The following is a 55,472-nucleotide window of genomic DNA, read 5'->3' on the forward strand; positions in this document are numbered from 1 at the left end:
CCCATGACCCTGGCAAAAACTCCCCTGCATTCCCTGCACCTCGAACTCGGCGCGCGCATGGTGCCCTTCGCCGGCTATGCCATGCCGGTGCAATACCCCCTCGGCGTGCTCAAGGAGCACCTGCACACCCGCGAGCAGGCCGGCCTGTTCGACGTCTCGCACATGGGCCAGATCCGCCTGCGTGGCGAACACGCCGCCCGCGCCCTGGAAAGCCTGGTGCCGGTGGACATCCTCGACCTGCCGCTGGGCCTGCAACGCTACGCGCTGTTCACCGACGACAACGGCGGCATCCTCGACGACCTGATGGTCGCCCGCCTGGCCGACGACGAACTGTTCCTGGTGGTCAACGCCGCCTGCAAGGAGCAGGACCTGGCCCACCTGCGGGCGAAGATCGGCGAGCAGTGCGCCATCGAATCGCTGTTCGACTCCCGCGCCCTGCTGGCCCTGCAGGGGCCGGCGGCGGCCGCCGTGCTCGGCCGCCTGGCGCCGGAGGTGCAGACCATGACCTTCATGCAGTTCCGCGCCGTGCGCCTCGATGGCATCGACTGCTACGTCAGCCGCTCCGGCTACACCGGCGAGGACGGTTACGAGATCTCGGTGCCGGTCGCGCAGGCCGACGCCCTGGCCCGCCGCCTGCTGGCCGAGGCGGAAGTCCAGCCGATCGGCCTCGGCGCCCGCGACTCGCTGCGCCTGGAGGCCGGCCTGTGCCTCTATGGCCACGACATGAGCACGGCGACCACGCCGATCGAGGCCAGCCTGACCTGGGCCATTTCCAAGGCGCGCCGCGCCGAGGGCGTGCGCGCCGGCAACTTCCCTGGCGCCGGCCAGGTCTTCGCCCAGCAGCGTGAAGGCGTGGCTGAGAAGCGCGTCGGCCTGCTGCCCCAGGAGCGTGTTCCGGTGCGCGAAGGCGCCGAGATCGTCGACGCCGATGGCGCGGTGATCGGCCGCGTCACCAGCGGCGGCTTCGGCCCCAGCCTGGGCGGCCCGGTGGCCATGGGCTACGTAGCCGCCAGCCATGCCGCCCTGGACAGCGAGGTCTGGGCCCTGGTGCGCGGCAAGCGCGTCGCCATGAAAGTCGCCAAGACCCCCTTCGTGCCGCAGCGCTACTACCGCGGCTGATACAGAGTCCCTCGACTGCCCCGCCACGGCGGGGCCTTCAAAGGGTGGAGGCGCGAGCCTTCGCCCTTTTTCTTTGCCCGAGCCTCAACGGTAGGGTGCGCCGTGCGCACCAATGGCACCGCGCGGGATGTCCGTGCGCACAGCGCACCCTACGGCGGGGCTTTCCGGACATAAACCCACGCTGAAGAAACGACGCTAACCACCTGAAAAACAAAAACCTTCAGCCTTAACCATCACGACACAATCCCGTCATCAATCGGTCATCCGCCGAAGGCAGATTCTCTGCTCAACTTTCCTGGGGAGGATCTCCGATGAACGACAAGAAGAACCTGATCAAGCCACTGGCCGCCACCCTGCTGGCCGCCGCCCTCAGTGCCTGCAGCATGCAGGCGCCGGCCCCGGCCAAGCCGGTGGCCCTGGATAACGAAGACTGGTACCAGATCCGCACCGAGAAGGACCTGTTCGTCTTCGACGACTACGCCACCTACCGTGAATTCGTGAAGAGCGGCACCGCGCCGATCAAGCAGAGCACCGGCAAGCAGGATGGCTTCGGCCGCAATATCGTCCTGGTACTCAAGGCCGCCGACCAGGGCAAGAACCCCGACACCCTGTCCGCCAAGCGTTTCCTGGATGTCAGCCTGCCGCCGGCCCTGCCCTTCTACGGCGAGCTGCGCGATGAAGAAGGCATCATCTATGTGTTCAGCCGCTACGGCGACATGATCGACATGCAAAAGATCGGCGAACCGACCTTCAGCTACGTCGACATCGGCGGTGGCCCGGAAGGCCAGCGCGTGGTCTACGTCCTGACCAAGGAAGAGCCCAAGCCGGTTCAGCAGATCGCCCTGTTCCATTCGAAGTACCAGTAATCCCCTGACGCGGCCGGAGTTCCCCCTCTTCCCCGGCCGCTTCCACCCCGCCCGAACCGCTCTACCGCCTGCCCTCCAATCGCCGCCGCCCGTCTTCGGGACACATCCTGAAACATTCGGCGCCACGCCTAGAGCCAGAAGCCACTGGCCATCAGCAACGGCGAATTATTGTCATTCAGCCAATTGCGCGCCCCAAGTGCGCGGTCTTTAGTCGTTTTATTGGCGCTTTGACCGCGCGAGCCGCTTTTTTGGCGGTCAGCGCCTTCGTGCAAACGGATGGGGAAGTACGAGCCCTGGAGCACTGCATCCATGGCGGGCCGTTCGCGCGAATTCGTTGTGGGGAGGTGGAGTACATCCATGAAAGACAAGAACTCGCGACAACCGAAAAACAACAAGAACAGGTTCGCGGACGAAACCCGGCGCGACTTCCTCAAGCTCTCCGCTGCCGCGGTGGCTACGCCCGCCCTGCTACGCGCGCCGGCGACCGAGGCGGCCGCACCGATCTTGCCGCCCAGCCCGGCCACCACACCCTGGGTGATGGAACTGCCCAACCAGATCGTTCCCGCCGCCGCCGTCCCGAACCTGGCACCGGCGCCAACCGAGTACGCCAACCTCGCCGGTGGCGAGGCCGGACGCAACCCGCACCAGCGCTGGGCGCAGTTCAGGCCGAGTGCGGAGTACTACGAACTGCGCGCCCAGGAGCGTGAATGGCAGTTCAACCCGGCCTTTCCGAAGCAGAAGGTCTGGACCTATAGAGCTGCCAACACGCCGGACAAGGAATTCAGCGCCACGGTGATGGCCCGCTATGGCAAGCCGATGATCTGCCGTATCCATAACGAGCTGCCGTCCAACCATACCGGCTTCGGTACACCGGAAATTTCCACCCACCTGCACAACCTGCACTGTGGTTCGGAGAGCGACGGTTTCCCGGGCGACTACTACAGCGCGACCAAGGCCGGCCCTACCCTGACCGCCTCAGGCAGGTTCAAGGACCACCTCTATCCCAACGTCTACGCCGGCTTCGAAAACCTGCAGGACAGCATCGGCGACTACCGGGAGGCCCTGGGCACGCTGTTCTATCACGACCACACGCTGGACTTCACAGCGCCCAACCTCTATCGGGGCCTGGTCGGCTTCTACCTGCTCTATGACCACTTGGACTCGGGCAACGAGGCCGATGCGACGCCAGGTGCGCTGCGCCTGCCGAGCCATCCCTACGACTACCCACTGATGTTCGCCGACCGCCGTTTCGATGCCGGCGGCAAGCTCTACTTTGACGAAATCAATCCCGAAGGCGTACTGGGCGACAAGGTGCTGGTCAACGGCATGATCGAACCGGTGCTCAAAGTGGCCGCGCGGCGCTACCGCTTCCGCCTGCTGAATACTGGGCCGAGCCGGTTCTACGCCATCTCGCTGGTGAACGCGGGCGACCTGAAGCAGAACTTCACCTACATCGGCAACGACGGCAACCTGCTGCCCAAGCCGCTGCTCAACCAGCAGACCGTAACCCTGGGCGTGGCCGAGCGCGCCGACATAGTGGTCGACTTCTCCAGGTACCCGGTGGGCACCACTCTCTACCTGGTCAACCGCATGCGCCAGGAAGAGACCCGCGGACCCAAGGACATCCGGGATACCGGCGTGCGCGTGCTGAAGATAGTGGTGGATCGCTGGCCGAGCGCCCAGGACCTCAGCCAGGTGCCGGCCAACCTGCGCCCCTTGCCGCCGCTGGACCCCTACGAGGTGGCCAACGCGCCGGTGCGCACCTTCGTCTTCGAGCGCTCCAACAACATGTGGGCGATCAATGGCCAGTTCGTCAATGTCACTGCACCGCGCTTCAAGGTGCCCAAGGGGCGTGGCGAGATCTGGGAGCTGGTGAACATCGACAACGGCTGGTCGCACCCCATCCATATCCACTTCGAGGAAGGCCGCATCATCGCGCGCATCAAGAACGGCGTCTCGCAGCCCATCCCCGCCCACGAGCAGGGGCGCAAGGATGTCTACGTGATCAACAGGGCCGAAACCATCCGCATCTTCATCCGCTTCAGGGACTACGTCGGCAAGTACGTGATGCACTGCCACAACCTGATCCACGAAGACCACGCGATGATGCTGCGCTTCGACATCGAGTAGCGGCAGGAGGCACCAATCCATGAACACTCGCAGAAAGCTGATTGGCGGGCTGGGCGCCGGCGTACTCGGGCTCGCCGCCCTGGGCGCCCTGGGTGCCGCCGCGGAACGCCGGCCGACACCCCGCACGGGCGCGGCCAGGTTCCCCAACCCCACCCTGCTCACCCACGAGGGAAGGAAGGTCGCGTTCTACGACGACCTGATACGCGGCAAGGTGGTGGTGCTCAACATGATGTACGCCAGTTGCGGCCGGAACTGCCCGACCGCCACCGCGAACCTGCGCAAGGTCCAGCAGATGCTGGGCGAACGCCTGGGGCGGGACGTCTTCATGTACTCCCTGACCCTGCAACCCGAACTGGACCAGCCGCGCCACCTGCGGGAGTACGTCGACAAGTTCGGCATCGGCCCCGGCTGGCAGTACCTGACCGGAGACCCGCAGGATATGCTCGACCTGCGCTATGCCCTGGGCTTTTATGACGTGGACCCATTGGTGGACGGCAACCAGTTGACCCATACCGGCATGGTGCGGATCGGTAACGAAGCGACCAGTCGCTGGACCATGGCGCCCTCGCTGACCGACCCGGAGCACATACTCTCGGCCATCAATCACGTCGACCATCGCGTCGAACTTACCGGCTGGGCCATCCAGCAGCAGTCCTGAACCACCCAGGCGCCTCCGGGCACACCCCGGAGGCCGCCTGGTGTATGATGCGCGCCTCCGGCCCAGCCTCGGGCCAAGCCTCAACGCAGCAGAACACCATGACCAGCCAAGACATCGACCAGGCCGACGCCCAGTCCCAGGAAACGCCGGCCACCGAAGCCGTTCCAGCCAAGCCGAAGAAGCAGAACGTCCCGTGGTACCAGACCCTCAAGGGTCACGACCGCGGCCAGCGCCCCGGTCCGCATCCGCGTGGCTCCCGTCGCTCCATGGGCAAGCGCTGATCCTCGCACTCGTGTAGAAGGCGAACCTCTTCGCCAGCCGGGCCTCAGGCCCGGCCTGCCACAACACCCTCCCGCACCTGCTACGCCTTTTCCCGTCTTCTCCAGGACACCCCCAGCGCATCGATGATTGGCCGGCCCGCCGCTCTGGAACGGGCCTTTCGTGCCACACAGGTCAGATGTGTATGAAGTTTGTCCGCCTTGTAATCGAATAATTCGATTATACATTCCCATGCAAAAGGCCTTTCAGCCCTATGCAAAAGCGCCTTTAAGTTCACTATAACGTGTTGTTTTTTATAGGACTAAAACAACTATCAATGGCGTCGATGGCAACCATCACTCAGGATCACTTCATCATCGAAATCACATCAGTAACATGGGCCCCGTAGACGAATTTCACCCCCCTCACCGAGGTGCCCAACATGAAAAAGCAAATCCTTGCCAGCCTGTTCATCGCCAGCCTGTCCGCCACCGCTTTTGCCCTGCCCCAGGGTGCCGTCGTCGCTGAGGGTGGTTCCGATCGCACCCAGAGCGTCCGTGTGGCTGAAAGTGGTGCCGAGCGCTCCGAGTCCCTGCGGGTTGCCGAAGGTGGTTCCGACCGCACCAAAGGCTTCGATGTGGCTGAAAACGGTTCCGATCGCACCAACGCCTTCCGCGTCGCTGAAGGTGGCTCCGATCGCACCAAGGGCTTCGATGTGGCCGAAAGCGGTTCCGACCGCACCAATGCCTTCCGCGTCGCCGAAGGTGGCTCCGATCGCACCAAGGGCTTCGACGTGGCTGAAAGCGGTTCCGACCGCACCAATGCCTTCCGCGTAGCCGAAGGTGGTGCCGACCGCAGCGGTGCCAACCGCATCAGCTGATCCCGGAGCCGTTCAGAGGCAGGCAATCACGATGTATGCAAACCCTCGAAAGGCAGAAGGCGCCACCTGTGGCGCCTTCAGTCTTTTTGGGGAAGGAAACCTGTAGGGGCGAATTTATTCGCCAAGCAGGCCGCAGGTCTGCCCAGGAGTCTTGCAGGGGGCAGCTGCGCCGCCCTTGGCGAATGAATTCGCCCCTACAGGCCTAATCGGCCACGCAAGCCTCGAACGCCGCCTGCAATGCAGCCCCATCAATGGACCCACGCCTGCCGATGAAAATCAGTTGGGTATGGGGCTCCCCCTCCCAGACCTCTTCCGGCTTGATCTCACTGCGGCTGCCCACCAGATGGAGGATGCAGCGCTTGCCTTGCGCTTCGGCGATCTGGCACACGCCCTTGGCGCGATAGATGTCGGTGGGCAACGTGGACAACGCTTGGCGCAGGGCCTTGAGGGATAGCGGACGATCGCTGGAAAAGCTCCAGGTATCGAAGATCGCCGCGTGGTCTTCCTGTGCAGTGGCCAGCACCGGAGCCTGCACAGCAGCAGCCGGACGGAAGCTCCAGCCACCCGTGAAGCGCCCGACGCCCAGCACCAGTTCCAGCGGCACCTCGCCGTACTCGCACTCCAGCAGCCTGGCGTTAGGGTAGAACCAGCGTGCCTTGAGGGCGTCGAGCTGTTCCCGATCGACCCGGTCCACCTTGTTCAGCACGATGATGTCCGCCACATCCAGCTGCTCCATGGCCAGCTGCGCCATTTCCCCTTCCAGCGTTTCGAACTGCTCGGCATCCACCACCGTGAGGATGCTGTCGATGGCCAGCGCCTCGCGGAATTGCGGGTAACGCAGGGTGTTGGCGATCTTGCTCGGGTTGGATACGCCGCTGGCCTCGATGACGATGTATTCGGGGCGGTTCTGGCGGTCGTCCAGCAAGCGGCCGAGCTGCTCGATCAGGTCGCTCTCCACGGTGCAGCAGATGCAGCCGTTGGCCAGGCTGACGGTGGTCTGGGTCTGGCTGACGATCAGCTGACTGTCGATGTTGATGGCGCCGAAGTCATTGACCATCACCGCCATGCGCAGGCCGTGGTCGCTGGCGAGGATGCGGTTCAGCAAGGTGGTCTTGCCAGCACCGAGGAATCCGGACACCAGGGTCACGGGTATGGGTTCGTGTCTGCTCATGATCCAGCCTCCTGCCCCGGGTTCCTCAGAGAATCTCCGGCAGTTCGCCCTGCCAGGTGGCGGCATGGGTCGTGTCGGCGAATTCGCCATGACGGTCCCAGGTCACCTCGCCTTCCAGCAAGGTCAGCTGCACCTGGGTGTTGTGGATGTTGCCCTTGGGCGCCACCTCGAACAGGTTGCGGTCCAGCACGATCAGGTCGGCAGACTTGCCCACTTCGATGGAACCGGCCTTGTCCTCGATGCCCATGCACCAGGCACCGTTGAGGGTCATCACGCGGATGGCCTGTTCCAGGCTGATGGGTTCGCCGTAGAAACGTCCTTCCTCCTCGCAGTAGGGATTCTCGCGGGTGACCATGGCCTCGAAACCGATCCAGGGGTTGATGCTGGACACCGGCCAGTCGGTGCCCATCACCGCCACGCCGCCGTGTTCCAGCACGCCCTTGAAGTTGTAGGCGCGCTGCATGCGGTCTTCGCCGAACACCGCGCGGGCATAGGCGAAGGAAGACGGGAACCAGCCCACCGGGGAGAACTCGGCGGTGACGTTCAGCTCGGCGAAGCGCGGCAGGTTGGCGTCGAGCAAGGTGGTGCTGTGGGCGCACTGGTGGCGTACGCCGCTGTAACCATTGCGCCGGCGGGCCTCGGCCACGGCGTCGAGGAACAGGTCGGAAGCGCCGTCACCGGTGCAGTGGGCGATCACACGGATGCCCCGGCGGTCCATGTCCACCACCATGTCGGTGATGTGTTCCGGGGTCAGGTTCAGATGGCCGCGCCAGGCGCTGTCTCCCGGCCAGGCGCTGGACAGGTAGGACGAACGGGATTCGTGGGTGCCGTCGAAATGGAATTTCACCGCGTTGGCGTTGAGCCGCGCGCTGCGGTAGTAGTGGCGCTCGCCGGCCAGCAGCTCCCAACGCCGCTTCACCGGGAAAATGTCGTCCTGCCAGCTGATGGCGGCTTCCACCCGCACCGACAGCTCGCCGGCCTGGTCGATGGACTTCAGGGCGTTCAGGCGATGCTCGCAGACGTGGACATACTTGGTGCCCACCACGCCGTGACCGCTCTGGAACCAGACGCCTTCGCGGTAGGCGCGCTTGAGGGCGTGCTGCGGGGTGGGCGGCATGGCGGCGTGGATCATGGCGTACGCCCCGTCCACCAGGATGCCGGTGGGCTCGCCCGTCACGCTGTCGCGCTCGATATAGCCGTGGCGCGGGTCCAGGGTCTCGGCGTCGATGCCGGCCAGCTCCAGCGCTTTGGAGTTGACCATCATGCAGCCCCAGGAACGGTCGAGGATGGCCAGCGGGCGGTCCGGCAGGACGCTGTCCAGCCAGTCGCGATCCGGCACCAGGCCGGCCTGCTTGAAGGTGTAGCGGACGAAGTACTGGCCGTAGACCCAGCCATCGCCCGGGTGGGCGGCGGCGTAGTCGAGGATGGCCTGCTTCACCTGCTCCGGCGTCGGGTCTTCCAATCCCACTTCCAGGTAGCCCGCGTAGCCGGGGGCCAGTTTCAGGTCCGGATGGGTGTGCATGTCGTAAAGGCCGGGCATGGCGAAACGGCCCTGGAGATCCAGCACCTGGGTGCGTTCACCAATCAGGCTGTCCATCTCGGCGACGGTGCCGACGGCGATGAAGCGGCCGCCACGGATGGCCACGGCTTGCGCCCAGGGATTGGCGGCATCCACGGTGTAGATGCGGCCGTTGGTCAGCACCAGGTCGGCGGCGCCGGCGGGACCTGGGACGTTGCTGGAGCGGTAGTCGGTGGGGTTACCCATGGCAGTGACACCTTTTTCGAAAGCACGCGGGCTTGCCGCCCGTTCTGGGAAAGTCGTTCTGGAGTTCGATACGGCGGGCCGGACGGCCCGCGCGTGATCATTCGTCGTCGCGGGCGGGAATCCACCACTCCTCGCCACGCACGGTGCGGATGTATTCCGGCCAGCGGTAGCGATGGGGCGCCTGGAAGTCCTTCGGCAGCAGCGGTGCCTGCCAGTGCGTACCGCCGATGCCGCCGCCGGTGCGCTCGACGAACTCGGCGCGGGCGGCCGCCAGCAGGTCCGGGCGGGTGAGCAGGTCCACCAGGGTGGCGGCGATGGTCTTGGCCGCCACCTGGATCATCGGGTCGATGGTCTGGCGGATGCCGCCGAGAGCGTTGGCGACCCAATCCGGGTAGGTGTAGCCGGCCGGCGCCGAGAGCATCGGCCGCGCCACCAGCAGGCGCACGGTGGGGCAATGCCAGGTGTATTCCGGGTAGTCGTCGGAGGTCAGGTGTTTCTGCCAGGCCGGCATCTGCAGGCGCAGCTGGCGTTCGCACTCCTGGGGTTCGATCAGCTCTTCGGTGGCTGGCAGGAAAGGCTTCTCCATGGGTTCCAGCCCCAGGTTGGCCTGGATTTCCTGGGCGATCTCGATGGCCTCATTGCCCCAGCGCGGCGCGCCGACGGCCGCCAGGTTGTCGTAGGTGGCCTGGGCCATCACATGGTTGGGCAGGCCGCCCCGGGACTTGCACACCCAGGTCTTCTTCCACTGGCAGCCGGTGGCCAGCGCGGCGGCGGCGGCGTTGTTGTCCATCACCTGGGCGATGGTCTCGGCCTGCTCGATGGAATCGCAGCGCAGCAGGTACTGGATCTGCGAAATGTGCGGCGGCAGGTTGTCGGCCGTCGCCTGGCCAGCGGTGAGGATGGCTTCGTTGTAGCTCCACAGGCCGGTGAAGGGCAGCGTGGAACGGCGCAGGCTCTCGTTCAGGGTATAGAAGTGCACCAGCGCATCATTGGCGCCAGGAGCCCGTGCCGCCAGGTGGTTCTGCGGGATGGGGCTGTACTTGTCCGCGGCGATCCAGTTCTGCGGCTCATCGCAGGTGAAGGTGTAGATGTAGGCGTAGGCGATGCCGCAGTGGGTGTCCCAGGTGGTGGTGTTGTTCAGCGGCAGCATGTAGGTGGGGTGGAAGCTGATGGCAGCGTCGAGCTCGTCGTAGTACCCCTTGGCGGCATGCACCGGCTTGGAGGCGCGGAGCTTTTCCGCCGGTTCGCCGAAGAATTTCAGGGTGCCCTGGATGCCGTGTTCGAGCATCGCCGCCTTGGCCGCCAGCAGACCGCCGAGGGCGCTGATGCCCAGTGCCGAATGCGGGTCGGTATGGCCAGGAGCGAATCGCGACAGGCCCTCGCGCGGCATCTTGCGGGTCGCCGCCGCCTGGCAGTTGCCGGGCACCGCGTCGTATTCGCCATAAGTCGCCAGCACCGGCCCTTCGCCGTTCCTGAAGGTGGCGCAGAAGGCCGTCGGCATCCCGCCGCTGCCTTCCTCCACCTCGAAGCCTTCCTTGCGCAGCAACTCGACGTACCAGGCGCAGGACTTGTACTCGCGGAAGGCCGGCTCGGCGTAGTGCCAGATCACCTGGTGCCAGTCCGACAGGGTCTTGTGCTGCTGCGCCACCCAGTCCAGGGCGAATTGCTTGGGCTCGTGCATGAACGGATTCCTTGTGATGTGACGACTCCGGTCCACGCAGAGGGGCCAGGAGTGGACTGGCCCTAGTATTGTTGAGTCGAGCGATACAACAATCGATTTATTTCGCCACTAATGTTTAGATATTTTCACCTCACACCCGCCCGGAGCGACCATGCGTTTTCCCTCGATGACCGCCCTGCGCGCCCTGGACGCCGTCGCCCGGTTGGGTAGCGTGTCCGCCGCCGCCCAGGAACTGAATCTCACCCGTAGCGCCATCAGCCACCAGATCAGCAGCCTCGAGGAGAACCTGGGCTTCGTCCTGACCGAGCGAATCGGCCGTGGCATCGGCCTCACCTACCGGGGCGAGCGCTATGCCCGCGAGGTGCACCGCATCCTCACCAACCTGGAAGAGGCCAGCCGCCGCCTGGACGACCAGGAGATTTCCGGTCGCCTGTGCGTCAGCTGCAACCCGGGTTTCGCCACCTACTGGCTGTGCCACCACATCGGCGCTTTCTTGCGGGAATACCCGCAGATCCAGTTGCAGCTGATCTCACCGCGAACACCAGACGATGTCAGCAACGCCAACGTCGACCTGTTCATCGCCTACGGCATTGGCGACTGGCCCGACCTGACGGTGGAGCAGATTGTCCCCCTGCGTTACTTCCCGGTGTGCAGCCCGCGCCTGATCAACGCCCTGGGCGGGCTGAAGAGTCCCCAGGAACTGGCCGGCTTCCCCCTGTTGCACATGACCGACTACAGCGACTGGCGGGTCTGGCTCGCCGCCGCCGGCGCCGGCGCTTCGAACCTGGACGTCGCCAGCGGCATCGTCTTCTCCGATGCCCACTGCGCGCAGTCCGCCTGCATCGCCGCCCAGGGCGTGGCCATGGGCGACAACCTGATCAGCGGCGATGCCCTGGCCCGCGGCCTGCTGGTGCGCCCCTTCGAGATCATCATCGACTCCCACCGCGGCTACTACCTGGTGGCCGACCCGCAGAAGGCCGAACGGCCCGCCGTGCAGGCCTTCAGCAACTGGGTGAAGACCCAGCTGCAGGCCTCGACCCAGCTCTGGCATGAGCAGCGCTAGAGGTACGCGGCCATCCTACGGTCCTCAATTTCCCCGCCGCGCCCTGGCCTGAATGTCCAAAAAAACTAAACATTAGTGGTGAAATAATTCCATTGATGTAGCGCTGCCTTTGACAATAATGGCCAAAACGCCCATTCCGGGACTTTCCCGCAGTCCTTGCACAACAAGGGGAGTAACCAGCGTGCCCAGCAGTCAGGCCATCCAGCTCAGCGCCCAGGGGATCAGGAAGCAGTACGGACATTTCACCGCCCTGGACGGCATCGACCTGGACATCCGCCAGGGTGAGTTCCTCACCCTCCTCGGCCCGTCGGGCTCGGGCAAGACCACCTTGCTGATGATCCTTGCCGGCTTCCTCGAAGCCACCGCCGGCCAGTTGATGGAAAACGGTGTCGACATCAGCCGGCGCCCAGCCGAGAAACGCAACTTCGGCATGGTGTTCCAGGGTTACGCGCTGTTCCCGCACATGAGCGTGGCGGACAATGTCGCCTATCCCCTGCGCATCCGCGGCGTGAAGGCCGAGGAACGCCAGCGCCGGGTCAAGCACATCCTCGAAGTGGTGGGCCTTGGCGCCCATATGAAGAAGAAGCCGGCGGAGCTCTCCGGCGGCCAGCAGCAGCGTGTCGCCATCGCTCGCGCCCTGGTGTTCGAGCCGGACCTGCTGCTGCTCGACGAACCCCTCTCGGCGCTGGACAAGAACCTGCGCGAACAACTCCAGGCAGAGCTGCAGCGCATCCACCGGCAGGTGGGCACCAGCTTCGTCTTCGTCACCCACGACCAGGGCGAAGCCCTGGCGCTGTCCACCCGCATCGCCATCTTCAACCAGGGCCGCCTGGCCCAGGTCGACAGCCCGGAAGACATCTACGACAAGCCCAACAGCCGGTTCGTCGCCGAATTCCTCGGCAAGATGAACCTCTTCCCCCTGGCCGACGTGACCCGCAATGGCAGCCATGCCAGCGGCCGCTGCGGCGACAACCAGCTGCACGCCGCCGCACCGCAAGCCCTGGGCAGCCAGCCGCTGCTGCTGGCGGTTCGCCCGGAGCACATGGACCTGCACACCGAGCGCCCCGAGTTCAACGGCCACAACGTCGTCGCCGCGCACCTCACGGAAAAGGTCTACCAGGGCGCCAGCACCCACCTGGCGCTGAAGCTCGGCCTGGACGCGCCCGCCATCAACCTGGCGGTGCCCGGCAACCACCCGGGCGCCCAGCTCGCCAGCGGCACGCCAGTGTGGCTGAGCTGGCCGGTGCAACGCAGCTTCCTGCTCGAAGCTTGAGCCCGCGTTCGCCTTCCACTGCGTTTCCCTACAACAACAATCGGCAGCCCCCAATCCGTGATCGGGCCTGCCACGCGAGGACTTGCCCAATGAGCCAGGAACATCAAAGCGACTGCATCGAAATCCTCATCGAGAAGGCCCGTGGCGGGCAGATCAACCGCCGCACCTTCATCCAGGCCATGGGCCTGCTGGCGGCCGCGCCGCTCGCCATGCGCAGTGGCATCAGCTGGGCGGCCGACAGCAAGCCGCTGGTGGTGGTGAACTGGGGTGGCGACGCCCTCGACGCCTTCCGCCGTGCCTGGACCGACAGCTTCAGCCAGAGCACCGGCATCCAGGTGCGCATCGACGGCGCCGGCCCCACCGAAGGCGCCATCCGCTCGCAGCTGGCCAGCGGCAAGCCGAGCTGGGACGTGGTCGACGTGGACAGCTACAGCGCCATGACCCTCGGCCGCGACAAGATCCTCCAGCCGCTGGACTACGGCATCATCCAGCGCGGCCAGGTGGCATCGGGGCTGGCGCACGACTACGGCATCGCCGGCTACCTGTTCAGCTATGTGATGGCCTGGGACAGCGAGCAGTTCGGTGACCAGGGCCCCTCGAGCTGGGCGGACTTCTGGAACGTCGAGAAATTCCCCGGCAAGCGCACCCTCTACAAGTGGATGAACGGCATGCTGGAAGCCGCGCTGCTGGCAGACGGCGTGCCCGCCGACCAGCTCTACCCGCTGGATGTGGCGCGTGCCCTGCGCAAGATCGACGAGATCAAGCCGCACGTCCTGTCCTTCTGGAGCTCGGGTGCGGAAAGCCAGCAGCTGATGATCGAGGGAGAAGTCTCGATGGGCGCCATCTGGAGCACCCGCGCCAAGCTGCTCGCCGAAGACAGCGAAGGCCGCATCCGCTGGGGCTACGACAACGCCTTCCTCAACGCCAGCAGCTGGGCGGTGCTCAACGGCAACCCGGCCGGCGGCCAGGAAGCGATGCGCTTCATCCAGCACGCGCTGCAGCCCGAGGGCCAGCTCAAGCTGTTCGAACTGCTGGGTAACGGCCCTTCCAACGGTGCCACCCAGAAGCTGATGACGGCGGAGCAACGCGAGGCCGATTGCGCGTCGGAAGAAAACTTCAAGAAGCAGATCTTCCTCAACACCGAGTGGTACGCAGACAACTACGCCACCACCCTGGAACAGTACCTGACCCACCTTTCCAAGTGAGCCGACGCCCATGAGCACCACCCACTCCGCCAACCTGGAGCGCAGCCTGCTGCTGATCCCCCTGCCCCTGCTGCTGGTGGTCTTCTACCTGCTGCCGTTCCTCGGCGTGGTGGGCTGGAGCTTCACCCTGCCGGAGCCCGGCATCGAGCAGTACCAGCGCATCGCCACCGACCCGGCGATCCACGACATGCTCTGGCGCACCCTGCGCCTGTGCCTCACGGTCAGCAGCCTGGCGCTGGTCATCGGCTACCTGCTGGCCTACTGCTGGATATTCAGCCCGCCGTTCTGGCAACGCATGGTGGAGATCTGCATCTTCATCCCGTTCTGGATCTCGGTGCTGGTGCGGGCCTTCGGCTGGCTGATCGCCCTGCGCAGCAATGGCGTGCTGAACGGCGGGCTGATGGGCCTGGGCCTGATCGACTCGCCGTTGCAGCTGACCCGCAACGAAACGGGCGTGGTCATCGGCATGCTCCATTTCATGGTGCCCTACGCCCTGTTCCCGCTGCTCTCCAGCATGCGCCAGCTCGACCAGCGCGTGCTGCTGGCCTCCCGTGGTCTCGGCGCCGGCGCACTGCGCACCTTCTGGCAGGTGCTGCTGCCGCAGACCGTGCCGGGCCTGCTGGGCGCCTTCATCATGGTCTTCGTGTTCTGCCTGGGCTTCTTCATCACCCCGGTGCTGCTGGGCGGCGGGCAGACCGTGATGATCGCCGAGTACGTCTTCCTGCAGATGTTCCAGACCAGCAACTGGGGCCTGGGCGCCGCCCTCAGCGTGGTCCTGCTGGCCCTGGTCAGCGCGCTGATCTGGCTGCTGCTGCGCATAACCCGTGTCAACCGACTGGTGGGCTGATCGATCATGAATACACACCGTACCGGCCTTTCCACCCGACTGCTGGCCACGGTCGCCATGGCCTTCATGCTGTTCCCGCTGCTGACGGTCATCCCGGTGTCCTTCACCGGCAAGCGCTACCTGTCGATGCCCAACGGCAACTGGTCGCTGCGCCACTACGAGGCCCTGCTGGGCAACCCGGAATGGATGGCCAGCATCCTCCAGAGCCTGGGCATCGCTTTTGCCACCAGCATCATCGCCACTGCCCTGGCGGTGAGCTTCAGCCTCGGCATCTGGTACCTGCGTTCGCGCCTGGCCACCCTGCTGATCGGCCTGGTGCTGCTGCCCATGGCGATCCCGCCGGTGATCTCGGCCCTGGTGCTCTACTTCATGGAGACCAACCTCGGCCGCATCGCCCCCGGCTTCGGCTACGACACCATTCCCGGCGTGATCATCGCCCACGTGGTGATGGTGGTGCCCTACGGCGTGGTGACCATGCTGGTGGCGCTGAGCCAGATCGACCGGCGCATCGAACTGGCCTCGCGCAACCTCGGAGCCAGCCTGATGCAGACCACCTTCCTGGTGGTGATGCCCAACCTCAAGCTGGGTATCGCCTCCACCGCCCTGCTCAGCTTCGCGTTGTCCTGGGAGGAAGTGGCGGTGACCCTGTTCATCACCAGCGTTGACGTCAACACCCTGCCCCGGCGCATCTGGGGCGGCCTGCGGGACAACGTCGACCCCAGCGTGGCGGCCATCTCGGTGCTGCTGATCGGTATCACCCTGCTGGTGCTCGGTGCACGGTTGCTGCTGCAGTACCTGGCGGCGCGCAGGGCCAGGGAGGCGGCAGAAAGGTTGGCGACTGCGCCGGCCTGATGCGAAAAGCCCGGACGACGTCCGGGCTTTTTTGTTTTGGGATGGCACATTGGGGCAATGAGTCCTGTAGGGGCGAATTCATTCGCCAACCGGACCGGAGGTTCGGCCTCCAGGACATCAGGGGGCAGCTTCGCCGCCCTTGGCGAATGAATTCGCCCCTACAAGGCCTATCGGCCCCTCAGGAGCGGAACGACGGATCGATCCGCTCAAGCCGGCGCAGCTCCGCCTGCCACACCAGGTCCACGCTTTCCAGGTGATAGCGCTCGTTGTTCAGCTGGCGCGCGGTGAATTCGCAGGCCTCGTGGTCCGGCAACACCAGCGGCCGGCCGGCCTTCATGGCCTCCAGCTGAATCTCGCAGGCCTGGTTCAGGTAGTACATCAGGAAGTAGGCCTCGGCCACACTGCGGCCCACGGTGAGCAGGCCGTGATTGCGCAGGATCATGGCCTTGCTCTGGCCCAGGGCGGCGACGATGCGGCCACGCACTTCCAGGTCCAGTGGTACGCCCTCGTAGTCGTAGTAGGCGAGCCGCTTGTAGAAGGTCATGTTGGTCTGGTTCAGCGGCAGCAGCCCCTCCTCCAGCGCCGCCACGGCCATGCCCGCCATCGTGTGGGTATGCATCACGCAGACCGCGTCGTGGCGGTGCATGTGGATGGCGCTGTGGATGGTGAAGCCCGCGGGGTTCACTTCCGGCGCACTGGGCTCCAGCTTGTTCCCCTCGACATCGATGGGTACCAGGTTGGAGGCAGTGACTTCCTCGGGGCGCAGGCCGTACTGGTTGATCAGGAACGCCGGCTCGTCCCTCGACAGGCGTACCGAGATATGGGTGAAGACCTGGTCGCTCCAGCCATTGAGGTCCAGCAGCCGGTAGGCGGCCGCCAGGTCGGTGCGCAGTTGTTGTTCTGTGGTGTTCATCGGATCTCCCGCAGGCGTGTGAAGTGAGGCGCGAGACTAGGTCCGCTTGTTGGCCGCGGGATATCGATTTATCTTGCCGACACTCATTCCAAAACGTAATGAACCTCCATGCGCCGACACCTGCCCAGCATGATCTCCCTGACCTGCTTCACCGCCTTCGCCCGGCACATGAGCGTGACCCGTGCGGCGGAGGAACTCAGCCTGACCCAGGGCGCCGTGAGCCGGCAGATCAAGAACCTGGAGGAGATGCTTGGCCGGCCCCTGGTGGAAAAGGTTCGCCAGCGCCTGCTGCTGACCGAGGATGGCCAGCGCTACGTGGAAGAAATCAGCCCGCTGCTGGACCAGTTGGAAGCCGCCACCCAGCGGGTCAGCGCCAGGCGATCCGGGCGCCTGCGGGTCGGCGCCGAGCCCTCCCTCACCACTCGCTGGCTGCTGCCGAAGCTGAAGGCCTACGGGCAGTTGCACCCGGAAATCGAGCTGCAGGTGATGAACGACCTGAACCGGCTCTATGGGCAGTTGGAGGGCTTCGACCTGGCCATCCTCTTTGGCGACGGCCACTGGCCGGGCTTCGAGGCACGCCTGCTGATGGGCGGCGAGATGGTCGCCGTCTGCACCCCGGAATTGCTGCAGCGTCACGGCCCACTAGCCGAGCGCCGCGACATCCTGCGCTACCCCCTGCTCCACCACAGCGCCCTCACCGCCCTCGGCAAGTCTTCCACCCAGCTCTGGCTGCTGGACTCGGGACTCTCGCCAAAGGAGATCGACGCCCTGCCCGGCCAGCGCCTGGAGCACTTCCAGTTCGTCCTCGACGCCGCTCTGCACGGGCTGGGGATCACGGTACTGCCGCGCTATTTCGTGGCGCCGGAAGTGGAAGCTGGCCGGCTGGTGGTTGCCAGCACCGAGCCATTGGTGTGCGGGGACTATTACCTGGTGATGCCGGAGGGATGCCGGGACGCCAAGGTCAGGGCGTTTGCGCAGTGGTTGCTCACCGGCGAATAACCTGTAGGGGCGAATTCATTCGCCAAGGGCAGCGCAGCTGCCCCTCCAGGCTCAATGGGCAGACCTTCGGCCTGCTTGGCGAATGAATTCGCCCCTACAAGGAAGGTGCTCTACAGCCTTTTGAGCGCCGTCGACTCCCGCGCCACCAACTCGCTGCCCACATCCACCAGCGCCTCCCAGGACTGTTCGCCACGGATGCGCTGGCAGAGCAGTTCCACCGTGGAGTTGGCCACCCGCTCGGCGGGAATGCGCACGCTGGTCAACGACGGCATCGCCACCCGAGCGATGGGCAGGTCGCCGAAGCCACAGATGCCGAGTTGATCCGGTACGCGAATGCCCAGGCGCTGGCAGGTGAAAAGCGCACCGATGGCCGGCATATCGTTGGTGAAGAAGGCCCCGTCGCAGTCGATCTCCCCTTGGGCGAAGCGCTGGATCACCACCACGCCGTCGTCGATATGGGGCACGGGCGAGGTGTTCAAGCGCAGCGGCTCGATGCCCAGGCCATCCTGCACGGCCTGGCGGAAGCCGGCGAAGCGCAGGTTCTCGCGGTCGTCGTCGTAGCCGAAGAAAGCCGGCTTGCGATAGCCGCACTCCACCAGATGGCGGCCGGCGGCGGCACCGGCGGCCCAATTGGAGAAGCCCACCACCTGCCCCACGGGCTGGCGCGGCACCTCGCCCTCGGGCAGGTCCCAGAGTTCGATCAGCGGGATGTCGGTGGATTGCAGCAGTTCGAGGGTTTCCGGCGAGTGATAGCCGTAGGCGAGGATCAGGCCATCCAGCTGGCGGCCAAGGAAAGCGCGCAGCAGCTTGCCCTCCTCCTCCTGGGAGAATCGGGTTTCACCGATCAGCAGGTGATAGCCGGCCCTGGCCAGGCCCTGCTGGAGGATCTCGATGGTGGTGGCGAGGATCGGGTTGGTGATGGTGGTGATCAGCGCCCCGATGATGCCGCTGCGCCGGGTCACCAGTTGGCTGGCGGCCAGGTTGGGCACATAGCCCAGCTCGCGCACCGCCTGCTCGACCTTCTGCCGGGTCTGCTCCGTGACCATGTCCGGCTTGGACAGGACCCGCGACACCGTCATGCCGGAAACCCCGGCCAGACGGGCGACATCCTGCAGGGTGGGTTTGCTCTTGGTGGACATTCCTGGCCTCTGGCGCCAATCGGGGAGGCGCATTATGGCCTGCGGGGTATGCAACCTGTAGGGGCGATTTCAATCGCCAAGCGAACCGCAGGTTCGCCCCCGGGATCGGCCGGGTCGGCTGCGCCGCCCTTGGCGAATGAATTCGCCCCTACAAGGATGGGTTCGCCTTCACCCATGAGCGAAGGCAACCCCTCGATTACTGCAGGAACTCCGCATGCTCCCACACCTCGATCACCGTCGGGCGGTCGGCCTTGGCGGCGGTCTGCAGCAGCTCGGCCAGGTGCTCCAGGCTTTCGGCCTTCTCGGCGTTGCAGCCGAAGGCACGGGCCAGGCCCTGGAAGTCCGGGGTGTAGATGTCGACGCCGATGGTGGGAATGTCGCGGTTCTTCATATAGCGCTTGATCTCGCCGTAGCCGCTGTTGTTCCACAGCAGCACGATGATCGGCGCGCCGGCCTCCACGGCCGAAGCCAGTTCCGGCAGGGTGAACTGGATGCCGCCGTCGCCGATCAGGGCGATCACCGGGCGCTGCGGTGCGGCCAACTTGGCGCCGATGGCGGCCGGCAGGCCGTAGCCGAGGGTGCCGTAGCCGGTGGCGGAGTTGAACCAGCTGCGCGGGCGCGTGGCCTCGAACAGGTGGTTGCCCGAATACACCGGCTGGGTGGAGTCACCGGCCACGATCAGGTCCGGCAGGGTCTGCTGCAGGGTCTCCAGGACCTTGCGCTGACCGTTCCAGGCTTCCGGCCACTGCGCGTCCAGCTGCTCGCGTACCGCGGCGGCGCGTTGCGAGCCTGCACTTTCGGCGCTGAAGGCGGCGCGCTCGCCCAGGGCATCGGCCAGGGCGGCCATGGCCAGGCGCGCGTCGCTGAGGATCGCCACGTCCGCCGGGTAGTTGCGGTTCAGTTGCTCGGCATCGATGTCCACGCGAATCAGGGTGCTCTCGATGCGGAAATTGCCATCGAACACCACGTCATAGTCGGTCTCGCCCAACTCGGTGCCGATGGCCAGGATCACGTCGGACTCCAGCACCATCTGCCGCACCGGCACCCAGGCCTGGTTGCAGCCGAGGGCCAGCGGGTGCGCCTTGGGCAGCACGCCCTTGGCGTTGATGGTGTAGGCGGTAGGCGCATCCAGGGCTTCCACCAGGCGCTTGGCTTCGGCGCCGGCATCGGCGCAACCGCCACCCAGCAGCACCAGCGGGCGCTTGGCGTTCTTCAGCAGTTCCGCGGCGGCAGCGATGGCGTCGGCGGCCGCAGCCGGACGGCTCGGCAGCGCGCCGAGCTTGCGGCGCACATGGTCGGCCGGCGCGGTGATCACGTCGATCGGGATCTCGATGTGCACGGGGCGCGGACGGGCACCGTTGAACACCGCGAAGGCGCGGGTCAGCACCTCCGGCAGCTCGTCCGGGCGCATCAGGGTGTGGCTGAAGGCGGCGACGCCGGACACCAGGTTGCTCTGGGACGGCAGCTCGTGCAGGCGGCCGCCGCCCATGCCCAGTTGCTCGCGGTTGTTGACACTGGAGATCACCAGCATGGGAATCGAATCGGCATAGGCCTGGCCCATGGCGGTGGTGATGTTGGTCATCCCCGGGCCGGTGATGATGAAGCACACGCCCGGCTTGCCGGAGACGCGGGCATAGCCGTCGGCCATGAAGCCAGCGCCCTGCTCATGGCGCGGGGTGATGTGGCGGATGGCGGTATTGGGCAGGCCGCGATACAGCTCCACGGTGTGCACGCCAGGGATACCGAACACGGTATCCACGCCAAAGCCTTCCAGCAGCTCAACCAGCAGTTCTCCGCAGGTCAACATGGGCAGTCCTCCAAAGGGATGTCGATCAGGAATGGTCGCTACTCTAACACCACCTTGTTAGCGCTAACATCGCTTTTGTCGGATTTGTCTGACCTGCCTTATTGCGAAGGGACGAGCCGGATTGTGGGGGCAACGCCGAGGGGGGCAGCTGCGCTGCCCTTGGCGAATGAATTCGCCCCTACAGAGGAGCATCGCCTGTGCGTAGGGTGGATGTCGCTCTTTACATCCACCAACAGTGCCCGCCGCAGCTCCGATTGGTGGACAAAAAGAGCGTTGTCCACCCTACAAGGACACTGTGCGCTCCGTATCCTTCCCCGAGAGGAGTCAGTGCGTAGGGTGGATGTCGCTCTTTACATCCACCAACAGTGCCCGCCGCAGCTCCGATTGGTGGACAAAAAGAGCGTTGTCCACCCTACAAGGACGCTGTGCGCTCCGTATCCCTCCCCGAGGGGGGCCGTAGGGTGGATGTCGCTCTTTACATCCACCAACGGTGCCCGCCCCAGCTTCGATTGGTGGACAAAAAGAGCGTTGTCCACCCTACAAGGGCGCTGTGCGGCCCGTATCCTTCACCGAGAAGGGGTCAGCCCAGGAACAGCCTGCAAGCCGGGTTGTCGCTCTCGTCCCAGTAGGGATAGCCGATCTCGTCCAGCGCTTCGTGGATCAGGTGGCTCTCATCCTCCGGGACTTCCAGCCCGGCCAGCACGCGACCATCGGCGGCGCCGTGGTTGCGGTAGTGGAACAGGGTGATGTTCCAGCGCCCGCCGAGCTTGTCGAGGAAGTTGAACAAGGCACCGGGGCGCTCGGGGAATTCGAAGCGGAACAGCTTTTCCTCACCGATGTACGCGGCACGGCCGCCGACCATGTGGCGGATGTGCATCTTGGCCATCTCGTTTTCGGTCAGGTCGAGCACCGGGAAGCCCTGGGCCTGCAGGTTCTCCACCAGGGCGGCGCGTGGGTCGGTGAGCGGGTGGGTCTGAACGCCGACGAAGATGTGCGCCTCGTCCCCCGAGTTGTAGCGGTAGTTGAACTCGGTGATCTGGCGTCGCCCCAACGCCTGGCAGAAGGTCTTGAAGGCACCCGGCCGCTCCGGCAGGGTCACCGCGATGATCGCTTCGCGCTTCTCCCCCAGCTCGGCACGCTCGGCCACATGGCGCAGGCGGTCGAAGTTGACGTTGGCGCCGGAATCGATGGCCACCAGGGTCTGCTCGCGCACGCCTTCGCGCTCGACATACTTCTTGATCCCGGCCACGGCCAGGGCGCCGGCCGGCTCGGTGATGGAACGGGTGTCGTCGTAGATGTCCTTGATCGCCGCGCAGATTTCGTCCGCGCTCACCGTCAGCACCTCATCGACGAAGTGCCGGCAGACCTCGAAGTTGTGGGCGCCGATCTGCGCCACGGCGACGCCATCGGCGAACAGTCCCACCTGGCTGAGCACCACCCGTTCGCCCGCCGCGAGGGCGGCCTGCAGGCAGTTTGAGTCCTCCGGCTCGACGCCGATTACCTTCACCTCGGGACGCAGGTACTTCACGTAGGCGGCAATGCCGGCGATCAGGCTGCCACCCCCCACCGGGACGAAGATGGCATCCAGCCTCCCCCCATGCTGGCGAAGGATTTCCATGGCCACGGTGCCCTGGCCGGCGATCACGTCCGGGTCGTCATAGGGCGGTACGAAGGTCAGGTCCTGCTCCTCCGCCAGCGCCAGCGCATGGGCCAGGGCATCGGGGAAGGCGTCGCCATGGAGCACCACCTTGCCGCCGCGGGAACGTACGCCCTGCACTTTCAGTTCCGGCGTGGTGCGCGGCATCACGATGGTGGCCTGCACGCCCAGTTCGCGCGCCGCCAGGGCCAGGCCCTGGGCATGGTTGCCGGCCGAGGCGGCGATCACCCCACGGGCGCGTTCCTCAGCGCTCAGCTGCACCACGCGGTTGTAGGCACCGCGAATCTTGAAGGAGTAGACCGGCTGCAGGTCCTCGCGCTTGAGCAGCACCTGGTTGCCCAGCCGCTCGCTGAGCTGGCGAGCCGGCTGCAGGGGCGTTTCGATGGCGACGTCGTACACCGGGGCGGCGAGGATCTTGCGCACGTAGTGCTTGAGCAGGCCTTCGCGGTCATCCAGAGCGCGTTCGGTCAGCGGGTCGGCGGGTTGGGCGGTGAGAGTGGTCATGCTGGGCTCCTGGTTTCGAATTTCGCGCCCAGGAGACAGAAGGAAGAAACCCGCCTCGAGGGCGGGTTTCTGTTTGGTCGTCGGCTAACCCGCCACTGCTGGAATGGCGGTAATAATCGCGGGGCCGGACAACCAAGGGGATTTAGTCATGGCGGGCAATCTAGAGGGAGCAGGTCCGTCAGGTCAAGTAGCAATTTCATACAAATGGGAAGAATTCGTTCCTCAGACGTGATCACGGACCACGCGCAGCTCGGCGGCATCCTGATTCATTCGCTGGATCACATTGAAGAGTTGCTGCTTGAGGGATTCGTCGCCGATACGGTCGGCAGCGCGCATCACGGCGATGGCGGCGGCCTCGTTATTCATGGCCACGGCATCCAGGGTCTTGCGAAAGTTTTTCAGGGTACGAGTCACGACAGGGGATCCCTCCAAAAGCTGCGAGCACCCTATTAGATGATTATTTCCTTTTGATTTCAGTGGCTTGGATCAATACATCGGGCCATTTGATTTGACCTTGGCGCCACCATTCACCAAGCTAGCCGCTCCGGATCACTCCCCAGGAACACCAACACGTGATTGCCCCCCTCTTTCGCCGGGGCCGGCTGGCGCTGTGCGTCGCCGCCCTGCTCGCCCTGGTCGCCGGTTGCGACAAGGAACCCGAGAAACCCGAGCCGCCCAAGGTCGATACCTACACCAAGGCGAGCTGGGAGGAATTGCCCGCGACCAGCGACCCTGACCTGCTGGCCGGTTTCCGCGCCTGGCGTTCGGCCTGCGCCCGGCTGGCCAAGGACCCGGTATGGTCGGCTGCCTGCACCAGCGCCGGCCAGGTGGCGGAAGACCCCGCGGAGATCCGCACCTGGTTCAAGGCACAACTGGAGGTCTACAGCCTGCGCAACGCGCGCAACAGCCCCCAGGGCCTGATCACCGGCTACTACGAACCGGTCTACGCCGGCAGCCTGAAACGCAGCAAACAGAGCACCGTGCCGGTGTACGGCATTCCCGATGACATGATCGTGGTCGCCCTGGACGGCCTCTACCCCGAGCTCAAGGGCAAGCGCCTGCGCGGCCGTCTGGAAGGCCGTGTGCTCAAACCCTATGACGATGCCGCCAGCATCCGCAGCAATGGCGTCGATGCCCCCGTGCTGGCCTGGCTGAGCGACCCGATGGACCTGCAGTTCCTGCAGATCCAGGGCTCCGGCCGCATCCAACTGGACAACGGTCGCCAGCTGCGCATCGGCTACGCCGACCAGAACGGCCATCCCTATCGACCGGTGGGCCGCTGGCTGGTCGAACAGGGCCAGCTCAAGCAGGAAGAAGTCAGCATGGGCAAGATCCGCGACTGGGCCAAAGCCAACCCGCAGCGTGTCCCCGAACTCCTGGCGAGCAACCCCAGCTATGTGTTCTTCGGCCTCAACCCGGACAGCAACGAAGGCCCGCGCGGCTCCCTCAACGTACCGCTGACCGCCGGCTACAGCGTTGCCATCGACCGCAAGGTGATCCCGCTGGGCAGCCTGCTCTGGCTCTCCACCACCCGCCCAGACGGCAGCCCGGTGATCCGCCCGGTGGCGGCCCAGGACACCGGTGGCGCCATTGCCGGCGAAGTGCGCGCCGACCTGTTCTGGGGCACGGGCGCCGAAGCCGGCGAACTGGCCGGTAACATGAAGCAGCAGGGCCAGATCTGGCTGCTCTGGCCCAAGGGCGTGCCCTTGCCCAGTACCGCCGCCGCGCAGCCCCAGGCCAGCAAATCACAAGGCTGACCCTTGCCGCCATCGGGGCCTGACCGCCCCGATTCACGGCATTTCAGGAACACCTGAGCTGCGCGTCTCCCGCGACCTCCTCCCGGCCGTTCAGCCGCTGGCCCAGGTGCCTGGAACGCTTGTCCAGGCCCAGCAGGCGGCCGTCCTGGCGGACCTCCACCTGCCGCCCCTCTTCCACATAGATCACCAGCCCGTTGGGCAGGTACTCCACGTCCAGCGCCAGCCCCTGGTCGTGGTCTTCCACCAGTACCTGCACCGTGGCCTTGCTCTTGATCCAGAACTCGCTGGAGCGGGGCTCGATCACCAGCAGCATCTTCCTCGGCGCGCCATTGACGAAGCGGAACTCGCTCATGCCGCCGCCTCCTGCCCGCTGGCCGCTCTGCGCGGCGACAGCGGGACGGCCCGCACTGGCGCGCCGGCGTCGAGCTTCAGGCGTTTCGCGGTCAGCGCATCCACCACCAGGCTGCCGGCGGCGACCCGCGCGGGGGCCACGGTGATGCGGCAATCGGCGAGCTGGCGGTTGTGGATGAGGTAGACCTCGGCATCGTCGCCAGGCGTGCCCAAGCTAAGGACCAGCTCGCGGCTCTCGCGTACGGCGCGGATTTTGGCCACGTCGCATTCGATCACCGGGCCGGCGTCGAAGATGTCGATGAAGTCCCGGTGCTCGAAACCTTCCGCCTTGAGCATGCGCAGGGCCGGCTCGGTGTTCGGATGCACACGACCGATCACCGCCCGCGCGGACTCCGGGAGGAAGCAGGTGTAGAGCGGGAACCTGGGCATCAGCTCGGCGATGAAGGACTTGTTGCCGATGCCGGTCAGGTAATCGGCGCGGGCGAATTCCATCTTGAAGAAGTGCCGGCCCAGCCCTTCCCAGAAGGGCGATAGCCCGTTCTCGTCGGAGTAGCCGCGCATCTCGGCGATTACCGTGCGGCCGAACAGCTCGGGGAACTCGGCGAGGAACAGGAAGCGTGCCTTGGACAGCAGCCGGCCGTTGAGGCCGCTGCGGTGGTCGGCGTGGAGGAACAACGAGCAGAGTTCCGAGTGGCCGGTCAGGTCATTGCCGAGGAACAGGGTCGGCAGCTGTCGGTTGATGCCGAGGCTGGGCGAAGCGGCGACGGTGAGACCCACGCGGAAGTTGTACCAGGGCTCGCGCAGGCCTACCGCGCCGGCCAGGGCGGAGATGCCGATCACTTCGCCGGCATCGCTCTCCAGCACGAACAGGTAGTCGGCATCCGCCCGCTCGGCGTCCCCGGCGAAAGTCCTTTCCGCCCAGGCAACCCGGTGTTCGAGGCGCGCCGGGTCCGCCGGCAGCGTGGTGAGCCCGGTCCCGGCGCTGCGCGCCAGTTCGAGCAGGGCCGGCAGGTCGGCACGGCAAACGGGGCGAACGATCATGGGCTGTCCTCCGTCCTTCAGGCCTGGCCCGCTTTGCGCGGCAGGTGCACCTCGGCCAGCATGCAGCGCGCGCTGCCGCCGCCGATGCGCTCGATGGTGTCGATGTTCACCGGCAGCGGCCGGGCATGGCGCTCGATCAAGGAGCGCTGCGCGGAGCCGAGGGAGTTCCAGGCGGTGCGCGACATCACCAGGACCGGCTCGCCGGCGCGGTTGTGCACTTCCAGCATGTTGCCGGCGAAGGACTCCAGCTGGTCCCAGTTCAGGGCGAGGATGTCCTTGCCGGTGGCGCGCAGCTGGGTCTCCAGCGCTGTGCGCTCGCCGCTGGCGCTGACCGAATCGAGGCAGGCCACGGCCAGGCTGGTGCCGACGCTCATCATCACGTTGGTGTGGTAGATGGCCACGCCCTGGCGGTCCTCGGCATGGAAGGCGCAGAGGTTGTAGCCGAACTGCTCGACGAAGTGGCGCAGCGCCTTTGCGTGGGTCCGGCTGGAGTAGCCGGCGTAGCAGATGTGGTGCTGGCGATCGAGCACCATGCTGCCGGTGCCTTCGAGGAACAGCCCCTGCTCTTCCATCTCGGTGAAGTCCAGCACCCGCTCTATCCGGTAGTCGTGCAGCAGGTTCTCCAATACGCCCTTGCTGCGTTCCAGCCGACGGTTGTGCCCCTCCATGGGGTACAGCGCCAGGGTGCCGTCGGCATGGCTGCTCCACCAATTGTTGGGGAAGATCGAGTCCGGGGTATGGGGCGCTTCGCTGTCCTGGGCCACCAGCACGTCCACACCCTGATCGCGCAGCGCCGCGACGTAGCCATCGAACTCTTCCAGGGCACGGACCTGGGCCTCGTCCGGTGTCAGGATCCGTTGCTGGAACCTGTTGTTGCCGGCGGTATCCAGGTTGAAGGTGAAACGGGTGGGCCGAATCATCAGCACGGTATTGGTGGTTTGCATGGGGGCCGCTTCGTGGGGTGGATGACGGGGCCCATTCTCCCGTCGACGCCGCTGCAAACCCGGCTGAACTGGCCCGCGCCGGCGACCAGGAATGCCGAAACTGGCCGCGCGACAGCGGATTCGGCTGCGGCCTTCCGGGCCGTTCCCGAGCGCGTACGGCGGCCACGCTCCTTGCCAGGCCGCGCCCAGCGCAAGCTGTCGTCGACGCCTGCGCAACGACCCGTTCCGCCGTCGGCGGGGCCTCACACGACAGGTTTCGCCCCGGGGCATCCAGGAGACTTCCAGGGCGGGCTTCCGGCCCCCGAGGGCGCCGGCGGCCCGTCCCATCAACAAGAACGGAAGCTAGACATGACCCGACACACCCTGACCCGCCTGGCCATCGCCCTGGCGCTGGCCGGCAGCACCGGCCTCTCCCACGCAGCCCCCCTGCTGGACGCCACCGAAGGCAACGCCCCCGCAGCCGCGCGCATGGCCGAAAGCAATGCCTGGCTGGAGATCGACCAGGCCGCCTTCGAGAGCAACATCGCCCGTATCCAGAAACTGGTAGACGGCAAAAGCCAGGTCTGCGCCGTGATGAAGGCCGATGCCTATGGCACCGGCATCGCCCTGCTGGTGCCTTCGGCCATCGGCATGGGCATCGAATGCATCGGCGTCGCCAGCAACGAGGAAGCCCGCATCGTCCGGGAAAAGGGCTTCAAGGGCCGCCTGATGCGCCTGCGCACCGCCAGCCTGGGCGAGATGGAAGACGCCCTGCCCTACCGGATGGATGAAATGGTCGGCAACCTGGAACTCGCCCGCCAGCTGGACGCCCTGGCCCAGCGCAATGGTCGCAAGGTGGCGGTACACCTGGCGCTGAACTCGGCCGGCATGGGCCGCAATGGCCTGGAAGTGGGCACGGCCCAGGGGCAGAGGGACGCGGTGGCCATGGCCACCCTGCCGCATCTGGAGGTGGTCGGCATCATGACCCACTTCCCGGTGGAGGAACGCGAGGACGTGCTCAAGGGCCTCGCCCGCTTCAAGGAGCAGTCCACCTGGCTGATCGAGCAGGCGAAGCTGGACCGCAGCAAGGTCCTGCTGCACTGCGCCAATACCTTCACCACTCTGGAAGTCCCCGAAGGCTGGCTGGACATGGTCCGTCCCGGCGCCGCCCTCTACGGCTACCCGGTGGGCGGTCACGAGGAGTTCCAGCGGGTCATGCAGTTCAAGTCGCGAGTGGCCTCGGTCAACGCCTATCCGGCCGGCAGCAGCATCAGCTACGACCGCACCTACACCCTGACCCGGGACTCACTCATTGCCAACATTCCCGCCGGCTACTCGGACGGCTACCGCCGCGCCTTCTCCAACAAGGCTTCGGTGCTGGTCAACGGGCAACGGGCGCGGGTGATCGGCAAGGTCACCATGAACACCCTGATGGTCGACGTCACCGACATTCAGGGGGTCAAACCCGGCGATGAAGTGGTGCTCTACGGCAAGCAGGGCAAGGACGAGATCACCCAGGCCGAGCTGGAAGCCATCAACGGCGCGTTGTTGGCAGACCTCTACACGGTCTGGGGCAATTCGAATCCGAAGGTTTTGAAGGCCAAGTGATGGGAAGGTGCGCTCCCCGTCGGGGCAGCGCACCCCATTCGCGAGGCTCGCGGCCAGGCCGAAATGCAGGGCCGCCGTAGGATGGGTGGAGCTTGCGATACCCATCGATTCGCCGTCAGAGGGATCTCTTCGCAAGCGGCGCACCCGCAAGGCATCCGGGTCAGGCCAAGTCCGAGCGGGAGCCTGACATCCCTCTCCCCCGGCCCCTCTCCCGGAGGGAGAGGGGGGCATTTCCCGCGTCAACCCGAGGATGTCCGGCCAGCCCGTAGGATGGGTGGAGCTCCACAAGGAGGTGCCAGGCGGCTACTCCTTCGCCGTCTTCACCATTGCCAACTCTGGGTGGCTGACCAGTTTGTCGATGTGCAGCTCGGGGTCGTTGAACCAGGTTTCCGTCAGCACGCGGTAGTGCTCCATGTCCCGGCAGCGCATGCGCAGGCTGTAGTCGAAGGCGCCGCTGATCAGGCGGCATTCCAGCACCTGCGGGCAACTGCGCACCTTGGCCTCGAAGGCCTTCTGCGCGGCGCGGCCACTCTGGTTGGACAGCGCCACCAGCACCAGCAGCGACAGGCCCGGCGTGAGCTTGCGCTGGTCGATGATGGCCGAATAGCCACGGATCACCCCCATCCGCTCCAGCTTGCGCACCCGCTCCAGGCAGGGGCGCGGCGTGAGGTGCACGCGCTCGGAGAGCTTCTGGTAGGTGATGCGCCCTTCATGGCGCAGCACCTCCAGGATCGCCTGGTCGATACGGTCCAGCGAGACGGACGACTCGGCTGTCTCGATCATCGCGCGGCCCTCACTTCAGGCGGCCGGAGAGGAACTGCTGCAGGCGTTCGCTCCGGGGCTTTTCGAGGATTTCCGCACTGCCCTGCTCCTCGACCCGGCCCTGGTGCAGGAACAGCACCTGGCTGGACACGCGCCGGGCGAACTCCATTTCGTGGGTCACCATGAGCATGGTCCTGCCCTCCTCGGCCAGGGCCTGGATCACTTTCAGCACTTCGCCCACCAACTCCGGGTCCAGCGCCGAGGTGGGTTCGTCGAAGAGCATGACTTCCGGCTCCATCGCCAGCGCGCGGGCGATCGCCACACGCTGCTGCTGGCCGCCGGAGAGAAAGGCCGGATACTGCCCCGCCACGCGGGACGGCAGGCCCACCTTGTCCAGGTAGGCGCGGGCACGCTCCTCGGCTTCCTTGCGGCTGGCGCCGAGGACGCGGATGGGCGCCAGGGTGATGTTGTCCAGCACACTCAGGTGGCTCCACAGGTTGAAGTGCTGGAACACCATGGCCAACCGGGTACGCAGCTTCTGCAACTGCTTGTCGCAGGCCGGACGCATGGCGCCGGCCGGCCCGCGCATGCGGATGGCCTCGCCGTCGAGGGCGATGGCGCCAGCGTCCGGCTGTTCGAGGAAGTTGATGCAGCGCAGCATGGTGCTCTTACCCGATCCGCTGGCGCCGATCATGCTCACCACGTCGCCGCTGCGGGCGTTCAATGACACCCCCTTGAGCACTTCGTTGTCGCCGTAGCGCTTGTGCAGGTCTTCTACCGTCAGCTTGTACATAAGGCACTCCGATGGCTGCGCGGCCTGGGCGCAGCCTTTTGTCTTCAGGTGGGGTCTGGATTCAGTGGGCGGGACCGAGGAAGGCCAGCCAGCGCCGCTCGGCCAGGCGGAACAGACCGACGAAGGCGAAGGTCAGGCCCAGGTAGAACAGCGCGGCGATGCCGAAGGACTGGAAGGTGAGGAAAGTCGCGGCATTGGCGTCGCGGGCGATCTTCAGGATGTCCGGGATGGTGGCGGTGAAGGCCACCGAAGTCGCATGCAGCATGAGGATCACCTCGTTGCTGTAGTACGGCAGCGCGCGACGCAGGGCCGAGGGGATGATCACATGCGCGTAGAGCCGCCAGCCGCTGAGGCCGTAGGCGCGCGCCGCCTCGATCTCCCCGTGGGGAATGCTGCGGATGGCCCCGGCGAAGATCTCCACCGTGTAGGCGCAGGTGTTCAGGGTGAACGCCAGCAGCGTGCAATTCATCGCGTCGCGGAAGAAGGTCCCCAGCAGCGGCTGTTCGCGCACGGCGGCAATGCCGTAGAGGCCGGTGTAGATGATCAGCAGCTGGATATACAGCGGCGTGCCGCGGAACAGGTAGGTGAAGAACTGCACCGGCCAGCGCAGCGCGCGGCAGCGCGAAGTGCGCGCAATGGCCAGCGGCACCGATAGCACGAAGCCGAGCGCCAGCGAGAAGCACAGCAGCCAGAGCGTCATCGCCAGGCCGGTCGTGCTGTAGCCATCGCTGAACAGGAAGGGCCGCCAGTATTCCTGGATCAGTTCAATCATGGCTGTGTCCCCTTACGCCGAGGTTGTAGCGCACTTCGAGCCAACGCAGGACAACGTTGGAAGCGCTGGTGATGAGGAGGTAGAGCAGCGCCGCGAGGATCAGGAAGAACAGCATGTTGAAGGTGGTCTTGCCGGCGTCCTGGGCGACCTTGACCACGTCGGCCAGGCCGATGATCGACACCAGCGCGGTAGCCTTGAGCAGCACCAGCCAGTTGTTGCCGAGGCTCGGCAGGGCGAAGCGCATCATCTGCGGGAAGACCACGTGCACGAAGCGCTGGAGGCGCCCCAGGCCATAGGCGGTGGCCGCCTCCAGTTGCCCGCGCGGCACGGAGAGGATGGCGCCACGGAAGGTCTCGGTGAAATAGGCGCCGTAGATGAAGCCAAGGGTCACGATGCCGGCGCCGAAAGGATCGACGTCGATGTAGTCCCAGCCCATGGCGTCGGTGAGGCTGCTCAGCCAACCTTGCAGGCTGTAGAAGATCAGCAGCATCAGCACCAGGTCGGGGATGCCGCGGATCAGGGTGGTGTAGAGCGTCGCCGGCACGCGCAGCAGCGCCAGCGGCGACAGCTTGGCCGCGGCGCCCAGCAGGCCGATGGCGATGCTCAGCGCCAGTGACAGCAGGGACAGTTTCAGGGTGACCCAGGTGCCATGCAGCAGCAGCGGTCCGAAGCCCTGCAGGTCCAGGAAAGGAAGGAGGTCGTTCACGGTTGCCTACCTGATTGAAAACGCCGCGCGACTGCCGGGGGAGCAGCCACGCGGCCAAGGCGTGGTCAGTTGTTGTAGAGGTCCAGCTCGCCGAAGTGCTTGCGCTGGATCTCCCGGTAGGTGCCGCTGGCGTGCATGGCCGCGATGGCCTTGTTGATCAGCGCCTTCAGCTCCTCGTCACCCTTGCGCAGGCCGATGGCGATATCCGAGGGCACCATGGGATCACTGATGCCCTTGCTGCTCTGGAAGTCGGCGCCCTGGGGCGACTTGAGGAAGCTCAGCTCGGCTTCGAGCATGTCCTGGATGGAGGCGTCGAGGCGGCCGGACACCAGGTCCGCGTAGACCTGGTCCTGGTTCTGGTACGCCTTGAGCTGCACGCCACCGGGCGCCAGCTTCGCCTTGGCATAGGCCTCCTGGATCGTGCCCTGCTGGAAGCCGACAGCCTTGCCCTTGAGGGATTCGGCGTTGGGCTCAAGGCCCGAACCCTTGCGGGTCACAATGGAGGTGGGGCCGGAGAACAGGCGGTCGGAGAATTCGATCTGCTTCTTGCGCGGTTCAGTAACGGTCATGGAAGACAGCACGGCGTCGATCTTGCGGGCCTTGAGGGCGGGAATCAGCCCGTCGAAGTCATTGGCGACCCAGGTGCACTTGACCTTGAGTTCGGCGCAGATGGCGTTGCCCAGGTCGATGTCGAAGCCCTGCAGCGAGCCGTCGGGCGCGGTGGATTCGAAGGGCGGGTAGGCAGGGTTCACGCCGAAGCGGATCTCGTTCCACTCCTTGGCCATGGCGGCGCCGGAAGACAGGACGAGGGTGATAGCGGACAAGGCCAACCATTTGATTTTCATGAGCAGGGTCCCAGCTTTGATTGGATTTATCGCCAACCGAATGGGCTCGGTCAGCACTTTTCAACGGGGCAGAGAAATGGATCGGTGGACGCGTTGCATCCGGTTCTTGTTATTGCCGCGGAGGCTGTCCGCTTGCTGCCAGATGGCTTGAGCGAACGGCGCCAGAATGCCTCCACCACCCTCCCCGTTGGTGTCGTAACACCGCGTCCGGACAGCCGCTTTCGGCTGTTGAATCACCCGGCACAGCCGAATCTGTCGCGCTCACGGCACAAGTCGGCTCCGACGCTGCCAGGGCAGCGCCGGAGCCGGGATTCAGGCCTTCGAGGCCTCCATGGCCAGCACGCGTTCGAGGGGCTCGCCGGCCCGCAGGCGGGCCAGCAGCCCGGGCTCGGCGCTGTCCGAGGCCAGGGCCTGCTCGATCACGTCGGCCAGCACCTCCGGCGGCAGGACCAACACGCCGTTGTCGTCGGCCAGCACCAGGTCGCCGGGCTGTACCGGCACACCACCGCAGGTCACCGGCACGTTCAGCGCGCTGGCCGAAGTGCCCACCAGCTTGGTGGTGAGCTGGCTGGTACCGCGGGCGAACACCGGCAGGCCGGCGGCACGCAGCTCGGCCAGGTCCGTCGCCACGCCGTCGATGACGATGCCCACCGCACCGGCGCACTGGGCGGCACATTGGGTCACCGCCCCCACGCAGGCGTGCTGGTGGTCGCCGGCCATGTCGATCACCAGCACATCGCCGGGCTTCAGGCTGGCCAGGGCGCGGTTCACCGCGATGGCGTCGGCCTGGGCGACGCGCAGGGTGACGGCGCGGCCGATGAAGCGGACATCCGGCACCAGGGCGCGAATCTCATGGCTGACGAAACCCTGCTCGAGGAAGTGGCCGAGGGTGGCGAAGCTGATCTCGCGCAATTGCGCCAGCAGGCGTTCCAGGTCCATCAGCGGCCTCCCGCGTCGATCAGCTCGGCGACACACTCGATCTCCAGCGACACGCCCCACAGCGAGACGCAGACGGTGGTGCGTGCTGGCGGCGCGTGGCCGAGGATCTCGCGATAAACCTGATTGAACGGCTCCAGCTGTGCCGGATCGGTGAGGTAGGCATTGACCTTGACGATGTGGTCCAGGCTGGAGCCGGCCGCTTCGAGGATCGCCGCCAGGTTGGCGAAGGTCTGCCGCACCTGCTCGGCGAAACTCGCGGGCTGTTGGTCAAGGCTGCCCAGTGCGGGTATCTGCCCGGCGGTGAACACCAGGTGGCCACTGACCACGGCCTGGGAGTAAGGGCCCACCGGGCCGATGGTGCCGGGGGCGGCATTGATGCGTTTCATGGGGTGTCTCCTGTTCGGCTCGGGAAACCGCCGGCCATGCCGGCGGCGGATGGCTCAGAAAAGCGGCAGGCTGTAGCTGAGGATCAGGCGGTTCTGCGCCTGGTTCGGATCGATGTCCGAATGCAGGAGGCCATTGCGCCAGGCGACGCCCAGGCCCTTGAGGGCGCCGCCCTGGATCACGTAGTCCAGGCCGATGTCACGCTCCCATTCGGACTTGTCGGCGCCGGACAGGCTCTCGATGTCCTCGCCCTTCAGGTACATGACCGAAGCCTTCAGGCCGGGGATGCCGGTGGCGGCGAAGTCGTAGCTGTACTGGGCGAAGCCGGTGCGCTCCCCTGCCCGGTTGAAGCTGGCGAGCATGCGGTCGGTATGCAGGTAGATGCTGGCACCGCCCGCCCCCTTGTCCGGCAGCGAGCCCTGGTTGGGCTGGACGAAGTTGCTGCCGTCGGACACCACCTGGTAGCCGGCCATCAGCGCGTGCCCCTTGATGCTGTAGGTGAAGGCGGCGCTCCAGGTGTGGTTATCGATCTCGCCGGTGCCGTCCTCGGTGAAGCCGCCGACGCGGAAGCCCGCCGCACGGCCGGTGGCGGTGCCATTGGCGCCATCGGAGGTGGTGCGGAAGTAGCGCAGCTCGGTCTTGAACGACTGCCCCTCGGCGATCGGCAGGCTGTGGGTCAGGCCGAGGAAGTGCTGGTCGTAGTAGTCCTCCAGGTTGGCGAAGTAGTACTGGGCGAGCAGGTCTTGGCCGAGCTTGTAGTCGCCTCCGGCGAAGAGGAACTGGTTGCTCTCGCGGGTGCCTCCGCTGACCGCAAGGCCCGTGCGGTCGCTGGAGCCGCGCCCGGTGGCATGTTCCAGGCGGCCGGCGGTGAGGGTCAGGCCATCGATCTCGCCGGAGGTGACCTGGCCGCCCTCGAAGGTCTGCGGCAGCAGACGGCCATCGTTGTAGGTCAGCACCGGGAGCTTGGGCAGCAGGGTGCCGTAGCGGGCCTCGGTCTTCGAGAATTTCAGCTTGGGGGTCAGGCCTAGGCGGCTCCATTCGCTGGCCGCGCCGTTGCCGTCATCGGGAATCATGCTGCTGCCGCGATGGCGCCCGGCACCGCTGTCCAGGGTCAGGCCCAGCAGGCCGATGGCGTCCAGACCGACGCCCACCGTGCCCTCGGTATAGCCGGAGGTGAAGTTGAGCATGAAGCCCTGGGCCCATTCTTCGGTCTTGCTCTGCCCGGCACTGCCGGGCCGGTCGCGGAAGTCGTTGTTGAAGTAGAAGTTGCGCAGGTTGAGGCTGGCGTGGCTGTCGCCGACCAGGTCCGCCAGGGCGCATGGGCTGAAAGGCAGCGCCAGGGCGCACGCGGTGAGGCTGATGCCGTGTAAGGTCTTGTTCATCTACTGGCTCTATTTCAGGGTGCACGCGGCCCGCCCGGTCACGCAGCGGGCTCGCTGGACAAGTCGGATTGATCAGGGCTGCGCGGCGTTGCGAGCCTGCGCGTTGAGGTCTTTCCTGAAGGTTTCGGTGAGCAGCAGCAGGGCGACCAGCGACACCACGGCCGAACCCACCATGTACCAGGCGACGGACGAGCCCTTGCCGGTCATGGACAGCAGAGCGGTGGTCACCAGCGGTGTGGCGGCGCTGCCCAAGAGGCCCGAGAGCATGTAGCTGATGGACAGGCCCGAATAGCGCACCTTGGTGCCGAACAGTTCGGCGAGGAAGGTGGCGATGGGGCCGTAGTTGGCGGCGAAGGCAGTCATCAGCAGCAGGTAGCCGAGGAACACGAATGGCAGCTCCCGGGTGTCCATCAGCCAGAACATCGGGAAGGCGACCAGCGCCTCGGCGATGATGCCAGCGACAATGATCGGCTTGCGGCCGACGCGGTCCGACAGTGCGCCGAAGAACGGCAGCATGAAGATGCAGGCTGCGCAGGAGGCCAGCACCACGCTGAGCATTTCGCCACGGGAGAAGCCCAGGGTCTGGGTGCCGTAGGTGAGGCCGAAGGCGACGATCAGGTTGTAGGACGTGCCGGTGGACATGGTGGCGACGCCACCCAGCAGCACCTGCTTCCAGTATTTGCGGAACACCTCCAGCAGCGGCACTTTCACCTGCTCGCCGGTCTTCTCCACCGCTTTGAACGACGGGGTTTCATGGATGTTCAGGCGAATGTACAGGCCCAGGGCGATCAGCAGGATGCTGCCCAGGAAGGGCACGCGCCAGCCCCAGGTGAGCAACTCTTCGGCCGGCATGGAAGCGGCGATGAGCAGGAAGGCCAGGTTCGCCAGCATGGTGCCGGCCGGCACGCCGATCTGCACCCAGGAGCCATAGAGGCCGCGCTTGTCCTTCGGCGCATGCTCCACCGCCATCAGCACCGCCCCGCCCCACTCGCCGCCCAGGGCCAGGCCCTGGATGATGCGCAAGGTCAGCAGCAGGATCGGCGCCCAGATGCCGATGGACTGATAGTCCGGCAACAGGCCGATGGCGAAGGTGGCGGCGCCCATGGTGAGCAGCGAGATCAGCAGCATCGACTTGCGCCCGAGGCGGTCGCCGAAGTGGCCGAACAGCGCGGCGCCGACGATGCGCGCGCCATAGGCCGAGGCGAAGGTGCCAAAGGCCAGCAGCGTGCCCACCAGGGGATCGAAGCCGGGGAAGAAGATCTTGTTGAAGACCAGGGCCGAGGCGGTGGCGAAGACGAACAGGTCGTACCACTCCACCGTGGTGCCGATGACGCTGGCGACGGCGACTTTCTTCATGTCGGTTGTTTGTTCAGATTGCGGGGTCGCAACCTCGGTGTACGCAGGGCTGGTCATGCCTATTCTCCCGTTGTGTGCTGCTTGGGCACGTGGGTTTGTTTGTTCTTGGCAGTTGAAGGTGTTGCGGGCGTTTCTTGTTTTTCGGGCAAAGGGAACCCGTGGCGCCCGGCAGCGGTGATGGCCGCCGGGCACCCGGTGTGACGCGGTTGGATCAGCTTGTCCGGTCGGCGCGGCTCAGTACGGCGTTGAGCAGCACATCGCAGCCCTTGCTGACGTCATCCGGCAGGGCGTCCTCGGCCTCGTTGTGGCTGAGGCCGCCGACGCAGGGGATGAACACCATGGTGGTCGGGCAGTGCCGCGCCAGGTGGATGGCGTCGTGGCCGGCGCCACTGACGATGTCCTGGTGCGGGTAGTCCAGGCCTTCCACCGCATTGCGCACGGCGGCGATGCAGGCCGGGTCGAAAGGCGTCGCCGGGCTCAGCCAGTGCCGCTCCAACTTCACCTCCAGGCCACGACGCGCGGCGATGGCGGCGATGAGGTCGCGGGCGCTGGCCTCCATGGCGGCAATCTCGTCGTCCAGGTGGTGACGCAGGTCCAGGGTGAAGGCCACCCGGCCGGGAATGGTGTTGCGCGAAGAGCGCGCGATGTTCAGTTGGCCGACGGTAACCAGGCCCTTGGGGGCGAAGTCGCGGGACAGCTGTTCCAGCGCGGTGATCATCTCGCCGACGCCGAACAGCGCATCCCGGCGCAGCGGCATGGGAGTGGTGCCGGCATGGGCCGGTATGCCCTGCACCTCGATGTCCAGCCAGCAGATGGCCTGGCCACCGGTGACCACGCCCACTGGCAGTCCGGCGTCTTCGAGGATCGGGCCCTGTTCGATATGGGCTTCGAAGTAGGCATCGAACTCGCGGCCCAGGGGCAGCGCCCCCGCCTGACCGGTCCGCTCCAGGGCCTCGGCCACGCTGATGCCATCGGCATCGCGGATGGCCAGCGCACGCTCCAGCGGCAGGTCGCCGGTGAACACCGCCGAACCCAGCATGGCCGGGGTGAAGCGGGCGCCCTCCTCGTTGGTCCAGACGGCGATTTCCAGCGCGCGCTCGGTCGCGATGCCGGCATCCTTCAGACTGCGCACCACTTCCAGGCCGGCCAGCACCCCATAGATGCCGTCGAAGCGGCCGCCCTTGGGCTGGGTGTCCAGGTGGCTGCCCATCACCACGGGCGGCAGCGCGTCGTTGCACCCGGGCAGGCGGGCGAAGAGGTTGCCGATGGGGTCGAGCCGAATGCTCATCCCCAGGTCACGGCACCAGCGCACGAACAGTTCCCGCCCTGCCCTGTCCTCTTCGGACAACGCCAGGCGGCAGTTGCCACCTTTCTCCGTCGGGCCGACCTTGGCCATCTGCATCAGGCTGTCCCACAGCCGTTCGCCATTGCATTTCAGCATGCTCATTTCCTCGTTCCAGGCGCAGGGTTCAGTAACCGAGACGGGTGTCCACCCGGTTCAACAGGGGCTGACCCGCCTCCAGGCGGCGGGCGTTCTCGCCAATCTGGCGGGCGATGCAATCGTGGGAGGCGGCCGACGCCATGTGCGGGGTGATGGCGATGCCGGGGGTGGTCCAGAGGCGGCTGTCCAGCGGCAGCGGCTCCTTCTCGAACACGTCCAGCAAGGCGCCGCGCAGGCGGCCGTCCTGCACCGCGTCGATCAGCTCGTCCACCGCCACATGGGCGCCGCGGCCGCAGTTGACCACCGCGGCGCCGGGCGCCAGGGCCTCGAACGTCTTGCGGCAGAGGATGCCGCGGGTGGCCTCGGTCAGCGGCAGCAGGTTGACCAACAGGTCCAACCCATCGAGGAAGGCGGCGAAGCCCTCATCTCCCGCATGGGTCTGCACGCCGTCGATCCGCTTGGCGGTACGCGACCAGCCGCGCACGGCATATCCGGCGGCGGCCAGCTCTTCGGCGATGGCGCCACCCAGGGAGCCCAGGCCCATCACGCCGATGCGGTAGTCGGCCGCAGGCTTCTGCGGATGGCGCAACCAGACCTGGCGTTGTTGTTGCTTCAGGGCCCGGTCGAAATCCCGGTGGTAGTGGATCACCGCCCAGCGCACGTACTCCGCCATGCCCTGGCGGTGCGCCGGGTCGACCACGCGGCAGACCGGGACTTCGGCATGCTCCGGGTCGGTGCCCAGGTGGTCGACGCCGGCTGCCACCGAGTGGATCAGCTTGAGGTTCGGCAGCCGCGCCAGGCTGCCGGCCGGCGGGAACCAGCAGGCGGCCACTTCCGCGTCGCGCGCGGCGGGATCGTCGGCGAGTACCACGGAAAGCTCCGGCGCCTGCCGGGCGAAGGCGTTCTGCAGCTGGCCGAGCAGCACGGTGTCGGCCGATAACAGGACCAGCGGCTTCATGAGCAGTAGGACTCGCGTTGGGATTCGATCAGGGTCAGCGCGGCGTTCCAGCTCAGCTCGACGATCTCGGCCGACTCGTCGCGCTCGAACTGCGCGGCGGTGTGGCGGCAGACCTCATCGGACGGGTACACCAGCTTGGCGCCACCGGCCAGGGCCTGGACCTGCGCCTGGCAGGCGCGTTCGAGGAAGTGGATCTCGTGGAAGGCCTCGGCCACGCTGTTGCCGCCGGCCAGCAGGCCGTGGTTGCGCAGGATCATCGCCTTGTGCGGGCCGAGGTCGGCGATCAGCCGCTCGCGCTCGTCCAGGGACAGGGCGATGCCTTCGTACTGGTGGTAGGCCAGCTTGCCGTAGAACTTCAGCGCGTGCTGGCTGATGGGCAGCAGCCCCTGCTCCTGGGCCGACACCGCGATGCCGGCGGCGGTGTGGGTGTGCACCACGCACTTCATGTCCGGCCGCGCCATGTGGATGGCCGAGTGGATGACGAAACCGGCCGCATTGACCCGGCGCTCGCCGAAGGCCTCGTCCACCACATTGCCGTGCTGGTCGATGCGCACCAGGTCGGAGGCGCGCATGCGGTCGAAGATCACCCCGTAGCGGTTGATCAGGAAGTGATGCTCAGGCCCCGGGATGCGCAGGGTGATGTGGGTGTCGATCAGGTCAGTCATGCGGAAGTGCGCGACCATCCGGTACAGCGCGGCCAGTTCGCAGCGGGCCTGCCATTCGACATCGCTGATGTTGTGCGGCTTGCTCATGAAAACTCCTGGTTAGCGAGCGAGGACGGGGCTGGGCTGCACCTCGCCGCGCAGGCGGGAGAGGCCGCAGACCCCGATCAGGGAAAGTGCGGAGAGGAAGCTGAAGAAGAAGGCCAGCGGCAACCATTGGCCGGCGAACTGATTGGCGATCAGGGTGCCGATGATCGGCGTGCTGCCGCCGGCGATGGCGCAGATCAACTGGTAGGCCAGCGAGATGCCCGAGTAGCGCAGGTGCGCCGGGAAGGCCTGGGACATGTAGCCGGCGATCACCGCGTAGAGGGCCGACAGAGTGACCACCGCCAGGGCGATGCCGAGGGTCATCAGCACCAGGTTCTGGGTCCCCACCAGCATGAACATGGGGTACGGCACGGCCATGCACAGCAGCGCCACCAGTTTGAGGAATCGGCCCTCGCCGATGCGTTCGGCCAGCAGTGCCGACAGCGGCTGCGAAAGGAATTGCAGGATGGTCACCAGGAACAGGCAGTCGAGGATGGTGGAGCGCTCGATGCCCTGGTAGGTGGTGACGTAGGTGATCATGAAGGTGTTGGTGAAGAAGAAGCCGGCCGAGCCGATGGTCACCGCCAGCGCGGCGAAGAGGATCTGCCGCCAGCAGGTGCGGATCACTTCCAGTACCGGGTACTTGACCGTCTGATCCTGCTCGCGCACCGCCTTGAACTCGGGGGACTCATCCACGCCGAAGCGGATCGCCAGGCCGACCATCATCAGCAGGCCGCTGATCAGGAAGGGAATGCGCCAGCCCCAGGCGATGAAGTCGTCCTGGTCCAGCATGGTCACGAGGCGGAAGGCGATCAGCGCCAGCAGCAGGCCGGCCGGGCTGCCCAGCTGGGCGAAGGAGGCGTAGAAGGTCTTGCGCCGGGCCGGCGCGTGCTCGCTGGCCATCAGCACTGCCCCGCCCCACTCGCCGCCCACCGAGATGCCCTGGATGATGCGCAGGACGATCAGGCCGATGGGCGCCCAGATGCCGGCGCTGGCGTAGCTCGGCAGCAGGCCGATGCCGGTGGTGGCCAGGCCCATCAGCGCCATGGTCACCAGCAGCATCTTCTTGCGCCCGAGGCGGTCGCCCAGGTGGCCGAACACCATGCCGGCCATGGGCCGGGCGATGAAGCCGACGGCGAAGGTGCCGAAGGCCGCCATAGTGCTGAGAAAGGGATTGGAGCTGGGGAAGAACACCTGGCCGAGCACCAGGGCTGCGGCGGTGGCGTAGATGTAGAAGTCGTAGAACTCGATGGTGGTGCCGACGAATGCGGCAGCCGCCGCGCGACGCGGCTGATTGGAAGTGTGCATGCAAGGCCCTTCTTGGATTACTTGTCGAGGCAGTGTTCTGTTCTGGCTAAGCCGGTCGCGCTCTATGGCGCTTTTCGGCTTTATCGCGCCCGGGCTATGATTAGTCAATTTGCTAATTCTTATCCGCCGTATTAGCACTACTACTAATAGGAACTGAGATGACGATCCCGACGTCACAATCTGACGCATTGGTCAACAAGTGGGAGGGACGTCGTTTCCTCAACGACCGCCTCGACTGGAACCTGCTACGGACCTATCTGGTGATCGGCCAGGAAGGCAGCATCAGCCGCGCGGCGGCGCGCCTGCACATCACCCAGTCGGCTGTGAGCCAGGCGCTGAAACGGCTGGAGGAGCAACTGGAATGCGCGCTGATCCTGCGGCGCGGTCCGCGCTTCGACCTCACCGCCGCGGGCGAGGAAGTGCTGCGCATCGCCACCGACATCTACGGCGACATCTCGCGCATCAGCGCGGCGGTGGAGGAACGCAGCGATGGTGTGGCGGGCAAGGTCCGGCTGCTCAGCATCAGCCGGGTGCAGTCGCCGCTCTACGACGAGTTCCTTGCCGAGTTCCATCAAGCGCATCCGCGCGTGGAGCTGGAGATCGAGGTGATGCGAAGCTCGGACATCATCAGCTCGCTCATGCAGAAAACCGCTACGGCGGGTCTCGGCCTGTGCCGCATCCCCCAACCCAAGCTGGAGCAACGTCAGCTCCTGCGTCAGCGCTATGCGTTCTTCTGTGGCCAGCGCCATCGTTTCTTCGGCCGCAGCGATGTGTCGCTGGAAGAGCTCAAGGGCGAGAACTTCGTGAGCTTCGTCAGCGACCAGTTTGGCGGCAACCTCTCCCCCCTCGCGGTCTTCCGCGATCAGCAGGGCTTCACCGGGCGAATCGTCGCCTCGTCATCGAGCTTCGAGGAAATTCACCGTCTGGTCTGCGCTGGATTCGGTATCGGCTGCCTCCCCGAGCACGTCCTCGGCAAGGACATCGAGGAAGGCCTGCTCTGGCGGCTACCACCTGCGGAAGGGATAGTCGACGTCGACATCTTCCTGCTGTGGAACCGCGAGCAGAAGATGACCCTCGCCGAGAGCGTGTTCCTGGAGAGCTTCCAGCACAAGCTGGCGACCGGGGATGAAGCCTGACGCGGCCCTGCGGGCGGACTTCAACGGAAGTGCGGCCAATGCCAGTGGTGGTGTTCCAGCCACGACTTGATGGCGGGCCTGTTGCTCCACAGCGCCATGCCGATGCACAGGAGGATCAGGCAAGCGATGATGATCATGCCTATGGTGTTCACGCTCATGACGCACCTCCTCGATATGCGCCTGACGACAGAATCAAGCTAGCAAGGCCGATTTTCCCCTACAAGTGGCTGGCGTCAGACGGTAGCGAGGCCGGGTGGGACGCGTGTTCGACGATTTCGAGAGGGTTTGCCGATTCCTTCGGCCGTGCCTGCGTTAGCTGCTGAAGAAACGAATAGAAGCCTCTAGTACGGACCTTTCAGGACTCCGTATGTGCCTGACACTACCCTCACCCCCGGCCCCTCTCCCGGAGGGAGAGGGGTGACTCGCGCCTGACCGGACGAGGCAATCCTGATGCCTGGTCGATCGCGGGATCAGCCCCTGCGTCTCACTCTTCCCCTCGGTGCGCGCGGCGCACCCTACCTGCTCAGCTCTGTCGCTCTCGCCAGACAACCGGAGTCGTAACAGGCGAAGCCAGTTACTCATGACCGTCCTGAGGGCGTTGTTTCCAAAATTCAAATGAACAAGCGAGCCGTTCATTCCAAAAACGCATAAGCGCGCCGCCATCCACCAACCATCCTTGTGGAACATCCACCAGCGAGGGATCGCAGCCGATCCGCCGCTGACCTCATGACCCGCAGCGGGAGCCGCCCATGAAAGACGCCCTGTCCAACCAGCCTGTGGAACCGGCTAGCCTGTCCCGCACGTCCGCTGTCCAGGGGGGGTGGAAGCGCTGGCTGCCCGGGCTGACGATGCTGCGCCAATACCAGCCCGGCTGGCTGCCCAAGGACCTGGTCGCCGGCCTGGTGCTGACCACCATGCTGGTGCCGGTGGGCATCGCCTATGCCGAGGCGTCCGGGGTGCCGGGCATCTACGGCCTGTACGCCACCATAGTCCCGCTGCTGGCCTACGCCCTGTTCGGTCCCAGCCGCATCCTGGTACTCGGGCCGGATTCGGCCCTGGCGGCCATCATCCTCGCCGTGGTGCTGCCCCTGTCGGGAGGCGACCCGGTGCGCGCCATCACCATCGCCAGCGCCATGGCGCTGGTTTCCGGCCTGGTCTGCATCGGCGCCGGGCTGTTGCGCCTGGGTTTCATCACCGAGTTGCTGTCCAAGCCGATACGCTACGGCTACATGAACGGCATCGCCTTCACCGTGCTGATCAGCCAGACGCCCAAGCTGTTCGGCGTGTCCGTCGACAGCGCCGGGCCGCTGCGGGACATCCTGGCGCTGACAAAGGCGCTGATGGCAGGCCAGGCCAACTGGACCGCCTTCGCCGTCGGCGCCGGCACCCTGGCGCTGATCCTGCTGCTCAAGCGTTTCGAACGGGTGCCCGGCATCCTGGTCGCCGTGGTGGTGGCCACCCTGGTGGTGGGCGGCCTGGACCTTGGCGACACCCACAATGTGAAGGTCCTGGGTGCTGTACCCGAAGGGTTGCCGAGCTTCGCCTTTCCCTGGTTGCAGCCGGGCGACCTGGTGACCGTGCTGGTGGGCGGATTCGCCGTGGCCCTGGTGTCCTTCGCCGATACCAGCGTGCTGTCCCGCGCCTATGCGGCCAAGACCCGCACCCCGGTGGACCCGAACCAGGAAATGGTCGGCCTCGGCGCGGCCAACCTGGCGGCGGGTCTGTTCCAGGGCTTCCCCATCAGCAGCAGTTCCTCGCGCACCCCGGTGGCCGAGGCGGCGGGCTCCAGGACCCAGCTCACCGGCGTCTTCGGTGCCCTGGGCGTGTCACTGCTGTTGCTGCTGGCCCCCGCCCTGCTGCGCAACCTGCCCAACAGCGCCCTCGCCGCCGTGGTGATCGCCGCCGCCATCGGACTCTTCGAGTTCAAGGACCTGGGGCGCATCTATCGCATCCAGCAATGGGAATTCTGGCTGTCGTTCACCTGCTTCGTCGGAGTCGCGGTGCTCGGCGCGGTGCCGGGCATCGGCCTGGCGGTGGTGGTGGCGGTAATCGAGTTCCTCTGGGACGGCTGGCGCCCGCACTACGCCGTGCTCGGCCGCGTGGACGGCATTCGCGGCTACCACGACGTCTCCCGCTACCCCCTGGCCCGCTGCGTACCGGGCCTGCTGCTGTTCCGCTGGGACGCACCACTGTTCTTCGCCAACGCCGAGCTGTTCCAGAACTGCATCCTGGACGCCGTCGCCCAATCGCAGACGCCGGTGCGCCGGGTGGTGGTGGCGGCGGAGCCGGTCACCAGCGTGGATGTGACCTCCGCCGACATGCTGGTGGAGCTGGAACAGTCGCTGCGGTCCGCCGGCATCTCACTGCGCTTCGCGGAGATGAAGGACCCGGTGAAGGACAAGCTGTTGCGCCTGGAAGTGCTGGAGCACATAGGTGCCGAAGTCTTCCATCCCACGGTCGGGGCGGCCGTCGACGCCTACCTCGACGAGCACGGCGTAGACTGGACGCCCTAGCGCAGGCCAGCGCCGAGCCATGAACAGCTGTGTTCGAGGAGGGTCCCATGACGCATTTGCGCCAGCCGAACGGCGAGATAATCGCCCGGCAAGCACCGGGCGGCGGGCGCCTGCCGGTCATGGCGGATGTTTTTTTACGCATTCTTTACGCCGCCAGGCCCGGTCAATCCGGATACTTGACGCCCTTCCGTGGCTGGCACCACGCCCAGCCCCCGCTTCATTTCCCCCGACGTCGCGACCGCCCCGATGCGCCCAGCGCCACCCCCTCATCCCAGGAGTGAATCGATGAGTTCTGGAACCCTGGAGCCCCAGGCCCATTCTCACGCCCGTCCCTCGTCCTTCGGCCTGCTCGTGGCGGCCGTCGGCGTGGTCTATGGCGATATCGGCACCAGCCCGCTGTATACCCTCAAGGAGGTGTTCGGCGGCCACTATGGTGTGCAGGTCAACCCCGAGGGCGTTCTCGGGACCCTCTCCCTGGTGCTCTGGTCGCTGCTCTGGATCGTGTCGCTGAAGTACGTGACCTTCATGCTGCGCGCGGACAACGGCGGCGAAGGCGGCGTGATGGCGCTGACCGCCCTGGCGCGCCGCGCCACTGCCGCATACCCGAGGCTCAGTGGGGCGCTGGTGCTGTTCGGGCTGTTCGGTACCGCACTGTTCTATGGCGACAGCATGATCACCCCGGCGATTTCGGTGCTCTCTGCCGTCGAGGGCCTGGATGTCGCCCTGCCCGGCGTCGGCCACTGGGTCGTGCCGATCACGGTAGTGCTGCTGATCGGCCTGTTCCTGCTGCAGAAGCACGGCACGGCGCGCATCGGCATCATCTTCGGCCCGGTGATGGTGCTCTGGTTCGTGGTGCTGGGCGTGCTCGGCGTCTACGGCATCTCCCAGCGCCCCGAGGTGCTGCAGGCGATCAACCCCTGGTGGGCAGCGAACTTCTTCCTGGCCCATCCGGGCATCGGCGTGACCATACTCGGTGCGGTGGTGCTGGCCCTGACCGGCGCCGAAGCCCTGTATGCCGACATGGGCCACTTTGGCCGTACCCCCATCGCCCGGGCCTGGTTCTCCCTGGTGCTGCCCGGCCTGGTACTGAACTACTTCGGCCAGGGCGCGCTGCTGCTGCAGAACCCGGCGGCCGCGCGCAACCCCTTCTACCTGCTCGCCCCCGAATGGGCGCTGCTGCCGATGATCGGCCTGGCCACCCTGTCCACCATCATCGCCTCCCAGGCGGTGATCTCCGGCGCCTTCTCCCTGAGCCAGCAGGCCATTCAACTGGGCTACATCCCGCGTATGCAGGTCCAGCACACCTCCAGCGCCGCCCAGGGGCAGATCTACATCGGCGTGGTGAACTGGGCGCTGATGACCTGCGTGGTCCTGCTGGTGATCGGCTTCGGCTCCTCCAGCGCCCTGGCCGCGGCCTATGGCGTGGCGGTGACCACCACCATGCTGATCGACACCCTGCTGGTCTCGGCAGTGATGCTGTTGCTGTGGAAGGCCCCGCGCTGGCTGGCGATTCCGCTGCTGCTGGGCTTCCTCGTGGTGGACGGGCTGTTCTTCTCGGCGAACGTACCGAAGATCTTCCAGGGTGGCGCCTTCCCGGTGATCGCCGGGGTGATCCTCTTCGTGATGATGACCACCTGGAAGAGCGGCAAGAAGATCCTCATCGAGCGCCTGGACGAAACCGCCCTGCCCCTGCGCATCTTCCTCGACAGCATCAGCCTGCAGCCGCCCCACCGCGTCGACGGCACGGCGGTCTTCCTCAGCGCCAGCCCCGATGCGGTGCCCCATGCCCTGCTGCACAACATGCTGCACAACCAGGTACTGCACGAGCAGGTGCTGTTGCTGACGGTGGTGACCCGGGATACGCCGCGCATCACCGATGAGCAGCGCCTGGAAGTGACCCCCTACGGCGACGGCTTCTTCCGCGTGCTGCTGCACTTCGGTTTCATGGAAGAACCCAATGTGCCGGAGGCGCTCCAGCAATGCCGTGTCGACGGCCTGGACCTCGCCCCCATGCGCACCACCTACTTCCTCAGCCGGGAAACGGTGATCCCCAGCAAGCGGCTCGGCATGGCGCTCTGGCGCGAAGGCCTGTTCGCCTTCCTGCACAAGAACGCCAACAGCAGCATGCGTTACTTCCAGCTGCCAGTTAACCGGGTGATCGAACTGGGCACGCAGGTGGAAATCTGAGGGACGCCTGAAGGCCAGGGCTCGACGAACCGGCTGCCCAGGCCTTCCAGCGCCGGCCAGACCGGCGTTATCCACTCCTCCAGCGCCACATGGCTGGTGGCCAGGCAACGCTGCTCCAGCCCGCAGCCCTGGTAGAAGCGATTGACCGCCTCGACCATGATGCTGCGCTGATCCTCCAGCAGGATGGCCCCGTGCACCAGCACCACCAGGCGCCCGTCGGCCACCCGCCGACGCCAGCGCTGGGCGGTGCCCACCAGCTTGCGCCGGCCCAGGGTGACGTTGAAGCGGCCGTCGCAGAAGGCGCCCGGCACCTCGCCCAGGCCGGGGACCAGGCCCAGCCCGCGCAACCACTGGCAGATCGGCTCGCACAGGCGCAGGTAGGCGGCTTCGATCCGCCCCTGCTCATCCTCTTGTGCCGGCACGGCGTAGGCCAGGGCCACATTGAGCACGGCCGGCGACTGCGGCACCGGCTCGCCCCCGGTGTCGCGCAGGGCGATGGGCCAGCCGAGAGCCGCGCAACCGATGTCGGCAGCGAGGAAACCCGGCAGCCGGCTCAGGCGGCGCGGCATCACCAGGGCGAAGTCGGAGGGGCGCCAGAACAGCACGCCCCACTCTTCCTCGCCCGCGTGTACGCGATCCAGAAGCTGCCGCTCGGCCTCCAGGCCGGCCTCGACACTGAGGCGCCAGACCGGGTTCATGAGGGCTCGCCTCCCTCGATCCGCCGGCACAGGTCGTCGAGGAAGTCCGCCGCCGGGGCGCCGTTCACCGCGCGGTGGTCGAAGGTCAGCGACAGGCCCATGAACTCCCGCTCCACCAGGCTGCCATCGGCAGCCCGTTGCAGGCGCCGCTGGGTGCCGCCGATGCCGATGATGGCCACCTGCGGCACGTTGAGGATGGGGGTGAAGAAGCGCACCCGCGAGAGCCCCAGGTTGGAAACCGTGATCGTCGCGCCGGTCAGCTCCTTCACCGACAACTTGCCGGCCTGGGCCTTCTCCACCAGGGCCCGGCGCGCGGCGGCCAGCCCCTCGGGGTCGAGCTGGTCGGCGTCGAACAGCGCGGGCGCCACCAGCAGGTCATCCGGCAACGGGATGGCCAGCCCCAGGTGCACCACGCCATGGCGGGTGATCTGGTTGTCCTCCAGGGTGGCGTTGAGCGCCGGATGGTCCTTGAGGGTGGCGATGATCAGGTGCAGCAGCAGGTCCTGCAGCGAGGCCTGGCCGCCGGCCGCCTTCAGCGCGGCGCGGCGGGCCTGGAGCGCGGTCAGTTCGCACTCGGCGTGGTGGGTGAGCTGCGCGGCGGTCTGCAGGCTTTCGCTCATCTTCGCCGCGATCATCTTGCGCATGCCCTTGAGCGGCAGCGTGCTGCTACCGGGGGGCGGTGTCTGCATCTGGCCCATGGTTCACTCCACACGGGCGATGGTCGCGCCCTTGGCGACCACCGCGTCTTCTTCTTCGAGAATCTTCAGCACGCCGGAAGCCGGCGCCTCGATCTCGAACTGCGCCTTCTCGGACATGATCTCGGCCACCAGGTCGCCCTGGGCGACCTCGGCGCCATCGCTCACCAGCCAGGAGGTGATCACGGCTTCGGCATCGCCTTCCCAGAGGTCGTCGGCGATCAGGATGGGGGTGGACATGGCTTACTCCTCGTTCTTCAGGTTCTGGTAGGCGGCGACGATTTTCGCCGCCGAAGGCAGCGCCCACTGCTCCATGGGCGGGGTGAAGGGAATCGGGATATCCGGGAAGGCCACCCGCTGCGGGCGCGCCTTGAGCATGCGGATATCGTGCTCGACGACGCTGGCGATGATTTCGCCGCTCACGCCGAAGCTGTGGTAGTCCTCGTCGACCACGATCAGCCGGCCGGTCTTGCGTACCGATTCGATGACGTGCTCGCGGTCCAGCGGCACCAGGCTGCGCAGGTCCACCACTTCGGCGCTGACGCCCTGCTGCTCCAGTTGCTGGGCCGCACGCAGGGCGTGGTGCACGCCGGCGCCGAGGCTGACGATGCTGACATCGCGGCCCTCGCGCACGGTCTTCGCCTTGCCTATCTCCACCACGTAGGGGTCTTCCGGCACGGCCACGGTGGCGCCCTTCTCGGTGCCGAGCCAGCCCATGCCCTGCAGGGCCTTGTGGAACAGGTAGACCACCGGATTGTCGTCGCGGATGGCGGCGGTCATCAGGCCCTTGGCGTCATAGGCGTTGCTCGGTACCACCACCTTCATGCCCGGCAGGTGGGCGAAGGTGCCGTAGAGGCATTGGGAGTGCTGGCCGGCGTCGGAGTAGCCAGCGCCAGTGGAGGCCATCAGCACCATCGGTACGCTGACCTTGCCGCCGGAGAAGTAGGTGTTCTTCGCCATCAGGTTGTAGATGGCGTCCATGCACACGCCGAAGAAGTCGACGAACATCAGTTCGACGATCGGCCGCATGCCGTCGGAAGCCGCGCCCACGGCGGCACCGATGAAGGCGGTTTCCGAAATCGGCGTGTCGCGGATACGCGCGCTGCCGAACTCTTCGTGCAGGCCGCGGGTGTTGCCGAACACCCCGCCGAGCTGGCCGATGTCCTCGCCCATCACGAAGACGCGGGGGTCGAGGCGCATTTCCTGGGCTACCGCCTCGGCCATGGCGCGGGCGATGGTGAGTTTGCGTTCTTTGATCGCTGCGGACATTTCTCAATTCCTCCGTCTATGGGATCAGTGACGGGCAGCGGCAGGCGCGCTCGGCCTGACGATGATCTTCACGTTCTGGTCCTTGTTGTTCACCAGCTCCTCGAAGCCCCGTTCGAGGATGTGTTCCAGCTCGATCCGCCCGGTGATCAGCGGGGTGACGTCCAGGCGGCCGTCGGCGATCAGCGCGATCACATCGGCGAACTCGCCGTTGTAGGCCAGCGCACCGATAACCTGTTTCTCGGTGGCGACTATCTCGAAGAAGTTGAATTCGCTGGGTTCCTCGAAGATGCCCACCATCACGCAGCGCCCGCCCTTGCGGATGACGTCGATGGCCAGCTTGGCGGTGGCCTTGTGGCCGATGCACTCGAAGGACACCGCCGCGCCGTAGCCCCCGGTCAGCTCGCGCAGGGTGGCGACGGCATCGCACTGGCTGGGATCGATGACCTCGGTCGCGCCCACTTCCAGGGCCTTGGCCTTGCGCGCCGTGGACATTTCCAGGGCGATGATCCGTGCGGCACCGGCGGCGCGGGCACACATGATGGTGCACAGGCCGATGGTCCCGGCGCCGACCACCACCACGGTCTGGCCCAGCAGGCTGCCGGCCTTCTTCACCGCATGCATGCCGACCGCCAGGGGTTCGATCAGCGCGCCGGCCTCGGTGGGGAAGCCTTCTGGCAGGCGGTACAGCAGGTTGGCCGGGACGTTGACCAGTTCGGCGAAGGCGCCGTTGTTCATCAGCCCGGTGAAGGCGAGGTTCTCGCAGAGGTTGTACTGGCCCTGCCGGCAGAACCAGCACTTGCCGCAATGCTGGCAGGCGTCGGCGGCCACCCGTTCGCCCACGGCGTAGTCGCCGACACCCTCGCCCAGGGCGACGATCTCGCCGCAGAACTCGTGGCCGAGGATGCACTGGCCCTTCAGGCCGGTGAGCGGATGGGCGCTGTCGGTGGGGATGAATACCGGCCCGGCCAGGTATTCGTGCAGGTCCGAGCCGCAGATGCCACACCACTCGACGCGGATCTGCACCCAGCCCGCTGGCGGTTGCGGCGGGCGGGCGACGTCCTGCAGACGGATATCTCGGCGGCCGTGCCAGACCGCGGCTTTCATGGTCGGTTGTCGGTACATGTCGGTTTCCTTGTTGTCGTTGTTGTGCCGGGTTCCGTTCACACGAACACCATGTCCAGGGCTTCTTCCGGTGCCGGGTAGTCACTCTCGCGGGCGAATTGCACGGCGGCGTCGACCTGGCCACGGGCACGCTCGTCGATGCCGGCGAGGGTCACCTCGTCCGCCACGCCCAGTTCCAGCAGCCGCTGGCGGTAGACCGGGATCGGGTCCTTGGCCCGCAGGGCTTCCTTCTCGCCGGCCGGGCGATAGGTCTCGCCATCGCCCATGAAGTGACCGGCCAGGCGGTGGGTCTCGATCTCGATCAGGCTCGGGCCATCGCCGGCGCGGGCACGGGCGATGGCCTCGGCAGCGGCGGCGAAGATGGCGTCGGGGTCGTTGCCCGGGACGAACACCCCGGGCATGCCGTAGGCGGCGGCGCGCAGGTAGTTGCGCTCGATGGCGGTGGAGGCGGCCTTGGCCACCGAGATGCCCCAGGCGTTGTCCTCGATCACGAAGACCACCGGCAGCTTCCACAGCGCGGCGAGGTTCAGGGTCTCGTGGAAGGCGCCCTGGTTCGCCGCGCCCTCGCCCAGGTACGCCACGGCGACGCCGGGCTTGCCCTGCAGCTGGCGCGACAGCGCGGCGCCGACTGCCGGGCCCATGCCCTGGGCGATGATGCCGGAGCAGGAGAAGTTCACCCGCGCATCGAACAGGTGCATGTGGCCGCCGCGACCGCCGGACAGGCCGGTCTTCTTGCCGAAGATCTCGGCGACCATCTCGTCCAGATCCACGCCCTTGGCCACGGCTATGTGGTGGGGACGGTGGGTGGCGGTGACGATGTCCCCGGCTTCGAGGTGGGCGCAGACGCCCACGGCGCAGGGCTCCTGGCCATTGGACAGGTGCATCTCGCCGGGGATGGGACCGTTGGCCATGTTGAAGACCGGGGTCTTGCCTTCCATGTAGATGCGTTCGATGGACTCTTCCAGGTAGCGGCTGACGAGCATCTGCTCGAACATCCAGAGGCGCTGGGCGTTGCTGGGGGTGGTCATGTGGTCGGCTCCTCAGAGGGCGCGCTGGTTGATCAGCGAGCCGATGTGCTCGGCCTGGCGCAGGGCCAGGGCGACGATGGTCAGGGTCGGGTTCTGCCCGCCGCTGGTGGTGAACTGGCTGCCGTCGGAGACGAACAGGTTGGGGATGTCATGGCTCTGCCCCCACTTGTTCACCACGCCGTCAGCGGCCTTGGCGCTCATGCGGTTGGTGCCCATGTTGTGGCTGGCCGGGTAGGACGGCAGGCGGATCACCTCGGTGGCGCCCACCGCCTCGTAGCACTTGCGGGTCTGCGCCACGCCGTGGTCGCGCATGGCGTTGTCGAAGGCGTGGTCATCCTTGTGCACCACCGGGATCGGCAGGCCGTACTGGTCCTTCTCGGTGCCGTGCAAGGTGATGCGGTTGCTCTCCATGGGCAGGTCCTCGCCACACAGCCAGACGCCGGACATGTGGTCGTAGCGCTCCAGCTTCGAGGTGAGGGCGCGGCCCCAGCCCTGGGGCGTCGGGTCGAGGAAGGCGGACATGAACGGCAGCCCGAGGGAGAGGATTTCCAGCCGGTAACCGCCGACGAAGCCCCGCGAGGTGTCGTTGTAGGACTCGTCGGAGATGATCCCGGCGCAGGTGGTGCCGCGATACATGTGCACCGGCTTGGGCAGCACCGCGTAGATGCCGGCGGTGGTGTGGCACATGTAATTGCGCCCCACCTGGCCGGAGGAGTTGGCCAGGCCGTCCTTGAACATCGAGGACTCGGAGTTGAGCAACAGGCGCGGCGATTCAATGGAGTTGCCGGCCACGCACACCACCCGCGCCTTCTGCCGCTGCTGGCGGCCCTGGGCGTCGGCGTAGACCACGCCGCTGACCCGGCCACGGGCGTCGTGCTCGATGCGCAGGGCCATGCTCTGCGGGCGCACCTCGCAGTTGCCGGTGGCCTCGGCGCGGGGGATGTCGGTGTAGAGGGTCGACCACTTGGCGCCGATGCGGCAGCCCTGCATGCAGAAGCCGATCTGCATGCAGCCGGGCCGGCTGTCATAGGGCTGGGTGTTGATCGCCATCGGGCCGGACTGGATTTCCTTGTAGCCGACACGCTGGGCGCCGGTGGCCAGCACCTTGAAGGAGTTGTGCCACTGGTGGTACGGCATGCCGGTGCTCGGACCGGTCACGCCCATGTGCTTCTCGGCCTTGACGTACCAGGGCTCCAGCTCCGCGTAGCTGAGCGGCCAGTCGAGCATATTGGCGCCCTTGATGTCGCCATTCTCGGTGCGCATGCGGAACTCGAAGTCGCGAAAGCGCAGGGCCACGCCAGCCCAGTGCACCGAACTGCCACCCACTGCCTTGACGATCCAGGCCGGCAGGTTCGGGTGGTTGCGGGCCACGTCCCAGCCACCGGTGGCGATGCGTTTGTCGAGCCAGGAGATCTTGTTGAACATGGCCCACTCATCGTTCTCGATGTCGGACATCTCGTAACGCTTGCCGGCCTCCAGCACCACCACGCGGATGCCTTGCCGGGCCAGGGCATGGGCCAGGGTGCCGCCGCCGGCGCCCGAGCCGATGATGACGACGACGTCGCCGTCGTCCTGGGAGAATTTCGCTGCCATGGGGTTAACCCTCATTGTTGTTGGAATCGATGGAGCCGCGAAGGAAGCGACGGCTCAGAGCCAGTCGAGGTCGTTGAAGCCGCGGGCGATGTAGCCGCCCTTCTCCACCGACGAGCCCTCGTAGCCGAACAGCGGGAACAGCACCTTGTTGTCGTAGAGGCCGAACATCAGGGCGCTGCGGGTTTCGCGGAAGAAAGGCGTGGTCTCGATCTCTCGCAGCAGGGCGACGCGGTCGTCCTCGCTGGCGATCTCCTCGAAAGCGCGGCCATGCACGGCGTGGGCACGGGCCTGCAGGGCCTTGAGGCCGTCGCGGACCAGCTCCGGCTGCTTGCCGGCCAGCTCGAACAGCGGCTTGGCGTAGGGCGCATCGCCCAGGCGGTCGTGGGGGAAGATGTCGCGGCCCACGCGCAGCAGCCCGGCGGGCAGCTGCGGCAACAGGTCATCGGCGATGGCTGTAACGGGAATGAGCTGGCTGGTGGCGGCGCTGGCGCCGAGGATCAGGGCGGACTGGCCCGACAGGCTGAGGAAGCGCCTGCGGCTGAGCGCGGTGCCCATGGGCGATGAGTCATGCATGGCAGAACTCCAGGCTGTTGCCGGCACGCCTGCAAGGTGGGAACAGGTGTGGCCGACGTTGTTGTTATTTGTCCGGGTGCCTTTTCGGCCCCTCGATAGCCAGGGAGCAGCTTGTGTGCCAACGCCGAAATACATTCTCAAGGCATTGTTTTTGAAGGAATTATCTTTAACGGCCGGTGATGATTGGGCGCCAGCCTGTAAAGCGTGCGCTTTACACTTGTAAGGGTTCCGTACAAGGGCTTTACATCCGTAAAGGCCTGCTTGAAACCTGAGTGGTTTGTGCGCTTTTGTAGGATGGGTGGAGCGAAGCGATACCCATCGATTCCCCGGCGCTGATGGGTATCGCTCTGCTCGCGGAAGGCCGCCCGACCCATCCTACGAGTGACGAACTACCCGACTACAAAAAAGGGGCCCGAAGGCCCCAAGCAGCGGACCGTCCAGACCGCTCAGAACACCTGCATCAGGCGAATGTTCAGCCTGTGCTCCTCACGAAAGCCGTTCTCCACCGCGAAGTCCCGCCCATAGGTGGCGGCCAGTTGCGTTTTCGGCAGGAAGAACCAGGAGAACCCCAGGTTCCACTTGCCGGTCTCCTGGCGGTCGTCCAGTTGGAGATCGTCGACGCGGCTTGCGCCGCCATCGAGCCAGGACAGGCCGGCACGCAGGTCCGCCTGCGGGGTCAGCTGGTAACGCAGGAATCCCTGGTACTGGTAGCTGGGCTTCTGCCGCTGGGTCCAGCGGCCACTGCCGTAATGGTTGTTGCGCCCGTAGAACATCACGTCCGCCGCCAGGTCCAGGGCCAGGTTTTCGGTCAGCCCGGTAACGTAGGCGGCCTGCAGGTTCAGCTTCCAGCGGTTCTCGCCCAGGTTGAGGTCGTCATCGGCGTCGTACCCGCCCAAGGGCAGGAACAGATAGGGCGTGATGCCGAGATAACGGCGACGCTCCGGCTCGTTGATCAGCCAGAGGGGCATGGCCAGGATCGGGTCGGCCAGGCCGGTGGCGTCCCCCAGGCCCCGGCGGCCATCCAGGCGGCCGAATGGCAACAGCACCTGGGGCGCGACGCGGAAGCCGCCGAGGTCGGCATAGTGGACCAGGCGCAGTATGCCGATTTCCGAGTCCAGCCCCGGCGCATTGGGTTGGCTGTGTCCGGCGCGGTACAAGCGGTCGCGCTCTGCGCCTTGCAGGTAAAGCAGGCCCAGGGTGGTGCCGGCCGGGGCCGCCACGTAGTCCCCGGCATCCAGGTCCAGCCCGTGGGCCGGGCGGGCCAATGAAAGACAGCCGGCCACCAGGGCGATCCCCCAGGCGGCGGTCCAGGTGCGGTTGTCGATGGTGAGTGGGCCGTTGATCTCGGCATTTTGATGGACAGGCAGCATCTCGCATCCTCGATTCTTGTTGTTCTACCCCGCGAAGGGGGCCGGATGCCGCTGGCGCAGGATGCGTGCCAGCACCTGCCACGACGCTGCAAGCGCATGATTTTCAAAATTAAATTGCCATCTCGGCGATGCGTCGCACTGCCCACTGCCCCTTACAGGTGTAAGCCCGGTCCGGGGCCGCCCTTACAACCATCGGGCAGGTGACGCCACCGACCTAAACTCGTAAGGTGTAGGCCAACGTGCCAGCCCGCTCCGCCAGGTGCTGCCGCCGAACAAGAACAAGATCGTCACTGCGGATTCGAGCCCGGTCGCCCGATATCCGAGGAGGCTGCATGAGCACCATCTCCACTTCGAGCCTGCACATCGACACCGTGCTGTCCTATGCCGCCGATGCCGCCGCCGCGCAGCCCGGCGCCAGTCGCGAAG

General features: G+C 66.2%; 53 protein-coding genes (1 of these 53 running past the window's edge). 18 read left to right on the forward strand and 35 right to left on the reverse strand.

The window, feature by feature from the left end; all coding sequences use genetic code 11:
* Window positions 1-3: 3 nt before the first annotated feature.
* Both gcvT and ACFW0H_RS26485 read left to right on the forward strand, forming a co-directional pair.
* The gene (gene gcvT, locus ACFW0H_RS26480; RefSeq protein ID WP_422916892.1) at window positions 4-1,119 is read left to right on the forward strand and encodes a glycine cleavage system aminomethyltransferase GcvT; all 1,116 of its coding nucleotides are present in this window, start codon (window positions 4-6) and stop codon (window positions 1,117-1,119) included.
* A 311-nt stretch (window positions 1,120-1,430) separates the two neighbouring features.
* On the forward strand, window positions 1,431-1,985 hold the full coding sequence (locus tag ACFW0H_RS26485) for a hypothetical protein (RefSeq protein WP_422916823.1): 555 nt from the start codon (window positions 1,431-1,433) through the stop codon (window positions 1,983-1,985).
* Between the two features lie 128 nt (window positions 1,986-2,113).
* On the opposite strand, the gene ACFW0H_RS26490 is transcribed toward ACFW0H_RS26485, so the two are convergent.
* The gene (locus ACFW0H_RS26490) at window positions 2,114-2,296 is read right to left on the reverse strand and encodes a hypothetical protein (RefSeq protein ID WP_422916824.1); all 183 of its coding nucleotides are present in this window, start codon (window positions 2,294-2,296) and stop codon (window positions 2,114-2,116) included.
* Window positions 2,297-2,342: 46 nt separating this feature from the next.
* Here ACFW0H_RS26490 and ACFW0H_RS26495 point away from each other — a divergent pair, with 46 nt between their 5' ends.
* The 4 genes from ACFW0H_RS26495 to ACFW0H_RS26510 all read left to right on the forward strand — a co-directional run bounded on the left by ACFW0H_RS26495 (window position 2,343) and on the right by ACFW0H_RS26510 (window position 5,911).
* A complete protein-coding gene (locus ACFW0H_RS26495; RefSeq protein WP_422916825.1) occupies window positions 2,343-4,115 on the forward strand; it encodes a multicopper oxidase family protein in 1,773 nt (590 codons plus the stop codon).
* A 19-nt stretch (window positions 4,116-4,134) separates the two neighbouring features.
* Complete coding sequence (locus tag ACFW0H_RS26500; protein ID WP_422916826.1) at window positions 4,135-4,773, forward strand: SCO family protein; 639 nt, start codon at window positions 4,135-4,137, stop codon at window positions 4,771-4,773.
* A gap of 98 nt (window positions 4,774-4,871) precedes the next feature.
* On the forward strand, window positions 4,872-5,054 hold the full coding sequence (locus tag ACFW0H_RS26505) for a hypothetical protein (RefSeq protein ID WP_422916827.1): 183 nt from the start codon (window positions 4,872-4,874) through the stop codon (window positions 5,052-5,054).
* 419 nt (window positions 5,055-5,473) lie between these two features.
* Window positions 5,474-5,911, forward strand: a complete 438-nt coding sequence (locus tag ACFW0H_RS26510) for a hypothetical protein (protein ID WP_422912181.1) — start codon at window positions 5,474-5,476, stop codon at window positions 5,909-5,911.
* A 202-nt stretch (window positions 5,912-6,113) separates the two neighbouring features.
* Here the strand turns inward: ACFW0H_RS26510 and ACFW0H_RS26515 are convergent, their stop codons facing one another.
* The 3 genes from ACFW0H_RS26515 to ACFW0H_RS26525 form a co-directional block, all read right to left on the reverse strand.
* Window positions 6,114-7,082 carry a CobW family GTP-binding protein gene (locus ACFW0H_RS26515; RefSeq protein ID WP_422916828.1) on the reverse strand — a complete coding sequence of 323 codons (969 nt, stop codon included), beginning with the start codon at window positions 7,080-7,082 and terminating at the stop codon, window positions 6,114-6,116.
* A gap of 25 nt (window positions 7,083-7,107) precedes the next feature.
* Window positions 7,108-8,847, reverse strand: coding sequence for an amidohydrolase (locus ACFW0H_RS26520; protein ID WP_422916829.1), 1,740 nt, complete (start codon window positions 8,845-8,847; stop codon window positions 7,108-7,110).
* A gap of 97 nt (window positions 8,848-8,944) precedes the next feature.
* Window positions 8,945-10,528, reverse strand: coding sequence for a zinc-binding metallopeptidase family protein (locus tag ACFW0H_RS26525; protein ID WP_422916830.1), 1,584 nt, complete (start codon window positions 10,526-10,528; stop codon window positions 8,945-8,947).
* Between the two features lie 151 nt (window positions 10,529-10,679).
* Here ACFW0H_RS26525 and ACFW0H_RS26530 point away from each other — a divergent pair, with 151 nt between their 5' ends.
* The 5 genes from ACFW0H_RS26530 to ACFW0H_RS26550 all read left to right on the forward strand — a co-directional run bounded on the left by ACFW0H_RS26530 (window position 10,680) and on the right by ACFW0H_RS26550 (window position 15,768).
* Window positions 10,680-11,591 carry a LysR substrate-binding domain-containing protein gene (locus ACFW0H_RS26530; protein ID WP_422916831.1) on the forward strand — a complete coding sequence of 304 codons (912 nt, stop codon included), beginning with the start codon at window positions 10,680-10,682 and terminating at the stop codon, window positions 11,589-11,591.
* A gap of 181 nt (window positions 11,592-11,772) precedes the next feature.
* The gene (locus ACFW0H_RS26535) at window positions 11,773-12,864 is read left to right on the forward strand and encodes an ABC transporter ATP-binding protein (RefSeq protein WP_422916832.1); all 1,092 of its coding nucleotides are present in this window, start codon (window positions 11,773-11,775) and stop codon (window positions 12,862-12,864) included.
* An 89-nt stretch (window positions 12,865-12,953) separates the two neighbouring features.
* Window positions 12,954-14,069, forward strand: a complete 1,116-nt coding sequence (locus ACFW0H_RS26540) for an ABC transporter substrate-binding protein (protein ID WP_422916833.1) — start codon at window positions 12,954-12,956, stop codon at window positions 14,067-14,069.
* Between the two features lie 10 nt (window positions 14,070-14,079).
* Window positions 14,080-14,916 carry an ABC transporter permease gene (locus ACFW0H_RS26545; RefSeq protein WP_422916834.1) on the forward strand — a complete coding sequence of 279 codons (837 nt, stop codon included), beginning with the start codon at window positions 14,080-14,082 and terminating at the stop codon, window positions 14,914-14,916.
* A 6-nt stretch (window positions 14,917-14,922) separates the two neighbouring features.
* Window positions 14,923-15,768, forward strand: a complete 846-nt coding sequence (locus ACFW0H_RS26550) for an ABC transporter permease (protein ID WP_422916835.1) — start codon at window positions 14,923-14,925, stop codon at window positions 15,766-15,768.
* 178 nt (window positions 15,769-15,946) lie between these two features.
* On the opposite strand, the gene ACFW0H_RS26555 is transcribed toward ACFW0H_RS26550, so the two are convergent.
* Window positions 15,947-16,681 (reverse strand): class II aldolase/adducin family protein, encoded by a 735-nt coding sequence (locus tag ACFW0H_RS26555; RefSeq protein WP_422916836.1) that lies wholly within the window; start codon window positions 16,679-16,681, stop codon window positions 15,947-15,949.
* A 108-nt stretch (window positions 16,682-16,789) separates the two neighbouring features.
* Between ACFW0H_RS26555 and ACFW0H_RS26560 the strand changes: the two genes are divergently transcribed.
* A complete protein-coding gene (locus ACFW0H_RS26560) occupies window positions 16,790-17,680 on the forward strand; it encodes a LysR substrate-binding domain-containing protein (RefSeq protein WP_422916837.1) in 891 nt (296 codons plus the stop codon).
* Between the two features lie 110 nt (window positions 17,681-17,790).
* Here ACFW0H_RS26560 and ACFW0H_RS26565 read toward each other — a convergent pair whose 3' ends face one another.
* The 4 genes from ACFW0H_RS26565 to ACFW0H_RS26580 all read right to left on the reverse strand — a co-directional run bounded on the left by ACFW0H_RS26565 (window position 17,791) and on the right by ACFW0H_RS26580 (window position 23,201).
* Window positions 17,791-18,819, reverse strand: coding sequence for a LacI family DNA-binding transcriptional regulator (locus ACFW0H_RS26565; protein ID WP_422916838.1), 1,029 nt, complete (start codon window positions 18,817-18,819; stop codon window positions 17,791-17,793).
* A 196-nt stretch (window positions 18,820-19,015) separates the two neighbouring features.
* Window positions 19,016-20,626, reverse strand: coding sequence for a 5-guanidino-2-oxopentanoate decarboxylase (locus ACFW0H_RS26570; protein ID WP_422916839.1), 1,611 nt, complete (start codon window positions 20,624-20,626; stop codon window positions 19,016-19,018).
* Between the two features lie 580 nt (window positions 20,627-21,206).
* Window positions 21,207-22,787, reverse strand: a complete 1,581-nt coding sequence (gene ilvA, locus ACFW0H_RS26575) for a threonine ammonia-lyase, biosynthetic (protein WP_422916840.1) — start codon at window positions 22,785-22,787, stop codon at window positions 21,207-21,209.
* Between the two features lie 222 nt (window positions 22,788-23,009).
* Entirely contained in the window at window positions 23,010-23,201 is a 192-nt protein-coding gene (locus tag ACFW0H_RS26580; protein WP_422916841.1) for a hypothetical protein, read from the reverse strand.
* 158 nt (window positions 23,202-23,359) lie between these two features.
* Here ACFW0H_RS26580 and mltA point away from each other — a divergent pair, with 158 nt between their 5' ends.
* The gene (mltA, locus tag ACFW0H_RS26585; protein ID WP_422916842.1) at window positions 23,360-24,544 is read left to right on the forward strand and encodes a murein transglycosylase A; all 1,185 of its coding nucleotides are present in this window, start codon (window positions 23,360-23,362) and stop codon (window positions 24,542-24,544) included.
* 43 nt (window positions 24,545-24,587) lie between these two features.
* On the opposite strand, the gene ACFW0H_RS26590 is transcribed toward mltA, so the two are convergent.
* Genes ACFW0H_RS26590 through ctlX form a run of 3 tightly spaced genes read right to left on the reverse strand, consistent with a single transcriptional unit; the run spans window position 24,588 to window position 26,880 of the window.
* Complete coding sequence (locus tag ACFW0H_RS26590) at window positions 24,588-24,896, reverse strand: hypothetical protein (protein ID WP_422916843.1); 309 nt, start codon at window positions 24,894-24,896, stop codon at window positions 24,588-24,590.
* A complete protein-coding gene (gene astA, locus ACFW0H_RS26595; protein ID WP_422916844.1) occupies window positions 24,893-25,936 on the reverse strand; it encodes an arginine N-succinyltransferase in 1,044 nt (347 codons plus the stop codon). Before astA ends, ACFW0H_RS26590 begins: the two co-directional genes overlap by 4 nt.
* Before the next feature lie 17 nt (window positions 25,937-25,953).
* Window positions 25,954-26,880 carry a citrulline utilization hydrolase CtlX gene (gene ctlX / locus ACFW0H_RS26600; protein ID WP_422916845.1) on the reverse strand — a complete coding sequence of 309 codons (927 nt, stop codon included), beginning with the start codon at window positions 26,878-26,880 and terminating at the stop codon, window positions 25,954-25,956.
* 348 nt (window positions 26,881-27,228) lie between these two features.
* Here ctlX and alr point away from each other — a divergent pair, with 348 nt between their 5' ends.
* Window positions 27,229-28,467, forward strand: coding sequence for an alanine racemase (alr, locus tag ACFW0H_RS26605; protein WP_422916846.1), 1,239 nt, complete (start codon window positions 27,229-27,231; stop codon window positions 28,465-28,467).
* Window positions 28,468-28,770: 303 nt separating this feature from the next.
* Here the strand turns inward: alr and ACFW0H_RS26610 are convergent, their stop codons facing one another.
* The 13 genes from ACFW0H_RS26610 to ACFW0H_RS26670 form a co-directional block, all read right to left on the reverse strand.
* On the reverse strand, window positions 28,771-29,250 hold the full coding sequence (locus ACFW0H_RS26610; RefSeq protein WP_422916847.1) for an Lrp/AsnC family transcriptional regulator: 480 nt from the start codon (window positions 29,248-29,250) through the stop codon (window positions 28,771-28,773).
* Between the two features lie 10 nt (window positions 29,251-29,260).
* Entirely contained in the window at window positions 29,261-30,022 is a 762-nt protein-coding gene (locus ACFW0H_RS26615) for an ABC transporter ATP-binding protein (RefSeq protein WP_422916848.1), read from the reverse strand.
* Between the two features lie 61 nt (window positions 30,023-30,083).
* Entirely contained in the window at window positions 30,084-30,794 is a 711-nt protein-coding gene (locus tag ACFW0H_RS26620; protein ID WP_422916849.1) for an ABC transporter permease, read from the reverse strand.
* Window positions 30,787-31,500, reverse strand: a complete 714-nt coding sequence (locus ACFW0H_RS26625; RefSeq protein ID WP_422916850.1) for an ABC transporter permease — start codon at window positions 31,498-31,500, stop codon at window positions 30,787-30,789. The genes ACFW0H_RS26620 and ACFW0H_RS26625 overlap by 8 nt, the downstream gene beginning before the upstream one ends.
* Before the next feature lie 65 nt (window positions 31,501-31,565).
* Entirely contained in the window at window positions 31,566-32,345 is a 780-nt protein-coding gene (locus tag ACFW0H_RS26630; protein WP_422916851.1) for an ABC transporter substrate-binding protein, read from the reverse strand.
* Window positions 32,346-32,657: 312 nt separating this feature from the next.
* Window positions 32,658-33,284, reverse strand: a complete 627-nt coding sequence (locus ACFW0H_RS26635; RefSeq protein WP_422916852.1) for an RraA family protein — start codon at window positions 33,282-33,284, stop codon at window positions 32,658-32,660.
* Window positions 33,284-33,670: a RidA family protein gene (locus ACFW0H_RS26640; protein WP_422916853.1), complete on the reverse strand. Its 387-nt coding sequence runs from the start codon at window positions 33,668-33,670 to the stop codon at window positions 33,284-33,286. The genes ACFW0H_RS26635 and ACFW0H_RS26640 overlap by 1 nt, the downstream gene beginning before the upstream one ends.
* Before the next feature lie 54 nt (window positions 33,671-33,724).
* The gene (locus ACFW0H_RS26645) at window positions 33,725-35,050 is read right to left on the reverse strand and encodes an OprD family porin (RefSeq protein ID WP_422916854.1); all 1,326 of its coding nucleotides are present in this window, start codon (window positions 35,048-35,050) and stop codon (window positions 33,725-33,727) included.
* Window positions 35,051-35,122: 72 nt separating this feature from the next.
* Complete coding sequence (locus tag ACFW0H_RS26650) at window positions 35,123-36,463, reverse strand: MFS transporter (RefSeq protein WP_422916855.1); 1,341 nt, start codon at window positions 36,461-36,463, stop codon at window positions 35,123-35,125.
* Window positions 36,464-36,617: 154 nt separating this feature from the next.
* Entirely contained in the window at window positions 36,618-37,847 is a 1,230-nt protein-coding gene (locus ACFW0H_RS26655; RefSeq protein ID WP_422916893.1) for a Zn-dependent hydrolase, read from the reverse strand.
* Between the two features lie 28 nt (window positions 37,848-37,875).
* The gene (locus tag ACFW0H_RS26660) at window positions 37,876-38,805 is read right to left on the reverse strand and encodes a 2-hydroxyacid dehydrogenase (RefSeq protein ID WP_422916856.1); all 930 of its coding nucleotides are present in this window, start codon (window positions 38,803-38,805) and stop codon (window positions 37,876-37,878) included.
* Complete coding sequence (locus tag ACFW0H_RS26665; RefSeq protein WP_422916857.1) at window positions 38,802-39,557, reverse strand: class II aldolase/adducin family protein; 756 nt, start codon at window positions 39,555-39,557, stop codon at window positions 38,802-38,804. The genes ACFW0H_RS26660 and ACFW0H_RS26665 overlap by 4 nt, the downstream gene beginning before the upstream one ends.
* A 12-nt stretch (window positions 39,558-39,569) precedes the next feature.
* A complete protein-coding gene (locus ACFW0H_RS26670; RefSeq protein WP_422916858.1) occupies window positions 39,570-40,862 on the reverse strand; it encodes an MFS transporter in 1,293 nt (430 codons plus the stop codon).
* 158 nt (window positions 40,863-41,020) lie between these two features.
* Here ACFW0H_RS26670 and ACFW0H_RS26675 point away from each other — a divergent pair, with 158 nt between their 5' ends.
* The gene (locus ACFW0H_RS26675; RefSeq protein WP_422916859.1) at window positions 41,021-41,998 is read left to right on the forward strand and encodes a LysR family transcriptional regulator; all 978 of its coding nucleotides are present in this window, start codon (window positions 41,021-41,023) and stop codon (window positions 41,996-41,998) included.
* Window positions 41,999-42,018: 20 nt separating this feature from the next.
* On the opposite strand, the gene ACFW0H_RS26680 is transcribed toward ACFW0H_RS26675, so the two are convergent.
* Window positions 42,019-42,156 (reverse strand): hypothetical protein, encoded by a 138-nt coding sequence (locus ACFW0H_RS26680; RefSeq protein ID WP_422916860.1) that lies wholly within the window; start codon window positions 42,154-42,156, stop codon window positions 42,019-42,021.
* 690 nt (window positions 42,157-42,846) lie between these two features.
* Between ACFW0H_RS26680 and ACFW0H_RS26685 the strand changes: the two genes are divergently transcribed.
* Together ACFW0H_RS26685 and ACFW0H_RS26690 are read left to right on the forward strand one after the other, a co-directional pair.
* The gene (locus ACFW0H_RS26685; RefSeq protein ID WP_422916894.1) at window positions 42,847-44,511 is read left to right on the forward strand and encodes a SulP family inorganic anion transporter; all 1,665 of its coding nucleotides are present in this window, start codon (window positions 42,847-42,849) and stop codon (window positions 44,509-44,511) included.
* 285 nt (window positions 44,512-44,796) lie between these two features.
* A complete protein-coding gene (locus ACFW0H_RS26690) occupies window positions 44,797-46,698 on the forward strand; it encodes a potassium transporter Kup (protein WP_422916861.1) in 1,902 nt (633 codons plus the stop codon).
* On the opposite strand, the gene ACFW0H_RS26695 is transcribed toward ACFW0H_RS26690, so the two are convergent.
* The 9 genes from ACFW0H_RS26695 to ACFW0H_RS26735 form a co-directional block, all read right to left on the reverse strand.
* Window positions 46,641-47,396, reverse strand: a complete 756-nt coding sequence (locus ACFW0H_RS26695; RefSeq protein WP_422916862.1) for a lipoate--protein ligase family protein — start codon at window positions 47,394-47,396, stop codon at window positions 46,641-46,643. The two genes, ACFW0H_RS26690 and ACFW0H_RS26695, sit on opposite strands and share 58 nt — an antisense overlap.
* Entirely contained in the window at window positions 47,393-48,094 is a 702-nt protein-coding gene (locus ACFW0H_RS26700; protein WP_422916863.1) for a 2-oxo acid dehydrogenase subunit E2, read from the reverse strand. The genes ACFW0H_RS26695 and ACFW0H_RS26700 overlap by 4 nt, the downstream gene beginning before the upstream one ends.
* Window positions 48,095-48,097: 3 nt before the next feature.
* Window positions 48,098-48,331 (reverse strand): lipoyl domain-containing protein, encoded by a 234-nt coding sequence (locus tag ACFW0H_RS26705; protein WP_280289698.1) that lies wholly within the window; start codon window positions 48,329-48,331, stop codon window positions 48,098-48,100.
* Window positions 48,332-48,334: 3 nt separating this feature from the next.
* On the reverse strand, window positions 48,335-49,360 hold the full coding sequence (locus tag ACFW0H_RS26710; RefSeq protein WP_422916864.1) for an alpha-ketoacid dehydrogenase subunit beta: 1,026 nt from the start codon (window positions 49,358-49,360) through the stop codon (window positions 48,335-48,337).
* A 24-nt stretch (window positions 49,361-49,384) separates the two neighbouring features.
* Entirely contained in the window at window positions 49,385-50,464 is a 1,080-nt protein-coding gene (locus ACFW0H_RS26715) for a 2,3-butanediol dehydrogenase (protein ID WP_422916895.1), read from the reverse strand.
* Window positions 50,465-50,520: 56 nt separating this feature from the next.
* Window positions 50,521-51,510 carry a thiamine pyrophosphate-dependent dehydrogenase E1 component subunit alpha gene (locus ACFW0H_RS26720; RefSeq protein ID WP_422916865.1) on the reverse strand — a complete coding sequence of 330 codons (990 nt, stop codon included), beginning with the start codon at window positions 51,508-51,510 and terminating at the stop codon, window positions 50,521-50,523.
* A gap of 12 nt (window positions 51,511-51,522) precedes the next feature.
* The gene (locus ACFW0H_RS26725; protein ID WP_422916866.1) at window positions 51,523-53,103 is read right to left on the reverse strand and encodes a GMC family oxidoreductase; all 1,581 of its coding nucleotides are present in this window, start codon (window positions 53,101-53,103) and stop codon (window positions 51,523-51,525) included.
* 54 nt (window positions 53,104-53,157) lie between these two features.
* On the reverse strand, window positions 53,158-53,676 hold the full coding sequence (locus tag ACFW0H_RS26730) for a gluconate 2-dehydrogenase subunit 3 family protein (protein ID WP_422916867.1): 519 nt from the start codon (window positions 53,674-53,676) through the stop codon (window positions 53,158-53,160).
* Window positions 53,677-54,122: 446 nt separating this feature from the next.
* On the reverse strand, window positions 54,123-55,046 hold the full coding sequence (locus ACFW0H_RS26735; RefSeq protein WP_422916868.1) for a transporter: 924 nt from the start codon (window positions 55,044-55,046) through the stop codon (window positions 54,123-54,125).
* Between the two features lie 332 nt (window positions 55,047-55,378).
* Between ACFW0H_RS26735 and ACFW0H_RS26740 the strand changes: the two genes are divergently transcribed.
* Window positions 55,379-55,472, forward strand: the 5' end (the start) of a protein-coding gene (locus ACFW0H_RS26740; RefSeq protein ID WP_422916869.1) for a sigma-54-dependent Fis family transcriptional regulator. The gene runs 1,871 nt beyond the window's last position; the window shows 94 of its 1,965 coding nt (coding positions 1-94); the start codon lies at window positions 55,379-55,381; the stop codon falls past the right edge of the window.

This window comes from Metapseudomonas cellulosilytica, from assembly GCF_049334135.1.
Taxonomy (GTDB): Bacteria; Pseudomonadota; Gammaproteobacteria; order Pseudomonadales; family Pseudomonadaceae; genus Metapseudomonas.

Bases quoted from the DNA above. Each gene is read 5' to 3' on its own strand.
- gcvT (WP_422916892.1), top strand. From the start codon at position 4: ATGACCCTGGCAAAAACTCCCCTGCATTCCCTGCACCTCGAACTCGGC.
- ACFW0H_RS26485 (WP_422916823.1), top strand. From the start codon at position 1,431: ATGAACGACAAGAAGAACCTGATCAAGCCACTGGCCGCCACCCTGCTG.
- ACFW0H_RS26490 (WP_422916824.1), bottom strand. From the start codon at position 2,296: ATGGATGCAGTGCTCCAGGGCTCGTACTTCCCCATCCGTTTGCACGAA.
- ACFW0H_RS26495 (WP_422916825.1), top strand. From the start codon at position 2,343: ATGAAAGACAAGAACTCGCGACAACCGAAAAACAACAAGAACAGGTTC.
- ACFW0H_RS26500 (WP_422916826.1), top strand. From the start codon at position 4,135: ATGAACACTCGCAGAAAGCTGATTGGCGGGCTGGGCGCCGGCGTACTC.
- ACFW0H_RS26505 (WP_422916827.1), top strand. From the start codon at position 4,872: ATGACCAGCCAAGACATCGACCAGGCCGACGCCCAGTCCCAGGAAACG.
- ACFW0H_RS26510 (WP_422912181.1), top strand. From the start codon at position 5,474: ATGAAAAAGCAAATCCTTGCCAGCCTGTTCATCGCCAGCCTGTCCGCC.
- ACFW0H_RS26515 (WP_422916828.1), bottom strand. From the start codon at position 7,082: ATGAGCAGACACGAACCCATACCCGTGACCCTGGTGTCCGGATTCCTC.
- ACFW0H_RS26520 (WP_422916829.1), bottom strand. From the start codon at position 8,847: ATGGGTAACCCCACCGACTACCGCTCCAGCAACGTCCCAGGTCCCGCC.
- ACFW0H_RS26525 (WP_422916830.1), bottom strand. From the start codon at position 10,528: ATGCACGAGCCCAAGCAATTCGCCCTGGACTGGGTGGCGCAGCAGCAC.
- ACFW0H_RS26530 (WP_422916831.1), top strand. From the start codon at position 10,680: ATGCGTTTTCCCTCGATGACCGCCCTGCGCGCCCTGGACGCCGTCGCC.
- ACFW0H_RS26540 (WP_422916833.1), top strand. From the start codon at position 12,954: ATGAGCCAGGAACATCAAAGCGACTGCATCGAAATCCTCATCGAGAAG.
- ACFW0H_RS26545 (WP_422916834.1), top strand. From the start codon at position 14,080: ATGAGCACCACCCACTCCGCCAACCTGGAGCGCAGCCTGCTGCTGATC.
- ACFW0H_RS26550 (WP_422916835.1), top strand. From the start codon at position 14,923: ATGAATACACACCGTACCGGCCTTTCCACCCGACTGCTGGCCACGGTC.
- ACFW0H_RS26555 (WP_422916836.1), bottom strand. From the start codon at position 16,681: ATGAACACCACAGAACAACAACTGCGCACCGACCTGGCGGCCGCCTAC.
- ACFW0H_RS26560 (WP_422916837.1), top strand. From the start codon at position 16,790: ATGCGCCGACACCTGCCCAGCATGATCTCCCTGACCTGCTTCACCGCC.
- ACFW0H_RS26565 (WP_422916838.1), bottom strand. From the start codon at position 18,819: ATGTCCACCAAGAGCAAACCCACCCTGCAGGATGTCGCCCGTCTGGCC.
- ACFW0H_RS26570 (WP_422916839.1), bottom strand. From the start codon at position 20,626: ATGTTGACCTGCGGAGAACTGCTGGTTGAGCTGCTGGAAGGCTTTGGC.
- ilvA (WP_422916840.1), bottom strand. From the start codon at position 22,787: ATGACCACTCTCACCGCCCAACCCGCCGACCCGCTGACCGAACGCGCT.
- ACFW0H_RS26590 (WP_422916843.1), bottom strand. From the start codon at position 24,896: ATGAGCGAGTTCCGCTTCGTCAATGGCGCGCCGAGGAAGATGCTGCTG.
- astA (WP_422916844.1), bottom strand. From the start codon at position 25,936: ATGATCGTTCGCCCCGTTTGCCGTGCCGACCTGCCGGCCCTGCTCGAA.
- ctlX (WP_422916845.1), bottom strand. From the start codon at position 26,880: ATGCAAACCACCAATACCGTGCTGATGATTCGGCCCACCCGTTTCACC.
- alr (WP_422916846.1), top strand. From the start codon at position 27,229: ATGACCCGACACACCCTGACCCGCCTGGCCATCGCCCTGGCGCTGGCC.
- ACFW0H_RS26610 (WP_422916847.1), bottom strand. From the start codon at position 29,250: ATGATCGAGACAGCCGAGTCGTCCGTCTCGCTGGACCGTATCGACCAG.
- ACFW0H_RS26615 (WP_422916848.1), bottom strand. From the start codon at position 30,022: ATGTACAAGCTGACGGTAGAAGACCTGCACAAGCGCTACGGCGACAAC.
- ACFW0H_RS26620 (WP_422916849.1), bottom strand. From the start codon at position 30,794: ATGATTGAACTGATCCAGGAATACTGGCGGCCCTTCCTGTTCAGCGAT.
- ACFW0H_RS26630 (WP_422916851.1), bottom strand. From the start codon at position 32,345: ATGAAAATCAAATGGTTGGCCTTGTCCGCTATCACCCTCGTCCTGTCT.
- ACFW0H_RS26635 (WP_422916852.1), bottom strand. From the start codon at position 33,284: ATGGACCTGGAACGCCTGCTGGCGCAATTGCGCGAGATCAGCTTCGCC.
- ACFW0H_RS26640 (WP_422916853.1), bottom strand. From the start codon at position 33,670: ATGAAACGCATCAATGCCGCCCCCGGCACCATCGGCCCGGTGGGCCCT.
- ACFW0H_RS26645 (WP_422916854.1), bottom strand. From the start codon at position 35,050: ATGAACAAGACCTTACACGGCATCAGCCTCACCGCGTGCGCCCTGGCG.
- ACFW0H_RS26650 (WP_422916855.1), bottom strand. From the start codon at position 36,463: ATGACCAGCCCTGCGTACACCGAGGTTGCGACCCCGCAATCTGAACAA.
- ACFW0H_RS26655 (WP_422916893.1), bottom strand. From the start codon at position 37,847: ATGCTGAAATGCAATGGCGAACGGCTGTGGGACAGCCTGATGCAGATG.
- ACFW0H_RS26660 (WP_422916856.1), bottom strand. From the start codon at position 38,805: ATGAAGCCGCTGGTCCTGTTATCGGCCGACACCGTGCTGCTCGGCCAG.
- ACFW0H_RS26665 (WP_422916857.1), bottom strand. From the start codon at position 39,557: ATGAGCAAGCCGCACAACATCAGCGATGTCGAATGGCAGGCCCGCTGC.
- ACFW0H_RS26670 (WP_422916858.1), bottom strand. From the start codon at position 40,862: ATGCACACTTCCAATCAGCCGCGTCGCGCGGCGGCTGCCGCATTCGTC.
- ACFW0H_RS26675 (WP_422916859.1), top strand. From the start codon at position 41,021: ATGACGATCCCGACGTCACAATCTGACGCATTGGTCAACAAGTGGGAG.
- ACFW0H_RS26680 (WP_422916860.1), bottom strand. From the start codon at position 42,156: ATGAGCGTGAACACCATAGGCATGATCATCATCGCTTGCCTGATCCTC.
- ACFW0H_RS26685 (WP_422916894.1), top strand. From the start codon at position 42,847: ATGCTGCGCCAATACCAGCCCGGCTGGCTGCCCAAGGACCTGGTCGCC.
- ACFW0H_RS26690 (WP_422916861.1), top strand. From the start codon at position 44,797: ATGAGTTCTGGAACCCTGGAGCCCCAGGCCCATTCTCACGCCCGTCCC.
- ACFW0H_RS26695 (WP_422916862.1), bottom strand. From the start codon at position 47,396: ATGAACCCGGTCTGGCGCCTCAGTGTCGAGGCCGGCCTGGAGGCCGAG.
- ACFW0H_RS26700 (WP_422916863.1), bottom strand. From the start codon at position 48,094: ATGGGCCAGATGCAGACACCGCCCCCCGGTAGCAGCACGCTGCCGCTC.
- ACFW0H_RS26705 (WP_280289698.1), bottom strand. From the start codon at position 48,331: ATGTCCACCCCCATCCTGATCGCCGACGACCTCTGGGAAGGCGATGCC.
- ACFW0H_RS26710 (WP_422916864.1), bottom strand. From the start codon at position 49,360: ATGTCCGCAGCGATCAAAGAACGCAAACTCACCATCGCCCGCGCCATG.
- ACFW0H_RS26715 (WP_422916895.1), bottom strand. From the start codon at position 50,464: ATGAAAGCCGCGGTCTGGCACGGCCGCCGAGATATCCGTCTGCAGGAC.
- ACFW0H_RS26720 (WP_422916865.1), bottom strand. From the start codon at position 51,510: ATGACCACCCCCAGCAACGCCCAGCGCCTCTGGATGTTCGAGCAGATG.
- ACFW0H_RS26725 (WP_422916866.1), bottom strand. From the start codon at position 53,103: ATGGCAGCGAAATTCTCCCAGGACGACGGCGACGTCGTCGTCATCATC.
- ACFW0H_RS26730 (WP_422916867.1), bottom strand. From the start codon at position 53,676: ATGCATGACTCATCGCCCATGGGCACCGCGCTCAGCCGCAGGCGCTTC.
- ACFW0H_RS26735 (WP_422916868.1), bottom strand. From the start codon at position 55,046: ATGCTGCCTGTCCATCAAAATGCCGAGATCAACGGCCCACTCACCATC.